Below are 56,234 nucleotides of genomic sequence, written 5' to 3'. Positions count from 1 at the left end.
GAGTCGGTCACTGCTGTTTGCAGCCTCTCACTTCATCCGTTCGACTCGCAGTCCGCCCTGGTATGTGCGACCAGGGTTACTCACGAGATGGCGTTGACGGCAGTCAGTACCTTGGACTTGAAGGCCTCCGGCAGCGAGACGTAGCCGGCCTTCTCCAGCTCCTGCGGGTTGGCGTTGGCGGCGACGGTCAGGAACGCCTTGACGGCCTTCGCGGTTTCCGCGTCGTAGCCCTTGGAGCAGACGATCTCGTAGGTGTTCAGCACGATCGGGTAGACGCCTGCGGACTTGTTGCCGTAGATCGAGTCGAGGTTGACCCGCAGGTCGTTGCCCTTGCCACTGATCTCGGCGGTCTCGATGGCCTTGCCGACGTTGGCCGTGGTCAGCTCGACCGGGCCCGCGCCGCTGTCGATCTTGGCGATGCCCAGGCCGAGGTTCTTCGGGAAGGACCACTCGACGTAGGTGATGCTGCCTTCGGTGGACTTCACCGACTGCGCGACCTGGTCGCTGCCGTCGCGGCCCTGACCGATGCCGGGTCCGCCCTGGAACTGCTTGCCCTTGCCGGTCCAGGCACCGTGCGTGGCGGTGGCCAGGTACTTCTGGAAGTTCTCGGTGGTGCCCGACTCGTCGGAGCGGAAGAACGGCACGATGTCCTTGGCCGGCAGCTGCGCGTTCGGGTTCAGCGCCTTGATCGCCGGGTCGTCCCACTTCTTGATCTGGCCCTGGTAGATCTTGGCGATCACCTCGGCGTTGAGGGTCAGGTCGGAGACGCCGGGCAGGTTGTAGGAGATGGCGACCGGACCGAACACCATCGGCAGGTTCCAGGCCGGGTTGCCCTTGCAGCGCTCGGCGGCCTTGGCGACCTCGCCCTTCTCCTCGCTGAGCGCCGAGTCCGAGCCGCCAAAGTCGATCTGGCCGGCGGTGAAGGCTGCCACGCCCTTGCCGGAGCCGGACTTCGTGTAGTTGACCTGCTGGCCTTGACACTTGAGGCCGTAGTCGCGTGCGAAGACGTCCATGGCGTTCTTCTGTGCCGAGGAACCCTCTGCGGAGACCGGCTTGGTGCCGCATTGGACCTGCAGTCCGTCCAGAGCCGGGTTGCCGCCGCCGGCCGGGGCGTTCTGGTCCGAGCCGCAGCCGGCGAGCACGAGCGCGCCCGCGGCGAGAACGGCGAACGCAGCGCTGTGCCGCTTGATCTTCACTTCGTTCCTCCAGTTGGAAACCCTGCGGTTGCGCGGCCGAGCCGGCGCAGGCCCGTGCTATTGCCGCTCGAAGGGGACGCTAAGGAGTCGGGGTAGACGATCGCCACCATTGAAATGAACAGAAGGTGAACAAGGCACGCTAAGTAAGCAGCCCCACATCCCATTGAGCAAGGCGGCTTCAATTTCGGGGCAATCTAGTAACTCACGGCATCGTTCGGTTCAGCGCCCAAATTGCACGTCCGTGTCCCATTTCTCGAATCCCAAGCGCTGGTAGACCTTGATGGCGGGCGCATTGTCGCCCTCGACGTAGAGCATCACTTGGCGGCACCCGTGATCGCCCAAGTGCCGTAGCCCGGCTACTGTGAGTGACCGGCCGAGGCCACCGCCCTGCGCATCGGGATCGACGCCGATGACGTAGACCTCGCCCATGCCATCCGGGTGCACTTTGGTCCAGTGGAACCCGAGCAACCTGTCGCGGCCGTCCACCGCGAGTAAGAACCCGGCCGGATCGAACCACTCCTCGCGTTCCTTGGCGCGCAGGTCCTGCTCGGTCATGCCGCCCTGCTCCGGATGCCAGGCGAAGGCCCGGTGGTTGACCTCGACGACGGCGGCCTCGTCCTCGCCGATCCGGAAGGTGCGGATCCGCACACCTTCGCTGATCTCGGCGTCGGGCAGCTCCGGCTCGGCGAGGTCCCGGCCCATCCGCCACAGCTCGCGGGGGCGGCTGAACCCGAACCGCTCGGCCAGCCGCACCGCGCCCGGGTGCTCGCCGTGCGACCAGATCCGCAGCCGACCCAGGTCGGCTTCGGGTTCGACGGACAGCTCGGCGCGATCCAGCAGCGCCTCGACCAGGCGAGTGCCGGCGCCCTTGCGGCGGTGGTCGGGGTGCACCGCGAGTTCGGCGACCAGCTGACCGGCGGTCTTCTCGTGCTCGGTGTCCAGGTGCGCGTACCCGATGAGGACGCTGCCGGCGTCGCGCACCACGAAGTGCTCGGAGCGCACGTCGGCCTGCACCGGCTCGATCTGGTGGATGACGTCCCGATGCGCCTTCAGCCGCAAGATCACGTGTTCACCGACCGGGGCCACCCCGTCGACCTTCTCGGTCTTGTCGAGCAAGGCCATGACCTCGGCCGCTTCACTGCTGTCCAATCCGTTTCGCCAAGTCAGCTGCACGCCATCGACGTTACCCAGGATCCTTGCGGTTCACGCGGGCAGAACGCTAAGAACGTCGCGTGACCCGACTCCGCCGACGGCTCACCACCGCCGACGCGGTGGTGATCGGGCTCGCCGCCATGATCGGAGCGGGCCTGTTCAGCGCCTTCGCCCCGGCCGCCGCAGCGGCCGGGGCCGCCCTGATCATCGGCCTGGCCGTCGCGGCGATCATCGCGTTCTGCAACGCGAGCAGCTCCGCCGTGCTGGCGGCGCAGTACCCGGCGGCAGGCGGCACCTACCTCTACGGCCGTGAACGACTCGGCCCCTTCTGGGGCTACCTCGCGGGCTGGGGCTTCGTGCTCGGCAAGACAGCCTCGTGCGCGGCGATGGCGCTGACCGCCGCCGCGTATCTCGTCCCCGCCGCCCCCAAGCCCACCGCGGCGGCGCTTGCCGCGACTCTGGGTGCCGTGAACTACGTAGGCGTCACGCGGACTGCCAAGCTCGCTCGCATCTTGCTCGCGGTCACGCTGGCAGCGCTCGCGTGCACGCTGCTCGCGGTCTGGCTCGGGGGCGCCTCGGCCGCCGCCTCGGTATCCCCGCCGCCTGCGCCGCTGGGCATCCTGCAGTCGGCCGGGCTGCTGTTTTTTGCGTTCGCGGGCTACGCGCGCATCGCGACGCTCGGCGAGGAGGTCCGCGATCCGCGGCGCACGATCCCACGCGCGATTCCGATCGCGCTCGGGATCGTGGTGTGCCTGTACTTCGCGGTCGCCGCCACTCTGCTGGTGGCACTCGGCCCGGCCGGCCTCGCGGCCTCGTCGGCTCCGCTGGCCGACGCCGTGCGGGCCGGTGGATTGCACCAGTTGGCGCCGGTTGCGGTGGTCGGGGCCGGCGTCGCTGCACTCGGTTCGTTGCTCGCGCTGCTCGCGGGCGTCGGCCGGACGACGCTGGCGATGGCCCGGGAAGGTGATCTGCCTGCTCCGCTGGCCGCGGTGCATCCGCGCTTCGCGACCCCGCACCGCGCGGAGCTGGTGATCATCGCGGCGGTGGTCCTGCTCGTCTTGGTCACGGATTTGCGCGGCGCGATCGGGTTCTCGTCCTTCGGCGTGCTGGTGTACTACGCGATCGCCAACGCATCCGCGTTCACCTTGCCCCGCGCTCAGCGCTGGTTTCCCCGAGCGCTCCCGGTGCTCGGTTTCGTCGGCTGCGTGGTCCTCGCGTTCGCCTTGCCCTGGACATCGGTGCTCAGCGGGCTCGCCTGCTTCGCCCTCGGCGCGCTCCGCCGGGCCTGGCGCCACCGCCCCAGCCGCTAGGGGCGCTGCCTGTCGGGGACAAATCCCCATATTTCAGGCGAAATCGGAAATCCCGCTGCGCACGAGCGGTACCCGCATCGGGATCAGTACGTGCTGACCCTCTCGCGCTCGGCGATGTGGAATTCGGCCTGCTCCGCCTCGGCCCGCTGCACCTCGGCCGCCAGCGGGGAGTTGCCGCGGTTCGGGCGGACGAACTTGTAGCCGACGTTGCGGACCGTGCCGATCATCGAATCGTGCTCCGGGCCGAGCTTCGCGCGCAGCCGCCGCACGTGGACGTCGACGGTGCGGGTGCCGCCGAAGAAGTCGTAGCCCCACACCTCCTGCAGCAGCTGGGCCCGGGTGAACACCCGGCCCGCGTGCTGGGCGAGGAACTTGAGCAGCTCGAACTCCTTGTAGGTGAGCTCCAGCGCCCGCCCCTTCAGCCGTGCGGTGTAGGTCGTTTCCTCGATCACCAGGTCACCGACGCTCAGCGAGCCGTCGCCGCCGGAGTTGTTGTTGCTGCGGCGCGAGACCAGCAGCCGCAGCCGGGCATCGATCTCGGCCGGACCGGTGGTCGGCAGCAGGATGTCGTCGACGCCCCATTCGGCGCTGATCGTGACCAGCCCGCCCTCGTTCACCAGCGCGACCACCGGCACGTCACCGGCCGACAGCAGGCGGCACAGGTCACGGGCGCCGGCCAGGTCGGTCCGGGCGTCGACGAGGATCACGTCGTGTGCGCCGCCGGAAAGAATGGCGCCGGGATCGGCGGGCAGGGTGCGGACTCGGTGCGGCAACAGGGTCAGCGAGGGCAACACCGCTTCGCAGTCTGATTCGCTGGTCAGCAGCAGCAGCTCGGAGCTCATCAAAGGGGCCTCCGTCCCAAGGCGAGAACAACCGACGACCGGTGGCAGAGTGGTCATCCACTCCGGGAGCGGATGACTCGGCGTCGTTGCCTGTGGATGGCAAGGAGAATAACCGAAATGCGGCGGAAAGACCCAGGTCCAACCGAGGGCATCACATTTGTGAACCGCGGGCGACCTTTTGTTACGGGCAGATGTCACGTGCGCTCAGTCACGCTCGCGGCCGCCGACGGCACCAGGCTGCGCGGCCTGCTCTACCCGGGCCCCGGGCTGCCCGCCGACCTGGGTTTCGTGGTCGGGCACGGTTTCACAAACCACGTGCGCAAGCCCAGTGTCAGGCGCGTGCTGGAGCGGTTGTCGAGCCGCGCCCCGGTGCTCGCGGTCGATTTCCGCGGCCACGGTCGCTCGGGGGGCCGGACTACCGTCGGCCCGGCCGAGACCCTGGACATCGCCGCCGCCGTCGAGCGCCTCCGCACCCTCGGCTGTAACAAAGTTGTAACCGTCGGTTTCTCGCTGGGCGGCTCGGTGGTGCTGCGTCACGCGGCCCTTTCCACGCCACCGGATGCGGTGATCGCGGTGAGCAGCCCGGCGCGCTGGTGGGTCCGCGACACACCCGCGATGCGCAGGGTGCACTGGCTGCTGGAGCAGCCGCACGGCCGCTGGGGCGCCCGGCTGCTCGGCGTGCGCCTCGGCGCGCCGTGGCCCGACGTGCCGGTCTCGCCCATCGAACTGGTGCCGCGCATCCCGGTGCCGCTGCTGATCGTGCATGGTGATGAAGACCACTATTTCCCGGTGGCCGATGCCGTCGCGCTCAGCGAAGCCGGCGGCGGCGAGCTATGGCTGGAAGCGGGCATGCGACACGCCGAGAGCGCGACCAGCCCCGAATTGGTGGACCGGATCGCCGGGTGGGCGGCCGATACAGTGGTGTCACCCGATCGTGGTGGCCGCTAGTGCTAACGGGGAAGTCGTCGGCCATCAAGCCAGGCCCCGACAGAACGGACCGCTCGGTGAAGAAGCTCGCCATCTCCCTCGTCATCATCTTCGGCCTCCTGATCGGTGCGGACTTCGGCGCCGCCGCGATCGCTGAGTACCAGGTGGCGAAGCGGGTGGCCGCGAAATTGCACCTCCGCGAAACCCCGGACGTGCGGATCAACGGCTTCCCGTTCCTCACGCAGGTCATCGCCGGGAACTACCGCGACGTGCAGCTGGCGGCCAATGCGGTGCAGGTCGGACGGTTCAACGAAGTCGGCATCGAGGCCGACCTGCACGGCGCGCGGGTCTCCACCGCCGACGTGGTGGCCGGCACCGCCGACCACGTCACCATCGACCAGCTCGACGGCCGGGTAAAGCTGAAGGCATCCGACATCGCCCGGCTGATCGGCATCCAGGACCTCACGATCGAACCGGCGGCCAAGGACGCGCTGGCCGACGATGACGGCAAACTGAGCAGCGCCGATGAGCAGCTCGCGGCCGGCACCGACGACACCAAGGCCGTGGTGCAGCTCGACGGCACCGTGAACATCGCGGGCTCCGCCAACAAGGTGCGGGTGATCGCGGTGTTGTCGCTGGTCAACGGCAAGATGCAGATCGACCCGCGGAAGCTGGACCTGAACAACAGCGCGTTCGGGCCGATCGAGCTGCCGAAACTTTTCGAGCAGTCGGTGCTCAAGAAGTTCAGCACCACGCTCGACCCCGGCATGCTGCCGTTCGAGATCAAGCCGACCGCGGTGCGGGCCGAGCGCGGCGCGCTGGTCATCGAGGGCACCGCGGACAACGTCACCATCAGCGGCAGCGGGGTGACCACGGGGTGAACACGGGTACCTGGGCGCTGCTGATCGCCGTCGCCGCCGCCGTGGTCTTCGGCTTGTTATGGCGCTCCAGACAAGGCAAGGCGCGCACGAAACGCGGAACCGGCGAGGAGGTCTTGGTCGACCAGATGCCCGAGGGCCTGCGGCGGCGACTCGCCGAGGCCTCTGACGACGACGCTGAGGTGACGCTGTTGCAGCTGTCCACCACCTTCTGCGCACCGTGCCGGCACGCCCGCATCCTGCTCACCGACTTCGCCGAGCGCACCGAAGGCGTGCGCCACGTGGAGATCGACCTCACCAACCACCCAGAGTGGTCGACCCCGCTTCGGGTGCACACCACCCCGACCACGCTCGCGCTGGACAGCACGGGCCGAGAGCTGTTCCGGGTCGGCGGCGTCCCCCGCCGCGACGCCCTCGCCGCTACTCTGCGCGCCCACCTGCGGTGATGAGGTGCGGGGCGAACGGACCAAGCGCCTCGCTGGAACAGCCGAGCCGGCCGTTCGTCGCCGAGCCGATTCGATCTCAACGACGTGCAAGGCGTCTCACCTAGTGAACGAGCTTCCCGCCGATCGGTCTAGCCGGTAATCTCCGAGTCGTGCATGTACTGCTGACCCGGAGGCGCGCGGTCGATCTGTGCCGCGTGGGCAGCAGCCTGTGTTGCGGGCACTGACCGGGCGGTAATACGTCTTGCACCTTGCGCGGCTGTGCCACGGCGAGGGCGCGTCCAAAACCGCCTGACGGACTCGGCAGTCGAAGTCCACTAGTCAGGAGGCTCCATGTCTGCCGTCACGCTCGACCCCCGTGGCGTTCGCTTCACCGCAGGGATGACCAGCGCGGTCCTCGCGCTCGGACTGGTCACCGGCAGCTGGCGGGTGCTCGCGGCGCAGACGGTGCTGTTCGGGATGTGCGCCTTCGTCGGAATGCGGCTCAACCCGTGGGGTTATCTGTACCGGCAGACAGTGCAACCGCGCCTCGCGCCGATCGATCCGGACGAACGCGAAGACTCGGCACCGGTCCGGTTCTCCCAAGGGGTCGGCTTCGCCTTCGCGCTGATGGCCACCATCGGCTACGCCGCCGAGTGGACCGCGCTGGGCATCGTGGCGAACGCGTTCGCCCTAGTGGCCGCGCTGCTCAACGCGGTGTTCGGCTACTGCCTCGGCTGCCAGATGTACCTGCTGCTCCGGCGCGTCGCCCCCGCCGGAGTGTCCACATCAGACACCCGCTCGAACCCACCGAAGATCAACGAAGGAGTCGCTCGATGAGCCGCGCAGAGGTCCTGGTTTCCACCGAGTGGGCCGAAAACAACCTGAACACCCCCGGCGTGGTGTTCGCCGAGGTGGACGAGGACACCACCGCCTACGACGGCGGCCACATCCCTGGGGCCATCAAGCTGGACTGGAAGAACGAGCTCCAGGACCACGTCCGCCGCGACTTCGTCAACCGCGAAGGCTTCGAGAAGTTGCTGTCCGCCAAGGGAATCGGCAACGACGACACGGTGATCCTGTACGGCGGCAACAACAACTGGTTCGCCGCGTACGCCTACTGGTACTTCAAGCTGTACGGGCACGGCGACGTCAAGCTGCTCGACGGCGGCCGCAAGAAGTGGGAGCTCGACGGCCGGGAGCTGACCAAGGAAGAGCCGAACAAGGCCGCGACCACCTACCAGGCGCAGGAGCCGGACACCTCGATCCGGGCGTTCCGGGACGAGGTCGTGGCCGCGATCGACACCAAGAACCTGGTCGACGTCCGCTCGCCCGACGAATTCGCGGGCAAGCTGCTGGCCCCGGCACACCTGCCGCAGGAGTCGGCGCAGCGCGCCGGGCACATCCCGTCGGCGATCAACGTGCCGTGGAGCAAGGCCGCGAACGAGGACGGCACCTTCAAGTCCGACGACGAGTTGGCCGAGCTCTACCAGGAGGCTGGGCTCGACACCACGAAGGACACCATCGCCTACTGCCGCATCGGCGAGCGTTCCTCGCACACCTGGTTCGTGCTCCGTGAACTGCTCGGCAACACCAACGTCAAGAACTACGACGGCTCGTGGACCGAGTACGGCTCGCTGGTCGGTGTCCCGATCGCGAACCCCGCCGAAGAAGCCAAGAACTGAAGAAGATCCCAAAGCGGCTTGGCCGCTTTGAACATCCAGCACTGAAGGAGCGTTGAGCATGAGCGGATGCGGAGCGCCGCAGCAGTCGGGCACGGCGGTCGCCGAGGACACCGACCAGGTCGTCGTGACGGGCAAGGTGCGTGCTGGGGACCAGCCGGTCGGCGGGGCTTTCGTCCGCCTGCTGGACTCCTCCGGCGAATTCACCGCGGAGGTAGTCTCCTCGCCGGAGGGCGACTTCCGCTTCTACGCCGCGGCCGGCACCTGGACCGTCCGGGCGCTGCACCGGGACGGTAAGGGCCAGGCGGACGTCTCGCCCGCAGGCCCGGGCATCCACCCGGTGGACATCGCCGTGGCCTGATTTCTCCCGGCGGAGGGCACCTTGGACCAGCTGGGTCCAAGGTGCCCTCCGCTTTTCCCGGCCGGCGCGACGTCCGACCACTGTGGTCGCCGCGATCCGCGGCAGCCCTTTCGCGGACGAGCCGGAAACGGCGCCATGCGCGGTCAGTCGGCGACTTTGGAACGGAGAAGGGCGAAGGCACGTTCGTCGCGATCCGGGGAGCTGGGGTCGGAGTCCTCGCGGCAGCCGACGGTGATGAAGTCGACGACCTCCCATCCGGTGCGGTCGAACAGCCGCCGCAGGCCCGTCTCGCTGAAGATCCAGAAGTTTGTCGCGTCGTTGTTGGTCTCCGCCGGGTCCAGCAGGTACGCCACCGGCTGCTGCTGGATCCGGGTGCCATCCGGGGTGACCTGCGCGATCCGGGTCGACACGAAGCAAAGGTCGGCGCGCTCGGCCAACGCCTGGAGCGCGAAGAACGGGTTCTTCAGGTGGTAGAGCAGCCCGAGGAAGAACACCGCGCCGTAATGCTCGGCGGGCAGGCGGAACTGCGAGTCCAGGTCGATCTCGTGCACCTCGACGCCGGAGTTCAGCTCCTCGACCAGTCGACGCGCGCCGCGCAGCCCGTTGAAGTTCGTCGGCGCGTTGTCGATCACGTCCACCCGGCAGCCGAGCTCTGCCTCCAGGAAGAACCCGAAGTCGCCGTCGGCCGCGCCGATGTCCGCGACGCGGGTACCCGCGATCCGGTCGAAGACCTCCCGCCGCGCGCCGCTGAGCAGCGCGTCCAGGTGGAAGATGTTCGCCATCGTGTCGTACGGGTACCAGCCGAAGTCGGTCGGCGCGATCTTGTCCTTGCGCGCCAACAGGTCCTCGCGGAAAGCCAGCGCCCGCTCGCGCAACGTCTCGAAGTCCATGTGATCTCCGTCCCGGCTGTTGGCTCGACGCAGCGTTCGCCGCAGATCATGCCCGACGCCACACTTCAACTGGGCATCGCGGTGGTTATCCTTTGCGCGTGGAACTCATCGACTTCCTGCACTACGGTCTCGTCACTCTCGTCGGGCTCGCCGCGGTGGCGACCGTCTGGTTCGCCTGCTACGTGGTGTACCGCCTGTTCAGCGACTGATCCGGGGCGACCGGTAGCCTCGACGCGATGACTGCAACGCCGAACGAACCACAGCGCGGCAGCGGCGATGCCGCGGTCGCCGCGGCTGCGGAGCGCGCCAAGCTCACCCGGCACCGCAACCTGCCGGAGTTCGACGACCTGCCTGGCCCCGGCGACACCGCCAACCTGCGAATGGGCCCGTCGCTGCACGACGCCTGCCTGTCGCTGTTGCCGCTGGTCGGCGTGTGGCGCGGCGAGGGCGAAGCGTCGCACCCCTCGCTGGACGAGTCGTACCGCTTCGTCCAGCAGGTGTCGCTCGCGCACGACGGCCGTCCGTTCCTGATCTACGAGAGCCGCGCGTGGCGGCTGGACGGCGAGGGCGGCAAGGTCATCGCGCCCGCGTTCCGCGAGTCCGGCTTCTGGCGCCCACAGCCGGACGACACGATCGAACTGCTCCTCCTGCACGAGACCGGCGTCGCGGAAATGTTCTTCGGCAGTGCGCGGAACCAGACCACCTGGGAGTTCGGCACCGACGCGGTCCTGCGCACCCCGACGAGCGAGGACGTCACGGCGGCCAGCCGGCTGTACGGCGTCGTGGAGGGCTCGCTGGCCTACGTCGAGGAGCGCGCGACCTCGGAGCATGAGCTCCAGCCCCGGCTCTCGGCGAAGCTCGACCGAATCGTCGGGTAGCGACCTGGTCGGGGTTGCCCGGTTGTCAGACCGCCGCGTTAGCTTCGAGGCACACCAGACCACGAGCTAAGGCGGCGGCATGACCAATACCGAGCAGAGCCTGACCGGCGAACGCGCTGACATCCTGGAATTGCTCACGGCCCATCGCGGCTTCCTGCGGCACACGGTGCAGAAACTAACCGATGAGCAGGCTCGGCTGCGCCCCACCAAGAGCGAGCTCTGCCTCGGCGGGCTGATCAAGCACGTCACGCAGGTCGAAAGGGGCTGGGCCGACTTCATCCGCAACGGGCGCGCGTTCGTGGCTTTCGACGAGGCGGCCTTCGCCAAGCACGCGGCCGGGTTCCAGGTGGAGGCGGACGAGACGCTGGAGGGCCTGCTCACGGAGTACGCGAAGGTGGCGGCGGAGACCGACGAGATCGTCGCGACGCTGCCCGACCTGGACGTCAGCCACGAGCTGCCGTCGGCTCCTTGGCAGGAACCCGGCAAGCGCTGGTCCGCGCGGCGGGTGCTGCTCCACATCGCCGCCGAGACTGCGCAGCACGCGGGGCACGCGGACATCATCCGGGAGACCCTGGACGGCCAGAAGACGATGGGCTGACTCGCGCCGCCGGAGTTGGCGATTTCGATGGAAATCGGCGCGTTGGATTCCTTTGAATTCGCCGCGTCAGTAGTTCGACTCGTAGAGGCGGTCGATCTCGGCATGCAGGTCGGCGTCGGCCTTGATCTCGATGCCATCGATGGAGCGCACCTGCGTCATCAGCCGGACGCTGGAGGCCAGCCACACGCCGTCGCTTTCGAACAGCGCCGAGGCCGGGAACTTCGTCACCCTGGTCTGCCAACCGGCCTTCTCCGCGGCCCGGAACAGCGCCCCCTGGGTGGTGCCCTTGAGGATTCCCAAGCTGGGCGGGGTGGTCAGCAGCGTGTGCCCCTGGGCGAGCACGACCGTCGAGGTCGGGCCTTCCAGCACCGAACCGTCGGTGGCGGTGAAGATCACCTCGTCGGCGCCGCGCGCCGCTGCCTCCCGCATCGCGGCCATGTTCACCGCGTACGACAGGGTCTTCGCGGACAGGAGGAGCCAGGGCGCGCGCTCCATCAGGTCCGGGGCGTAACCGCGCTCCAGCGTCACGGCCGCGACTCCCTCGCTGCGCTTGCGCAATGTGTCGGCTTCGATCTGCATGCCCATCGCGAAGCCGTTGGGGTTGTCGTCGCCTTCGACACCGCGGGTGCACACGAGCTTCACGGCCATCTGCGGGTCGGTGTCCCACGGCCAGTTGTCGATGACCGCCCGCACGGCCCGCTCCCACGCTGCGCGCTCGGGCAGCCGCAGCTGCAGCAGGGCGGCGGAGTGCTCCAAGCGGTCGAGATGCGGTCCGAGTTCCCGCGGCTTGCGGTCGGCGATCAAGATCGTCTCGAAGATGCCGTCACCACGCATCACCCCGAGGTCGTCGGCACGGAACAGCGGCGCCTGCGGATCAGCGATCGTCCCGTCCAAAAGTGCCAATACGCGCATGCCGGAAGCCTAGACCTCGGAGCCGCAACCGCAGCCGCACCGCGCGCGTGACCGGCAAGTTCCGTTACGGAGTTACGATCGAAGGGCCGACCGTCAAGCGCGCCGAGCACAGGAGCGGGCATTGAGCGACCAGGGATCGCTGCGCAGCACTTTGCACCAACGCGGCATGCGGATGACACCGCAGCGCCAGCTGGTGCTGGATGCGGTGCGCGAACTGGGGCATGCGACGCCGGAGCAAGTCTGCCGCCGGGTACAGGGCACCGCCTCGACAGTCAACATCACGACCGTCTATCGCGCCCTCGATTTGCTCGAAGAGCTGGGACTGGTGCGGCACACGCATCTGGGGCACGGCGCGCCGACCTACTCCGTCGAGGAACACGAGCACGTCCACCTGGCGTGCCACCGATGCGGGAAGATCGACGAGGTCCCGACCGAACTGCTGGACGACCTGTCGCGGGAGCTGCTCACGCGATTCGGGTTCGTCCTGAACGCCACCCACCTCGCCCTGTCCGGCCTGTGCCGGAACTGCCGCAACACCGATGTCGACGCCGCCGAGGAGCGCTGATGAGTTCACCCCTGTTGGATCTGCCGGGTGCGGTGCCCGCACCGGGAGATGCGGTGGACGTCGGCGTGCCCTGGCACTTCGGCGACCCCTTCGCCGAGCAGCGCTCGGCGACCCGCTCGGCGGTGCTGGTGGACCGCTCGCACCGGGAGGTCATCGCGGTGCCCGGCGAGGAGCGGCTGAGCTGGCTGCACCTGGTGCTCTCCCAGCACCTGACGGAACTGCCGGACGGGCAGGGCACCGAGGCACTGGTGCTGGACAGCCACGGCCACGTCGACTGCCACCTGCTGGTCGCGCACCACGAGGGCGTGGTCTACCTGGACACGGATGCCGGCGCCCAGGCCACCAGCGCGCTACCGACGATCGGCGTGGACGGCAAGCAGTCGCTGCTGGAATACCTCAACGCCATGCGGTTCTGGTCCAAAGTGGAACCCCGGGACGCCACCGCCGAGTACGCGCTGCTGACCACCATCGGCACGGACGCGGGCGGCATCCTCGCCCAGTTCGCGCCGGTGCCCTCGAAACCCTACGAGGTGCGGGCCCTGCCCGGCGGCGGTTTCAGCCGGAGCGTGCCGTTCCGCGCGCTGCCCACCGTCGATCTCGTGGTGCCGCGGGAGTCGCTGGTCGAGTGGTGGACGAAGCTGACCGACGCGGGAATCCGGCCGTCGGGCACGCTCGCCTTCGAGGCCCTGCGGGTGGCGGCGCTGCGGCCACGGGTCGGGCTGGACACCGACGAGCGCGCGATCCCGCACGAGCTCGGCTGGGTGCACGTGGCCGCGCATGTCGCCAAGGGCTGCTACCGGGGTCAGGAAACCGTCGCCAAGGTGCACAACGTGGGCAAGCCGCCGCGGCGGATGGTGCTGCTGCACCTCGACGGCTCGGCGGAGATCCTGCCGGAGACCGGCGATCCGGTGTGGTTCGGCGAGCGCAAGGTCGGTCGGGTGGGCAGCGTGGTGCAGCACCACGAGCTCGGCCCGGTGGCGCTGGCGCTGCTCAAGCGGTCGGCACCGGTGGACAGCGAGCTGATCGCCGGCGACCCGGAGCAGGACCGCGCGGTGGCCGCGGCGGTGGATCCCGACTCGGTGCCGCCGGACACCGGCGAACCCCCGGGGCGGATCGCGGCCCAGGGGTTGCGCGGCCGGTAGCGGCGGGTGTTTGACGAGGCGGGTATGCCTGGAATCGTGCAGGCCGCTCGTCCTCGTCGCCGCGCGTGCCCCAACACGCTGCGCGAACGGGCGGTTTCGCCCCGTTGCTAAAACAACATCACACGAATTGTTGGCGAGCTCTACCGAATTGCCGGAGGATGGCCACGTGATCGAAGTCCGCCCGGGTGGACGGCGCCGCATCGATAGGGTCCTGTCCCCGGACTACACCAGTGGTATCGAGCACCGCGCGCTTGGCGAAGTGCGCGCGTTGCGGGACGAGGCGGCGCAGGAGGAAACGGACCTCTCCTACCTGCGTAGGGTGCTGCACGCGCGGATCGACATCGTGCGTGCGGAGCAACGGCGACGCCGGGAAGGCGGGTCCGCGTCGGTCGTCGAACAGTTGGTGAACATCCTGGCGGACAACGCCGTCGGGCCGGCGACCGGTTCCGGCCGGTACCAGACGACCGAGCCGTCGCGGGCCGAGGCGCACCGCAGGCACGTCGAGGCGCTGGTCTCCGATGTCGATCTCTCGGATGTCATGTCACTGTCGGAGGCCAAGCTCGACCAGGCCCTCGACGCCTACACCGCGGAAGAGGATTCGGTGTCCCATCGCCGCCGGGAAGTCCAAAGCGTGGTGGACCGGCTGAACGCGGAGATCGCCCGCCGGTACCGCGAGGGCGCCGCATCGGTGGACGATTTGCTCGCGGAGGAACGAGACCGGTAGCGAGCAACGCAGTCCTGTTCGTCGGAGTCGGAGTCGTCCGAAGTGGACTTCCCGCGGCTCGGTTGTCGTGGGGCGGGTGCGGTGCGCCATGCCCGCGGCGAGGCCGATGCGCCAATGGACCCGCGTTCCTCGCTCAAACCCGCTCAGGCCGCCGTAATGCCCGGGGCGGCTGGGGAACTGCCGCTTCCGGGCATCGCGCTCGCTGCGGCCTCGCACAGCGCCGAGTAAGAGCATGCCCGGCAAGCACGCGGCGATGCTCACCACCCGCGTGCGACAGGTCTGGTCCACAGAGGACTGTCGGGCCCGAAACGCCCACGGAAAAAACGTGATTAACGACACATTTGCCGGGCCGGCCGTCGCCGTGGGAACCCCGTGCTCGCTCGGGAGGTCCGGCGACGGGCCCAATGCGCTCACCGAGGAGCCGGCCCCCGGCGGCAAACTGGTCGGCTCGGTGTTCCCGCTGCCCGGAACCGGTGTAATCGCTCACGGCCTCTTATTCGCTTCCCGACTGGAGCTTCTCCGGAGTACGCTCACATATTGATACTGACCTCCCATATCATGAGACGGAAGACATGCAGGCGCAGCCGGACACCTACACCCACGGACACCACGAGAGCGTGCTGCGATCGCACCGCTGGCGGACCGCCGAGAACTCCGCGGCATACCTGATCCCGCACCTGCGGCCGGGCACCAGCGTGCTCGACATCGGCTGCGGGCCCGGAACCATCACGTTGGACTTCGCCGCCCTGGTCGGACCCGGCCAGGTGCTGGGCGTGGACAATGCCGACGATCCGCTGGAGATCGCCCGGACCGGAGCCGCCGAACGCGGCCTGGACAACGTCACCTTCGCCAACGCCGATGTCTACCGCCTGCCCCACGCCAATGGCTCCTTCGACGTAGTGCACGCCCACCAGGTGCTACAACACCTGACCGACCCGGTCGCCGCGCTGCGCGAGATGCGGCGCGTATGCAAGCCGGGCGGCATCGTGGCGGCGCGGGACGCCGACTATGGCGGCATGCGCTGGTCGCCGGGCAACCCCGGCCTGGACCGCTGGTTGGAGCTGTACCGGCAGGTGGCGCACCGCAACCGGGCCTTCCCCGACAGCGGCCGGTACCTGAAGACCTGGGCGTTGGCGGCGGGATTCCGCGACGTCGCCTGCACGGCCTCGGCGTGGTGCTTCGCGACGACCGAGGAACGTGCCTGGTGGGGCAACCTGTGGGCGGACCGCATCCGCCGGTCGTCCTTCGCCGAGCAGGCCCTGAAGCACGGCCTGACCACCCGCGACGAGCTGGAAGCACTCGCCACCGCCTGGCACGCCTGGATGGACGCCGAAGACGGTTGGTTCGCCGTCCTCAACGGCGAGATCCGGTGCCGACCGTGACCCATCGAGCCAAAGTCCGTGGTCTGCGCCGCTAAGTTCAAACGCCGGTGATCTGCACCGCTTAGTTCACTGCGGTCCCGCCACCCGCGCCGCCACGCGGAACGACCGCGCTCCGCACGTCAGTTGTGGCGTTCGCGCGCAGCGAACTCTCCCCAGAAGTCGCGCAGGCTTTCGTACCGGGTGCCGACCTCTTCGGCGTCGTCGGCTTCCATGGCGTCAACGATCGCGTGCACGTCCTCCGCCGAGGTGTCCGCGTCCAGGTCGCTCGCCGTCATCAGCTGCACCAAGCCGCCGTAGTCCAGCTCCACTGCGGAGTGCGGGTGGAAGCGCTCCAGCCAGCGGCCGGTCTCGTGCAGGATCCGGGTCGGCCCCTCCTCGCCGATGGACTGCCGGCCGATCGCGTGCGCCCGGGCGACCCGCCGCCGCGCGTCGGCCATCGCCACCCGCCAGCACACCCGTCGCCGCCCCGGCTCGGTGAACACGCACCGCTCCACCGGATCGACCAGCACGAACCAGGGCAGCGGGACGGTCCAGGTGGACGACAGCACGTGCACCGCACCGCCGGCGAGCTCGCTGACCACGGCGCTCGCCCGCACCTTGGCCTTCTCGACCGGCACTTGCAGCACCGCAGACCGCAGTGCGATCTCCGCATCGCCCAGGAACCCGACCAGCGCCGCGGCGGACCGCCCGCGCAGGTCCAGTGGGCACACCAGCGGACCCGGCCCCACCTTGGCCGCCGGAGCGCTCGGCACGTCCGCCGGGTCGAGCACCAGCACGTCGCCGACGCCCTGGACCGCGCCGTCGGCGGTTTCGCCGGGCAGCAGTCGGGGCGGCGCGGCGAGCTGGCTGCGCAACCAAACGTCTTGCTCGCGCAGTCCCGCCTCGAACGGATCCACCGGCCCGCGCTCGACGACCGCCGCCAGTTCCTCGCGCAGCGGTGAGTCGTAGGACGACAAGGGCTCGTACACCCTCAGGTAGGCGACGAACGGCTCTGGCACAGCGAGCATGGTGCCATGCGGCCCACGGACAGCTGCGGTTGGCTCATTGCCGGAGCCGCGAAACGGCTGTCAGCCGAGTGATCGAATCGGCAAGAGTGCGACGTCACCCAAGACACGGCCACTCAGTCAAGGCACCACGTCGCGTTCAACCGCCTCGACACGGTACGGTAGTTACAGGAAAAGTTGTCGAGATCATGCGGGGCCGACATTCCCCTGTCCGCCCCGCAACCCTGTGCGAGGGGGTCGAGCCATGGGGCGCGGCCGGGCTAAGGCCAAGCAGACGAAGGTGGCCCGCGAGCTTAAGTACAGTTCCCCCGCCATGGACATCGAGGCGTTGCAGCGCGAGCTGTCCGTCTCGGAGTCTGGCGAGTGGTCCAGTGAGGACCGCGATGACTCGCGCGACGACGGGTACGACGACTACGACTACGACCGACGTTGAAGCACATCTCCACCGAGGACGGCGGATGAACGCTGTTCGCTCGATGGCGAGGTGCGTCGGAGTCGTTCGTCTGACCCGATGTGCATGAGCGGGTGGGGTTGACGAGTTCGCAAAGTCCCACATAGGAGGAGCACCGTGAGTGGCGTTGCCGGACCACCGGCGACGCCACTCGCGTCTGTCTGCTACTGGCGAAAACAGGGCTCAGCCAACGGGAATCCGGCCTGCCTACCGGGGATGTCCGGGACCGTCGTCGACGGCGGGTGGAGCCCGGATAACAAGACGCTGGCGCGCGCGGGCCGCCTCTCGGCGGGTGGCGCTGCAGGGCTCCAGCCGAACGGTATTCCCAGCAGGCAGTAGTTGGAGCCCGGGGGCACACGCGCACGCCAGCTATCGGTTCAACGGCCGGGAGCCCTTCGGCATTCCCGGCCGCGATCACAGACTTCTCGCGCCTGGTCCGGGGCGTGACGGCCGCCCGGACCGGGGCACGGTAGGTGTTCAGAAGCGCGGGTGGTTGCCGCGCAGCACCACGCGGTCCTGCTCGCCGGTGCCCTCGACGGACGGCTGCTTGGCGACCTCGCCGAGCACCCAGGCGGGCACGTGACGGGCCGTGAGCACCGCCAGGGCGCGGTCCACGTCTTCGGCGGTCACCACGGCGACCATGCCGATGCCCATGTTGAAGGTGCGTTCCATCTCCTCGGCGTCGACCCGGCCGCGCTGGGCGATCATCCGGAACACCGGGGCCGGCGTCCAGCTGCCCCGGTCCAGCACCGCGGTCAGCCCGGGCGGGATCACCCGCGCCAGGTTCTGCGCCAGGCCACCGCCGGTGATGTGCGCGAACGTCCGCACACCCGCCTCCGCGGCCAGCGCCAGGCAGTCCTTGGCGTAGATCCGGGTCGGCTCCAGCAGCTCCTCGCCGAGGGTCCGGCCGAACTCCTCGACGTGGCCCTCCAGCGGCACCCGGGCGATGTCCAGCAGCACATGGCGGGCCAGCGAGTACCCGTTGGAATGCAGGCCCGACGAGCCCATCGCGATCACCACGTCGCCCGGGCGGACCTTGTCCGGGCCGAGCATCGCGTCCGCCTCCACGACCCCGACGCCGGTGGCCGAGATGTCGTACTCGCCGGGCGCCATCATGCCGGGGTGCTCGGCGGTCTCCCCGCCAAGCAGCGCGCAGCCGGCCTGCACGCAGCCCTCCGAGATGCCCTTGACCAGGTCGGCGATCCGTTCCGGCACGACCTTGCCGACCGCGATGTAGTCCTGCAGGAACAGCGGCTCGGCACCGCAGACCACCAGGTCGTCGACCACCATCGCGATCAGGTCGATGCCGACGGTGTCGTGCAGGTCCATCGCCTGCGCGACGGCGAGCTTGGTGCCCACCCCGTCGGTGGAAGATGCCAGCACCGGCTCTTTCCAGCGGTCGAGCTTGAGCCGGAACAACCCGGCGAAGCCGCCAAGGGAGCCGAGCACCTCGGGCCGGGTCGCGCGCTGCGCCCACGGGCGCATCTTCTCGACCGCCTCGTCGCCGGCCTCGATGCTTACGCCCGCCGCGGCGTAGGTGGCTTTCGGACTCTCGGTCTGGGCAGACCCTGCGAGCAGGTCTTCGGACACGACTGGCTCCACATCTTGGTGCGAGTTTGCGATTCGCCGGACGCGCATGTGTAGCACGGACAACGCTACGCGTCGATGGCGAACCCCGGGGGGCGGAATCGGTGCGATTCTCAGGGCCGCTGCAGCGCGTCGGCCGCGCCGTAGCTGCTCGGCAGCACCGGTTCGGCCGGTCCCGCGATGCCTCGTTCGGCCTGGTCGAGACCTTCCAGCAGGTACTTGCCGATCCGCGCGTCGTCCGGCAGCGGAATCGGGTAGTCGCCGTCGAAGCAGGCCGCGCACAGCCGGGTGCGGGGCTGTTCGGTCGCCGCGACGAGCCCGTCCAGCGACACGTGGCCGAGGCTGTCCGCGCCGATGGAGCGGCGCACCCCGTCCATGTCCAGGCCGTTGGCGATCAGCTCGGCGCGGGAGGCGAAGTCGATGCCGTAGAAGCACGGCCACTTCACCGGCGGGGAGGCGATCCGTACGTGCACCTCGATCGCACCGGCCTCGCGCAGCATCCGGACCAGGGCGCGCTGGGTGTTACCCCGAACGATCGAGTCGTCCACCACGACCAGCCGCTTGCCGCGGATCACCTCGCGCAGCGGGTTCAGCTTGAGCCGGATGCCGAGCTGGCGGATCGTCTGCGACGGCTGGATGAAGGTGCGGCCGACGTAGGAGTTCTTCACCAGGCCGTTGCCGTAGGGGATGCCCGAGGCCTGCGCGTAGCCGATCGCGGCGGGCGTGCCCGACTCCGGCACCGGGATCACGAGGTCGGCGTCGACCGGGTTTTCCTTGGCCAGCCGGCGGCCGATCTCCACGCGGGTGCCGTGCACCGAGCGGCCCGCGATCGTGGTGTCCGGGCGGGCGAGGTAGACGTACTCGAAGATGCAGCCCTTCGGCTTGGGGCTGGCGAAGTGCTGGGAGCGCAGCCCGTCGCCGTCGATGGCCAGCAGTTCGCCGGGCTCTACCTCGCGGACGAACGATGCACCGACGATGTCCAGCGCGGCCGTCTCGCTGGCCACGACCCAGCCGCGTTCCAGCCGACCGAGCACCAGCGGCCGGACGCCCTGCGGGTCGCGGACCGCGTAGAGGGTCTGCTCGTCGCAGAAGACCATCGAGAACGCGCCGCGCAGCGTCGGGAACAGCTCCATCGCGGCCTGTTCGATGCCCTTGTCGGCGGCGCGCGCGGCCAGCAGGCCGGTCACCAGGTCGGAGTCACTGGTGGCTCGCTCGCAGCCGTTGGCCGGGGATGACGTGTTGGCCGCGACCGTGTCGCCGCCCTCGGCGACGACACGGTCCAGCAGTTCGGCCGTGTTGACCAGGTTGCCGTTGTGGCCGAGGGCCAACCCGCTGCCGGTGGCGGTCGTGCGGAAGGTCGGCTGGGCGTTCTCCCAGCTGCCGCCGCCGGTGGTCGAGTACCGGGCGTGCGCGACGGCGACGTGTCCGCGCAGCGACGCCAGGGTCTGCTCGGTGAACACCTGGCTCACCAGGCCGAGGTCCTTGTAGACCAGCACCTGCGAGCCGTCGCCGACCGCGATGCCGGCGGCTTCCTGGCCGCGGTGCTGAAGGGCGAAGATCCCGTAGAAGCTCAGCTTGGCGACTTCTTCGCCGGGCGCCCACACCCCGAAGACACCACACTCCTCGCGGGGGATGTCGCGTTCGAGGTCCGGACTGGAGAGGTCCGTTGAGGTACGTGCATTAGCCGGTTCGGGCCGGTCGGTCACCACCGAAAACTCCCTGAAGGACGGAGCCGGAGTTACACCTGATTGTAAACAGCAGGCAACTGACCCAACGCCAACCCGATGGGTGTCGGCCATCTCATCCCCGACCAATCCTCGACGTTGCGTGCCCGGCCCGTCACGCGCTGTCGATGCGGACCAGCGGCAGCCACTGCGAAACGTCCGAGCGAGAGCCGGAGGCGGTGAGCACGCCCTGCTCGACGGCCCGGGCCCAGTCGAGGCGGCCGGTCGCCAGCAGCAGCCAGGTGCGGGCGTCGGTCTCGACGACGTTGGGCGGTGTGCCGCGGGTGTGCCGCGGGCCCGCGACGCACTGGACCGCCGCGAACGGCGGCACCCGCACCTCGACGCTGTTGCCGGGTGCGACCTGCTCCAGCGTCCGCAGGCTCAACCGCACCGCGGCGGCGAGTTCGGCGCGCGGGGGCTGCTGCGCTTCGTCGTCCAGCCAGGACCGCACGGCCACGACGGCGTCGCGCATCTCAGCGGGATCGACGGCGCGACGGCTGGGCATGTCCGAACCCTACGGGGACCGGGTCCGGCGGGCGTCAGTGGGCGATTTCAATAGAAATCAACGCGCTGGTTTCCGTTGAAACCGCCCCCCAGAGGAAATCCCTTCCTAGTAAGTACGGGTAGTGGTTGATCCGGAGTTCATTGCGCAGGTCTCCTTCTTGTGAGTGTTCGGGTTCTGGATCAGTTGCTATCGAGGAGGATGCTGTGCCTCATGTCAGGGCGCTTACGCGCGGTGATCGTCGGCGGAACGAGCGGCTGACCCGGTTGCGATCGATCGTGCGCCGCGAGTTCGCGGTGGTCGCAGTCGATCTGGCCTCGGCCAAACAGGCGGCGGTGGTCGCCGATCACGATTCGCGGGTGCTGGGCCGACGCATGTTCAGCGGGGATGCGTGGGTGATCGATGACATCCTGGACTGGGCCGGGCCGGTCGCCGCCAAGGCGGGGTTCGCCGGTGTGGTGCTGGGGTGCGAGCCGACCGGGCATCGCTGGAAGCCGCTGCTGGACCGGGCCCGCGCTCGCGGAGTTGAGCTGGTGTGCGTGAACCCGATGCTGGTGCACCGTGGCCGGGAGGAAGAGGACTTCACCCGCGACCGGTCGGACTTCAAAGACGCCACGATCATCGCCAAACGCGTCGCGGAACTGCGCTGTTACGTGCCCTATGTGCTGGAGGGGCACTGGTGTCGCCTGCGGCATCTGGGGGCTCGCCGTGCCGATCAGCTTGTTGCCGCGGGGTCGGCCCGGCAGCGTTTGCGTGATCTGCTGGAGTGTGCCTGGCCTGCGGTGCTGTCCACCGCGAGCAAGCCTTTGGACACGCTGACCTGGCGGGTGGCCATGGCGGTGTCCACCGACCCGGCCCGGATCATGGCGATGGGCTTTGATGCCTTTGCCGCGGCAGTGCGTGACGAACTTCCCCGCTGGGGTGGCAGCCGCCGCAATCTGCGCATTCTGCGCGCGATCTTCGACGCCGCTCGCACACCTGGCGGGGTTGCTACCGAGCAAGCCGCGGCCTGCGAACGAGCGGCCTACGCACTCGACGACTGGCACCATGCCCTGGGGCAGCTCGCCGACGTTGAGGCCCGCATGATCGAGGTCCTCGACACCCTGGAACTGTCCACGTTGGTCACCACCATCACGGGGTTGTCGGTCGTCGGGGCCGCCGCCATCCTCGCCGAGACCGGCGACCCAGCGCGCTTCGACTGTGCCCGAACCTGGGTCAAGCATGCGGGGTTGTGCCCACGTGCCAACGAATCCGGGAACTTTCACGGCATCACCACGGTCTCCCGCCGCGGCCGCCCCGGACTGCGCACCGCCGCTTGGCGGGCCATCTGGGGCGCACTGACCCACAACCCGGTCTACACCGCCCGCTATACGCACCTGACCACCCGTGAAACCAACCCGCTGCGCCCGGGACAAGCCCGCACGGCCCTCGCAGCGGCACTGCTGCGACAGCTGTTCGTGGTCGTCACCCGCCGGGTGGCCTGGGATCCGGCGGTTGCCGCCGGCACTACGAAGGAGGTGGCGCCGCAGGCCGCATAGCGCGACACTGGCCATGGGCGGGGCGAACCCGACTCCTCCTTGGGCAGAACCCGGAACTGAGCAGGGGCGCCCCGCCCACCCTCCACCCAAGCTCGGATGAGGGCTGTTGGGACAAACCCGGTTGTTCGCTAGGTCGAGCACGGAGAGTGGGCGCAGGCACCCGCCACCCCGGCCAGTCACGCCACCCACCACATCACCACCCACCATGATCAACCCCGCACACCCGCGGGGACACTGCCGCACGCCCAAAACCGGAAACATCACCAATTGACTTCGCCCTCATAGGCTGCTCAGAGCCAGCCGAGCTTCACCGCCTGCATGCCCGCCTGGAAACGCGTCTCCACGCCCAACCGCGCGATCAGCTCGCGGACCCGGCGATGCGCGGTGCGAGCGCTGAAGCCCATCAGCCGACCAATCGCGTCGTCCGTCGCGCCGGAGGCCAGCAGCGACAGGATCCACCGTTCCTCCTCGGTGGGCTGCAGTTCTTGGCTGGACAGGGCCCGGTTCGGGGTGAACGGTGCGGCGAAGCGCCACAGGTCTTCGAAGATCCGGGCAATCGCCGCCAGCATCGCCGAACTGCGCACCACCACGGCGCTTTCCACCGAGGTGTCGCTCACGGTCAGCGGCAGCAGCGCGATCTCGTTGTCCACCATGATCAGCTTGGTCGGCGCCATGTGGATCACCCGCGCCTGCTCGCCCATCGCGACCAGCTTGGTCGTGATGTCCAGCTGCGGGGGGCGCGCCAGCGCGGATCGGTCGTACAGCACCTGGTACTGGACGCCCTCCGCGAGCTTGCGGGATTCCAGCGAATCCAGCGGCCCGGTCGTGACGTACGGGGGCTTGGCGACCCCTTGGACCAGCTGCCTAGCGTTACGTTGCAGCTCGTAGGCCGCCCAGCCGACCCGCTTGGCCCCATGCACGACCTGCAACACTCCGCCGCTGCCCGAGCGGGCCCGAACGGCGCGAGCCACCGACGCGACCTGCGCCTGCACGGACCGCTCCACGAGCGGCTCGGTGGCGGCGGTGTTCCTTGCCGACTGGTCGACCGCGGTCGACTGCGTCAGCTCCTCGGTGTATCCGGGTAGCACGGCACACCCCTCCTCGACGCGCCCTGGCGGCACCGGTTCGGTGCCGCGCTGGACACTGAACACCCCCGTGATTGGCAACGTATCCACCGGAAAGGGCCGCTGGAACCGACTTTCGCAAGAACCGGCGGATCGAACTTCGATTGACTCCGTTAGGCGGCACGATCAGACCCCCGAATGCAGCAGTCGGGGCAAGCATTGTGGAATCTGGGATCCCGCCGCGAGACGGCCTCTGAGCTTGTGCCACGAAACGCGAGATCGGCACCTCAAGCGCATCGGGCCCTTCCTGGGAGTCCAGGAAAGGGCCCGGGGGAGAGCTACCGCGCTATCGGATCAGAGGTCGCCGATCTGCAGCAGGTCGGCGATGGTGCCCTTCGGGGCGCCCTTGATGACACCTTTGGACTCCTGGCTCTGCAGCCCGCCGATCACGTCCGCCGGCTTCGCATTCGGGTTCGCCTGCAGGAACAGTGCGCCAATGCCGGCCACATGCGGGCTGGCCATCGAGGTGCCGCTCATCGTCTCGGTGCCACCACCTGGCACGGTCGAGACGATGTCCACGCCGGGGGCGTAGCCCTCGACAGCGGCGCCGTAGTTGGTGAACTCGGCCGAGGTGTCCGTGTTGTCCGACGCGGCGGCCGTGAACACGCCGTTCGCGCCGGCCGGGGAGTAGTTGGCGGCGTCCTTGCCGTCATTACCGGCCGCCACCGCGAGGAACACGCCGCTGTTGACCAGGTTGGTCGACGCCTCGTCCATCGCGGGGTCCTTCGGGCCGGCCAGCGACATGTTCGCCACCGACGGGCCATGGTGGTGCTGCGCGACCCAGTCGATGCCGCGCACGACCGCCTCCGTGGTGCCGCTGCCCTGCCTGTCGAGCACTCGCACGCCGACCAGCTGCACGCCCTTGGCGACGCCGTAGGTGTTGCTGCCGATCGTGCCGGCGACGTGGGTGCCGTGACCGTTCTCGTCCCTACCGTTGCCACCGGTGGCGTCGAAGCCGATCGCGGCTCGACCGCCGAAGTCGGGGTGCGACGGGTCGATGCCGGTGTCGATGATGTAGGCGGTGACGCCCGCACCGGTGCCGACCGGGGTGTAGCTGTTGTCCAAGGGCAGCTTCGGCTGGTCGATCCGGTCCAGGCCCCACGTGCCGGCGGCCTGGTGCGCCGACGGTTCGACCTGGATCTTGTAACTCTGCGAAACGTTCTCAACCTTGTTGCTGGCGCGGACCTTCTGGAGGGCTTCCGGGCTCAGCTGAGCGGAGAACCCGTTGAGCGTGCTGGTGTACACGTACCGTGCCCGCACACCCAGCTCTTCGGCCACACCCTGCGGCGCGATTCCGTTCTTGAGGTTGACGATGTAGACGTCGCCCGCGGATCCCTCGGCCTGGGCCTGGGGGTGCAGCGCCAACGGCGCCAACTCGATCTGCGTCTGCGCGCCGGCCGGTGCACCGGCGAACACGAGCGCCGCTGCGGCAAGCCCTGCCCCGGTGCCGTAAAGCAGCTTCCTCATGCGTCCCCTCCTCCGATCGGTCTCGCTCGTGTGGGGCCGAGCGAGGTGATTCCTGCCGGAACGTAACCAGGGGAAACACCCATAAGGGTGTCGTTGGCGATTTGTCGCCACACGATCGGACGACGAGGTGAACGAATTCCCAGCTCTGGGTTTCCTACCGGGAATGAGCAGGCAAAACTGCGCCCGCCGGGATTCCCGACGGGCGCGAATTTTCGTTTGTTATGAGCTATTCACGCGGTTCAGGTGGCGGCTACCCAGCGTCGCAGCCGGAGGCGAACGGCCTCCACGTATTCGGGCTCGACCTCGGCGACCTCATCGATCGACGCGGTGCCATCGGGGGCGACGCCGTAGGCCATCCCGTAGTACAGGTACAGCGCACTCTCCTGCTGCAGCGGAAGATCGCCCTGGAACAGGCTGACCCGGGGCGCGTGCCGGACCGCTTCCTTGCCCACCGCGACGGTGAGCGTGTCGCCGTCGAAGGCCGCACCCTCCAGCGGCACGAAGCTCTCGTTCGTCCCGAAAAGTCCAGTTTGGACGGTGACCCAGGCGGGTTGCTCGGTGTCGTCGTCGATGAAAAGCTGGCCGACGATGCCGATCCGCTGTCCATCCGGATCGAACACCTCACATCCGAACATCCGCAACGCTTCTCGCTGACCGATCATCGCCCCTCCCCTCCCCGCGTGGGCCTCCTGGTCAGTTTGCCCCTGGACCGGCCGGAGCGACACCTCGGAACGGCTTGTTCAGGACCGTCCACTCGACAGTCCCCGATGCCTGGCACCCTCGAAGGCGCGTCCGGCATTCGCGACGACGCCCCCCGAATACAGCTACGGAGTCCCGATGTCCCAGCCCGCCGACCGTCCCGCCCCGCCGATCAGCGCCGAAATGCGGGAGCACGCCAAGCAGAACCCCCACAGCTGGCTGTACATCGCCGACCCCGGCTACGCCGAAGGCGGCGAGGACGTGCCGCCGGAAGGCATCGTCGGCGCCTACCGCATCGGCGCCGACGGCGAGATCGACGAGGACTTCCAGTTCAACGACCGGTACCGGCCGTCCGAACTGACGGCGAACCAGCAGGAACCGACCAACGAACTGGAGCGGGTGCTGGCGCGGATCGCGGCCGGGCAGTTACCGGAGTCCGAACTGCCCGGCGCGGTGCTCGACGCCGAGGTGCTGCTCTACACCCCGAGCGCGGAAGACACGATGATCTACACGGCGGAGATGTCCGACGGCAGCCGGCTGGTCCCGGCGTGCACCTCAACTTCCCGGGTTCCGGCGGACTGGCCGGGTTTCCGCCGGGTGCCGGGCCAGGTGCTGCCGGAACTGCTCGACGGCCTGGACCTTGGCCTGAACCTGCACGACGCGATCCAGGCGGTGATCCCGAACAGCGTCCTGGTGCAAGCCGCCGCACAACGCGACTGACCCGGGCGGGCAGGGGCGCGGTTTCGATCGGCACCTGGGTCCCGTGCTCACGGTTGCGGTTGAAACAGCGGTCGTCGGGGAAACCCCATCCGGGAATACTTGGCCTCGGCGAGCAGACCGGCGATCAGCGCAGCAGCGGGTCGGCCTCATCGATAACCACGGTTCGCGGCCTGATCGGTGTGGACCGTCGAAGGCATCTCCGGCGGGTGGACATCAAGCACTTTATGGCGCTACGGCCCCAAAGTCCTCACGCGCCCCGACCGGTGCTCACCGCGTAGTGCGGTTGGCCGCGTCCCTTTCCCCGCACCAAACCGCCTAATCCAGGTGTTCGGCGATGAAGGCCGTGATGTCGACGGGTGAACCGGGGCGGGCGAAGAGGTAACCCTGGCCGGTCTCGCAGCCGATGTCGGCCATTCGGCGGGCCTGTGCCTGGGTCTCCACACCCTCCGCGGTGACGGTCAGGCCGAGCGCGTGCGCGAGATCCACCAGCGTGCCGACGATGCGCGCGTCGACCGGGTCGGCCCGTTCCGCATCCCGCAGGCCCTCCATAAACGAGCCCGCGATCTTGAGCTCGTGCACCGGAAGGTGCCGCAGGTAGGCCAGGTTCGAGTACCCGGTGCCGAAGTCGTCGATGGCGATCCGCACGCCCATGCGGGACAGCGCGCGCAGCGCGTCCAGCGGCTCGTCGGCGGTGCCCATGATCGCGCTCTCGGTGAGCTCCAACTGCAACCGCGAAGGCTCCAGCCCGGTCTCGGCCAGGATCGCGGCGACGTCGTCGACCAGCTTCGGGTCGCGCGACTGCCGGACCGCGAGGTTGACGCTGACGAACGGCGCGGCCGACCCGAACTCGTCCTGCCACTGCTTCGCCTGCCGGCAGGCCTGCCGCAGCACCCACCGCCCGAGCGGCACGATCAGCCCGGTTTCCTCGGCCAGCCCGATGAACCGGTCCGGCCCGAGCCGGCCCAGCTCCGGGTGCGCCCAGCGGACCAGCGCCTCGACGCCGACCACGCAGAAGTCCCGCAGCCCGATCAGCGGCTGGTAGTCCACGTAGAACTCCTCGCGCTCCAGCGCGGCGGGCATCTTCGCCGACAGGTGGAACTGCGCGACCTCGGTGGCGTTGCGGTCCGGGTCGAACAGCGCCCACCGGCCCTTTCCCGCGGACTTCGCCCAGTACAGCGTCACGTCGGCGTCGCGCATCAACTCGGCCGCGGTCTGCCCGGACACCGGCCGTTCGACGATGCCGATGCTGGCCGACACGGAGAGCTCGTGGCCGCCGATGCGGATCGGCACCTCCAGCGCGTCGAGCACGGTGTCGGCGACCTCGACGGCCTGCTCGGTGCCGAGCGAGTTCTCGACCAGGATCACGAACTCGTCGCCGCCCATCCGCGCGACCAGCCGGTCGTCGCCGTGCACCACGGCGGCGAGCCGGTCGGCGACCGCCAGCAGCAGGTCGTCGCCGACGTGGTGGCCGAGGCTGTCGTTGATGACCTTGAAGCCGTCGAGGTCCATGTAGCACAGCGCCACCCGCTCGCCGGACTCGTGCTGGCGCAGCACTGCGGTGAGCCGGTCCAGGAACAGCGCCCGGTTGGGCAGCGTGGTGAGCGGGTCGTGCATCGCCTGATGCCGCAGGCGTTCCTGCAGCATCCGGCGGTCGGTGACGTCCTCGATCAGCGCGACCTGGTACAGCGGCAGGCCGTCCTCGCCGCGGACCAGGGACACGATCAGCTCGGTCCACACCGTGCCGCCGTCGGGGCGCTTGAACTGCTTCTCCACCCGGAACTGGTCGCGTTCACCGCGGACCAGTTCCTCGTACATCCGCCAGGTGCTGTCGGGGTCGGCCGGGTGCATCATGTCCTGCACCATCATCCGGCGCAGTTCCTCGGCCGAGCGCCCCATGATGCGCGTCAGCGAATCGTTTACTTCGAGGATCCGCCCGCTCATGTCGCCGATGCCGATGCCGATCGCGGCCTCCGCGAAGATCGCGCGGAACCTGGCCTCGCTGGTGCGCAGCGCCTGCTCGACCGCGTCGCGCGCATCCAGCACCGCCTGCCGGATGGCCTCCTGCTCGTCCAGCGTCCGCTTCCGGGCGGCCTGCACGAAGCCGGAACAAAGCGAGCCCTGCAACGCGGCTACCCGCCCGCGCCAGTCGGGACTGGCGCCCAGCTGAAAGATGTCCAGGATCTCGTCGCCGATCAGGTCGATGGTGCGGGCCAGCGACTCGGCGCTGGTGAAGTGCACGGCGACCAGGTCCACTCCGACGGACCGGGCGGCGGAGGAGTCGAACGGGTCGCTGAGCAGCGCTTCCACCAGACGATCGGTGTAGCCGTACAGGCGGCCTTCAACCTCGGCGCTGGTCATGGGCACATAGCTGGTCCCCATCAGGGCCTGCGCCCATACGGCGGCAAAGCGTCGTCGATCGGCTCGGTTCACCTCGGCGGCCACCTCGTGAGCGCTGGGCACCGGCGTTGTCCAGCCAGTCATGCCTGGGCGCCCTCCACTCGTCTTACTCGCCTGGGCCCGTTCTCGTTCGGAGCATACGACCGGATTGGGCTGGCGGTCGAACATCATGTGCGGCACCCGGGGTAGCCACACACCTCATTCGAGCAGGCCATCCGAGTGGCTAGTCCATGCGGATCAATCACATTCCGCAGCCACTTGATCGCCGGAGCGCGGCAGCCGGGTTCGATCTGCTTTCTTCAAACGCCCACCCCGCCCACGAGGTTGTATGCGATCCGGAAGAACACAACCGGGGGCCAGCGGTTCACTCGAGCTGTCCTGATTAAGCGCGTTGCGGTGAGAAAATAACACAGGGTCTGCATCCTAAGAAAACTCTTCGCCACACTTTCGGGGCAGGACACGCGGTTTCCCGACGACGCACCGCAACTACCTCCCGCGAGGCCCCGATGAACCATCCGAGTGGACGTGCTCGCCGTTTGCCGGTGCTCTCCCTAATATCGATTGCCTGCGCAGGCGCTTTCCTCCGGTGCTCGCCGGCGCAAGCCAGCAACACCCCTTCCAGGAAGGGAATCCGCGATGACGCAGGTAACCGAAGAACAGCCGAGCGCTAGCGAGACCGACACCCCGATGGGCTCGCAGATCCGCAAGCACGAAGGCGGCGATCCGCAGATCGTGCCCACCGTGGATACCTTGGCCACGGTGGCCGGCATGGACGTCAGCGGCCATCAGCGCAATGTCGACTGGCAGTCCTGGTGGAACCAGGGCATGCGGTTCGCCTTCGTCAAGGCCACCGAGGGCACCGGCTATAAGAACCCGTACTTCGCCCAGCAGTACAACGGCTCCTACAACGTCGGCATGATCCGCGGCGCATACCACTTCGCGCTGCCGGACCGCTCCAGCGGCGCCGCGCAGGCCAACTACTTCGTGGACAACGGCGGCGGCTGGTCCAAGGACGGCAAGACCCTGCCGGGCGCGCTGGACATGGAGTACAACCCGTACGGCAACACCTGCTACGGCAAGACCAAGAACGCGATGACCGCCTGGGTCAAGGACTTCAGCGACACCTATCACGCGCGAACCGGGCGCTGGCCGGTCATCTACACCAGCACCAGCTGGTGGAATCGGTGCGTGGACGGCGACTTCAGCTCGACGAACCCGCTGTGGATCGCCCGTTACGCGAGCGCCGTCGGCCAGCTCCCGCACAGCTGGCGGATCTGGACGATCTGGCAGCACACGTCCTCGCCGCTGGACAAGAACACCTTCAACGGCGCCTACGACCGCCTCCAGGCGCTGGCCAACGGCTGACGCCAACAACATCGCGGTGCCGGCCGGTCGCCGGCACCGCGTCTGCGGCATCGGCTCGGGGTGTGGCTCGGCAAGCTACAGATCGGCCGCGTGATTGCGCACGGGCAAGGCAAAATCCCTCGCATGGGTGAGCGCAAGAGTGGGTTGGCCGCGACGATCGCCGTTGCCATCGTGGTGCTGATCGGCGTCAGCATCGCTTTGCTGGCCTTCGATCCGAGGACGACCGGCGCCGACGCGCTGCGGACCGGCGGGCTGGCGGCCGGCTCGGTAGTCGCGATGTACGCGCTGTGGCTCAACGACCGGCGACGCCGCGTCGAAGAAAAGCGGCAGGAGCTCGAAACCCAGCGGCAGGAACTCGATCGGCAGCGCTACGCGCTAGAGCAACAGCGGCAGGCGCTTGAGGACCGGCGGACCGATCAGGATCGGGACCGCGCCGCCGACGAGCGGTTCGCGCGGGCGGTCGAGCTGCTGGGCAATGCGGCGGACCAGGTGCGGGTGGGTGCGATGCACGCGTTGGCGGGGCTCGCCCGCAACAATCCCGAGTACACCCAGACCGTCCTCGATGTGCTGTGCTCGTACCTCCGCCGCCCCTTCGACCATCCGAAGTGGACGCCGTCCGCAGATCTGCCGGCTCAATCCGACCAATGGCCGGAGATCGGCCCCGAGCAGGAGCGCGAACGGCACGTCCGGCAGACCGCCCAGCGGCTGATCCGGGACCTGCTGCCCGGCACCGCCGACCCGGATCCGGGGAGCTACGACCTGGACCTGACCAGGGCTTGGCTGGAGCGGTTCAACCTGTCCGACCGGGTCGTGGGCCGCATCGCCGCCTACCGGTGCCGGTTCCGGCACACCACGAACCTCAACCGCGCCGTCTTCCACGGCCCGGTGCACTTCCGCGACAGCATCTTCCTGGGCCGGATCCGTGCGGAAGACGTGCGGTTCCGGGAGAAGCTGGAGCTGCACGGGATCGCCACCCACGGGCCATGCGGTTTCGAACGCGCCCGTTTCGGCGGGGACGTGGACTTCCGGCGAGCAACCTGCCGGAAGGGCGTGTACTTCGATGGCGCCGTCTGCGAAGCCGCGCTAGATCTGCGCCACACGCAGTTCCTCGGGGGCGTTGACCTGCACTTCGCCGATCCGGCTCCGGTGGCGCAGCTCGAAGACCTCGAGATCAGCGGGCAGTCGCGGTTGCCCGCGGGCTGGCAGGTTCCGGGAACCGCGACGCGCGGTTGATCTCGCCCGGCAGAATCCACCGCATGGGTGAACGCAAGGTCGGGTTGGTAACGACGATCGCCATTGCCGTCGGGGTGCTGATCGGCGTCAGCATCGCCTTGCTCGCCTTCGATCCGAGAACCACCGGCGCGGACGCGTTGCGGACCGGCGGGCTGGCGGCCGGATCTGTCGTGGCGCTGTACGCGTTGTGGCTCAACGACCGTCGGCGACGAGTCGAGGAGAAACGGCAAGAGGTCGAGCGGGAGCGGCACGAGTTGGAGAGCCGGCGGGCGGATCTCGACCGCGACCGGGTCGCCGACGAGCGCTTCGCCCGCGCCGTGGAACTCCTCGGCCACGAAGCCGATCAGGTCCGCGTCGGCGCGCTGCACGCCCTGGCAGGCCTGGCCCGCAGCAACCCCGACTACACCCAGACCGTCCTCGACGTGCTGTGCTCGTACCTCCGGCGGCCGTTCGCGCATCCGCGCTACGACGCCAAAGTCCCGACGGCCGACGGGAAGCAATCGCCCTGGGCGCCGGAAGCCCGCGACGACGCGGAGCGCATGCTGCAGGTCCGCCTGACCGCGCAGCGGTTGATCGCGGATCTGCTGCCGCCCGCGGCGGATTCCCATGCCCCGGCTCACGACCTGGACCTGACCAACGCGACGTTGGAGTACTTCGACCTGACCGACCGGAAGGTTGGCACATTGGTCCTGCGATACGGGAAACTGTTCAGCGACAACAACTTCAGCCGTTGCGAATACCACGGGGACGTGTGGTTCACCGGCACGACGGTCGGTGCCAGCCGGTTGTACGGGCGGTTCCGCTGCGACGACGTGGTTTTCCACCGGCGCGCCTGGTTCCCCGGAGTCGAGTTCAACGGCCGGTCGAGCTTCCGGCGAACCCGGTTCCGGGGCCAGACGAGGTTCGCGGACAGCCACTTCGCCGACTCCGTGTCGATGGAGCGGGCGGAATTCCACGGGGAGGCCGACTTCCGCGCCGTCCGCTTCGAAAGCGCCGTGGACCTCAGCGGCGCCGCATTCCACGGCGAAGCCCAGCACGCCGGCATCATCACCAGCCCGGACCGCGACGTCACCCTCCCCGCGGGATGGGCGTCGTGAGCACGAGGCGAAAGTGAGGGGTACCCGTGACCGACTCGGTCACGGGTACCCCTGGAAATCAGTTGAAAAGCTTGGGAAGGGTGCCTTCCCAGGCTTCGCGGAGCTCGGCCAGCGGGATGTCCGCGACGTCCTGGATGTCAAGCGACTGGGCACCCGCGTCCGCGACGCCGACCTTCGCCCACGGCAAGCCGCGCGCGGTGCACATGTCCGTGAACCGGAGTTCCTCGGTGCGCGGAACCGCGACCAGGACCCGGCCCGCCGACTCCGAGAACAGCCAGACGAACGGGTCCGCGCCCTCCGGCAGGACCACCCGGGCACCGCACTCGCCGATCAGCGCCGTCTCCACCAGCGCCTGGGCCAGGCCGCCCTCGGAGAGGTCATGCGCCGCCGAGATCATGCCGTCGCGCGAGCCCGCGACCAGCACCTCCGCCAGCAGCTTCTCGCGCGCCAGGTCGACCTTCGGCGGGACGCCGCCGAGGTGGTCGTGGGTGACGCGCGCCCACTCCGAGCCGCCAAACTCCTCGCGGGTCTCGCCGAGCAGCAGCAGCGTTTCGCCTGCCTCCCCGCCGATTCCGGTGGGGATGCGGCGGGTCACGTCGTCGATCGTGCCGAGCACGCCGACGACCGGCGTCGGCAGGATCGGCTTCGCCCCGGTCTGGTTGTAGAAGCTGACGTTGCCGCCAGTCACCGGGATGCCCAGCGCCTGGCAGGCGTCGGCCAGGCCGCGCACCGCCTGCTGGAACTGCCACATCACGCCCGGGTCCTCCGGCGAACCGAAGTTCAGGCAGTTGGTGACCGCCACCGGCGTGGCGCCGGTGGTCGCCACGTTGCGGTAAGCCTCGGCCAGCGCCAGCTGCGCGCCCGCGTACGGGTCGAGGCGGGTGTAGCGGGCATTGCAGTCGGTGGCGATCGCGATGCCGCGCCCCGTCTCCTCGTCAATGCGCAGCACGCCGCCGTCCGACGGCTGGGCCAGCACGGTGTTGCCGCGCACGTACCGGTCGTACTGGTCGGTGACCCACGCGCGGGAGCACAGGTTCGGCGACGCCGCCATCCGCAGGATGGTCTCCCGCAGCTCGTCCGACGTGGACGGGCGGGCCAGCGTGTTCGCGCTGTCCGCCGCGATCAGGTCCTGCTCGGCGGGCCGCTCGACCGGGCGTTCGTAGACCGGGCCCTGGTGCGCGACGGTGCGCGGCGGCACGTCCACCACGAGCTCGCCGTGCCAGTAGATCTCCAGATTCTCGCCCTCGGTGACCTCGCCGATGACGGTCGCGGTGACGTCCCACTTCCGGCAGACCGCCATGAAGGCGTCCACGTTGGACGGCTCCACCACTGCGCACATCCGCTCCTGCGACTCGCTGGAGAGGATCTCCGCCGGGTTCATCCCGGTGGCACGCAGCGGGACCTGGTCCAGGTCGACCCGCATGCCGCCGTCGCCGGCGGAGGCCAGCTCCGAGGTCGCGCAGGACAGACCCGCGCCGCCTAGGTCCTGAATGCCCACGACCAGCCCCGCGTGGTACAGGTCCAGGCAGCACTCGATGAGCACCTTCTCGGCGAACGGGTCGCCGACCTGCACGCTGGGCAGCTTCTTGCGGCTCCCCGAAGACCCACTTGCGGGGGTTGATCCTGCGCTCTCATCGCCGTCGAAGGTCTCCGACGCCAGCACCGAGACCCCGCCGATGCCGTCCAGGCCGGTGCGCGCACCGAACAGGATGATCTTGTTGCCCGTGCCGCTGGCGTGCGCCAGGTGCAGGTCCTCGACCTTCATCACGCCTACGCACATGGCGTTGACCAGCGGGTTGCCCGCGTAGCACTCGTCGAAGACGACCTCGCCACCGATGTTCGGCAGCCCCAGGCAGTTGCCGTAACCGCCGACCCCGGCGACCACGCCGGGCAGCACCCGCTTGGTGTCCGGGGCGTCGGCGGGGCCGAAGCGCAGCGGGTCGGCCACCGCGACCGGGCGGGCGCCCATCGCCATGATGTCGCGGACGATGCCGCCGACACCGGTGGCCGCGCCCTGGTAGGGCTCCACATAGGAGGGGTGGTTGTGGCTCTCCAGCTTGAACGTGACCGCCCAGCCGTCGCCGATGTCGACCACCCCGGCGTTCTCGCCGATGCCCGCGAGCATCTTCGCGCGCATCTCGTCGGTGGTGGTCTCGCCGAAGTACTTCAGGTGCACCTTCGATGACTTGTAGGAGCAGTGCTCGCTCCACATCACCGAGTACATGGCCAGCTCGGCCTCGGTGGGCCGGCGGCCCAGGATCTCCCGGATCCGGGCGTACTCGTCGTCCTTGAGCCCAAGCTCGCGGAACGGCTGGGCGGTGTCCGGCGAAGCCTTCGCTTGCTCGACAGTGTCAAATTCGACGGTTCGACCGTCGGTGTCCACCTTCACCAAGTTGTTCACGCTGCCACCAGTGCATCCAGAACGGACAGGAACATGCCGAGGCCGTCGTCGGTGGGGCCGGTCAGCGGGTCGATCGCGTGCTCCGGGTGGGGCATCATGCCCGCGACGCGCCCACGTGCGTCGGTGATGCCCGCGATGGCGCGCTGCGAGCCGTTCGGGTTCTCGCCCGCATAGCGCAACAGCACCCGGCCTTCGCCTTCGAGCTCGTCGAGGACGGCCTTGTCGGCCATGTAGTTGCCCTCGCCGTGCTTGACCGGGATCAGTAACTCGGCACCCGCGTCGTAGCGGGTGGTCCAGGCGCTGGTGTTGTTCGCCACCGTTAACCACTGGTCGCGGCAGACGTAGTGCAGGCCCGCGTTGCGGGTCAGCACGCCGGGCAGCAGCCCGGACTCGCACAGGATCTGGAATCCGTTGCACACCCCGAGCACCGGCATGCCCTTGCGGGCGGCCGTCACGACCTCGGTCATCACCGGGGCGAATTTGGCGATCGCACCGCAGCGCAGGTAGTCGCCGTAGGAGAAGCCGCCGGGCACGATCACCGCGTCGACCCCGCGCAGGTCGTGGTCGGCGTGCCAGAGGGCGACCGATTCGGCGCCCGCGCGGCGCACGGCGCGCGCGGCGTCCACGTCGTCGAGGGTGCCGGGGAAGGTGATGACGCCGATCTTCGCGCTCATGCTTCCACCCGGCGCACGGTCCAGTCCTCGATCACCGGGTTGGCCAGCAGCGTTTCCGCGATCTTGGCGAGCGTGTCGTCGTCGACATCGTCGGCGACCTCCAGCTCGAACCGCTTCCCCTGGCGGACTTCGGTGATGCCCCCGAACCCGAGACGGGGTAGCGCGTTGGCCACCGCCTGTCCCTGCGGGTCGAGGATTTCCTGCTTCGGCATGACGTCGACAACGACTCGGGCCACGGGTGCTGCTCCCGGTTTCCGTGCAGATCCGCCGGGAGCCCGGCGGATGGCCAGCAGTACCGCCAAAGGGTAACTGAGCTGGGAGTTCACCCGATCCGGGAGGGGTCCGCGGGTGCGGCGCGGCTCACGACACGGCCAGATAGTCGTGTTCTGCGACACATTTCCATGATGTTGTCTAAACCTTTTGCCCGGCGGACGTCTATATGACCGGGGGCAACGAAAGCCCTTGCATGGATTGCCTTTTACTGAGGGGACGCACACAGATGCGCACATTCAACACGCTGCTGGCGGCCGGATTGCTCGCCGGACTCGCGCTGACCACGACCGTTCCGGCGATGGCCGAACCGAGCCCCGACGCGGTCGTCGCGGCGCCCACCGACCAGCTGCTCAGCGCCGACAAGTCGGAGGTCCGAGCGGGTAACACGCTGACCCTGCGGCTGGACCACGGCGACGAGGGGGTCAACTGGATCTCGTCGAAGGCGTTCGTGCGCAACCGCGAGCACCCGTTCGGCGCGGACGAGGGCCTGGCCGAGATCGTGCGGGACCGCGGCGGCCGGGCCGAAGCCGTGGCCACCATCGCCGACGTTCCGCCCGGCGAGTACACCGTGCACACCCGCGTCGGCGGTGGCGCCGGGCCGACCCTGCGGATCAACGTCATCAAGTGATCCATCGCCTCGTGCGTGCTTCGGGACCCTCCGGTGCCCCGAAGTATGCACGGGTCTTACCAGCGGAAATGGCGCCGATCACGGACAACCGTCAACACCGGGCCCCGAGGCCGCAACCCCGTGCTGGCGCATTTCGCCGGTTTTCCCTGCTCAGCCGGCGTGAGCACTGTGGGCGGGTATCGCACCCCACAATGGCAACGGGCCTCCACCGGGCCGCGCCGAACATGGAAGAGTGGACTGGCTGGCGGCTCATCGAGGAGGGAACAACCGTGCAGATCACCCACTTCGGGCATTCGTGCGTGCTGATCGAGACCGAATCGGCTCGGCTGCTGATCGACCCCGGCGCATTCTCCGCCGACTTCGAGGACCTCCGCGACCTCGACGCCGTGCTGATCACGCACCAGCACGTCGACCACCTCGACCTCGACCGGCTCCCCGGCCTGCTCGCGGCCAACCCGAACGCCCGCCTGGTGGCAGACGCCGGTTCCGCTTCGTCGATCGCCGAGAAGGGGCTGACGGCCATCACCGCACGGCCCGGTGAATCGCTGGAACTGGGCGGTGTGGCGGTCAACGTCGTCGGCGGCTCCCATGCGGTGATCCACCCGGACCTCCCGGTGATCGACAACATCGGCTACGTCGTCGACCACGGCGCCTTCTACCACCCCGGGGACTCGTTCTTCGTGCCGGAGCAGCGGATCGACGTGCTGGGCCTGCCGGCCGGCGCGCCGTGGATGAAGCTCTCCGAAGCGGTCGACTTCCTGCGCGCGGTCACACCGCGAGCTGCGGTGCCGATCCACGAGGCAGTGTTGGCGAAGCCGCACCTGCACTACCGCATGTTCGAGCAACTCGGCCCGAAGGACACCACAGTCGACGTTCTGGCCAAGGGCGCCCAGACCACGCTCTGACCCCGTCCTTAGGGGCGATTTCGATGGACATCAACGCGTCGATTTCCATCGAAATCGCCGACCCCGTGGGCGAACGCGGCATAGGTGAGCGGCCGCGCGCCGTGGTGCAGGGCCAGGTCGATGGCGTCCAGGACGGCCTGCCGCGAGAACGGCTTGCCCAGCTCAGCGGCGTCCAGGGCGAGTCGGACCAGTCGACCGCGGCGGGCCGCACGCCCGACCCCCAGCACGAGCGCCCGGCACCACCACGGCTCGACCCGCGAACCCGGACCGAGCACCCGGATCCGAGCCCGGTGCACCCGGCCGGTCGCCAGTTCCCGGACCGCCATCGCATCCGCGCAAACCGAGAATCCGCGCCGCTGCAACGCGGTTACCGTGCCGGGCGAGGCGAGCCAGCGCGGCGGGATGAAGGTGTCCGTCCGCAGCCCGGCCTGCTCCAGCACCGCCGACGCGGCCACCAGGCGCAGCCCGGCTTCGTGCGCCGGGAGCCTGGCCGCCGGCGCGAGGCGGGCGCGCAGGCCCGGCGACACGCGGGCGAAGCCGTACAGGCTGACGCCGTCCCCCCGCGCCAAGCGCTCGGCCACCCAGTGCAGCACCGGGGACTGCGGACTCCGCGCTTCCAGTTGGTCCGGGCGTGGCGAGATCAGCAGGGACAGCGGGACCTGGCGGTGGTCCAGTTCCGCGGCGAACTCCGCGCACTGGTCCAGCACCCGGTGCCCGAGTCCGGACAACGACACCACGAGCGGCGTGCTCACGGTCCCTCATTCGGCCTGGCCCGGGTGTCCACGACCTGACTGCCAGGTGTCCCCGCGGCGCAAATCCAGCGAACCTCCACGTCGTCACCTTCGGCACCCCTCGGTCGGCCGCGGCGCCGACACGCCGACGCGTAACCCCACCGGGCTAATGCGACGGAACAACGCTCGAAACGGCCCTGTTCAGGCGAGAGGCACCTGAAGATGGTTATGAGACGCTTACGGCGTGGGGGTAAGCCAGTCGGCGAAGGCGCGGCCGGTGATCCGTTCGTAAGCCTCGACGTAGCGGGCGCGCGTGGCGTCGACGATCTCGCCCGGCAGCGGGGGCGGCGGGGAGTCCGACGCGCGGTCCCAGCCGGAGGCCGCCGAGGTCAGCCAGTTGCGTACGAACTGCTTGTCGAAGGACGGCTGCACCTTGCCCGGTTCGTAGCCGTCCGTCGGCCAGTACCGCGACGAGTCGGGGGTGAGCACCTCGTCGCCTAGCACCAGCGAACCGTCCGCGGCGAGGCCGAACTCGAACTTGGTGTCAGCGAGGATCACCCCGCGGCCGCGTGCGTGCTCCGCCGCCTGCCGGTACACCCGCAGCGTCACGTCGCGCAGCTCGGCGGCACGGTCCGCGCCCAACTGCGCCGCCACCTCCTCGAAGCTGACGTTCTCGTCGTGGTCGCCGATCGCGGCCTTGGTCGCCGGGGTGAAGATCGGCTCGGGGAGCCGGGACGCCTCGGTGAGCCCGTCCGGCAACCGCACGCCGCACACCGCGCCGGTGCGCTGGTAGTCGGCGAGCCCCGAGCCGGTGAGGTAGCCGCGCGCCACGCATTCCACCGGCAGCATCTCCAGCCGCCGCACCAGCAGCGCCCGGCCGCGCACCTCGCCGGGGATCCGTGGGTCGTCGGCGGCGACCAGGTGGTTCGGCATCACGTCGGCGAGCAGTTCGAACCAGAACACGCTCATCGCGGTCAGCACCCGGCCCTTGTCCGGGATCGGGGTGTCGAGCACGTGGTCGTACGCCGAAATGCGGTCGGAGGCGACCAGCAGCAGGTGTTCGTCGTCCACGGCGTGCAGCTGGCGAACCTTGCCCGCCGCGATCTGGGGGTAATCGGCTAGTGCAACCACGAGCGGGATTGTCTCGCACCGCGGCGGCCGGAGAGATACCCGGCCTTCGGAGCGGTATCTTCCCGCCGTGGCCCACCGCCGCCAGAACAGGAGGACTCCGTGACCGAGACATTCACCGAGTGGCTTCGCCAACGCAGCGAGCCCGACTGGACGGCGGTGGTCACGCACCCGTTCACCCAGGGCCTGTTCGACGGGCTGGTGCCGACCGAATCGATGCGCTCCTACCTGGTGCAGGACTACCAGTTCGTGGACGACTTCCTGGCACTGCTTGGCGCCGCGCTGGCCAAGGCCGACCGCTATTCGTCGCGGCTGGCGATCGCGGGCAGCATCGCCGTGGTCACCAGCGAGGAGAACACCTATTTCCAGCGCGCGTTCGACGCGTTGGGGGTCGGCGAGTCGGACCGGGTGCGCCCGAAGCTGGACGAGGCGACCGTGGCGTTCCGGGATCTGATGAACGACACCAACGCGCGCGGCAGCTACGCCGACGTGCTGACGGTGCTGACCGTCGCGGAGTGGACCTACCTGGAGTGGGCGATGCGGGCGCCGACCGCCCTGCCGGAGAACTTCGTGCACGCCGAGTGGATCACGCTGCACAACAACCCGGACTTTCAGGGCTGGGTGCAGTGGTTGTGCCGCGAGCTGGACCGAGTCGGGGCCGACCTCGACGAGCGCGACCGAGCGCGCTGCCTGCGCCTGTTCCAGCAGGCCACCCGGTGCGAACTCGACTTCTTCGACGCGCACTGGGGATGACGCTGGAACGCTCTTCCGCGATGCGGAATGCCGGTTTCAGCCCGCCCGGTTTTGCCTGAAATTTGGCGGGTTTTGCCGGGGTTCAAGGGCTCCAAGTTCAGGCAAAACCGGAACGCGCCACCGAATCGGGTGGTGACTCGGCGCGGGGTCAGAGGATGTCCGCCGGGCGGTACGCCGCGGCCTCCGGGTAGCGAGCGGTGATCTTCTCGATCTGGCCGACGATGTCGCCGACCTGGGAGGCCGCCGCGCCGGTGAAGGCCAGGCGGTCGGCCAGCAGCGATTCCAGCTGGTCGCGGTCCAGGGGAAGGCGCTCATCGGCGGCCAAGCGGTCCAGGAGATCGTTGCGTTCCGCGCCCTGTTCGCGCATGGCCAGCGCGACCGCCACCGCATTCTCCTTGATCGCCTCGTGTGCGGTCTCCCGGCCGACGCCGGCACGCACCGCCGCCATCAGCACCTTCGTGGTGGCCAGGAACGGCAGGTAGCGGTCGAGCTCGCGGACGACCACCGCGGGGAAGGCACCGAACTCGTCGAGCACGGTCAAAAACGTCTCCAGCAGGCCGTCGAAGGCGAAGAACGCGTCCGGCAGCGCCACCCGGCGGACCACCGAGCAGGACACGTCGCCCTCGTTCCACTGGTCACCGGCCAGCTCGCCGGTCATCGAGACGTAGCCGCGCAGCACCACCGCGAGGCCGTTGACCCGCTCGCAGGACCGGGTGTTCATCTTGTGTGGCATCGCGCTGGAGCCGACCTGCCCCGGCTTGAAGCCCTCGGTCACCAGCTCGTGCCCGGCCATCAGCCGGATCGTGGTGGCCACGTTCGACGGCGCGGCGGCGAGCTGGGCGAGCGCGGTGAGCACCTCGAAGTCCAGCGAGCGCGGGTAGACCTGGCCGACGCTGGTCAGCGTGCTGCCGAAGCCGAGGTGACCGGCCACCCGGCGCTCCAGTTCGGTGAGCTTGGCCGCGTCGCCGCCGAGCAGGTCGAGCATGTCCTGCGCGGTGCCGACCGGCCCCTTGATGCCGCGCAGCGGGTAGCGCGCGAGCAGTTCCTCAAGCCGGTGGAAGCCGACGAGCAGTTCGTCGGCGGCGGTGGCGAAGCGCTTGCCGAGCGTGGTCGCCTGGGCGGCGACGTTGTGCGAGCGCCCGGCCATGACGAGTTCGCCGTACTCGCCAGCGAGCTTGCCCAGCCGCGCCAAGACGGCGACCGTCCGGTCGCGGACGAGTTCCAGGCTGCGGCGGACCTGCAGCTGCTCGACGTTCTCGGTGAGATCCCGGGAGGTCATGCCCTTGTGGATCTGCTCATGGCCGGCGAGGGCGTTGAACTCCTCGATGCGGGCCTTGACGTCGTGCCGGGTGACCCGCTCGCGGGCGGCGATGGAGTCGAGGTCGACCTGCCCCAGCACCCGCTCGTAGTCGGCCGGCGCCTGCTCGGGAACCTCGATGCCGAGGTCGGCCTGGGCGCGCAGCACCGCAAGCCACAGCTTGCGCTCCAATATGATCTTGTACTGCGGGGACCACAGCTCGACCAGTTCGGGCGAGGCGTAGCGGGTGGCGAGGACGTTCGGAATGCTGGGCTTGACCGTCACGAACAGCGAGGATACCGGCCTGGTGCGCCCGTTCGGCCCACCCGGTCGGCGGCGGCAGCACCGGCGGCCGCACCAGCGGTGCGCGTCCACCGATGCGGTCCGAGCGCCGGGACGCCGGTCGGTCGAAGTGCGCACCCGTTCGAAACAAGCAACGTTCCGGGCGGATGATCCGGCGCCGCGGCACGAATGCCCGTGGCCGGCCGGGAACATTAATTCGAACCGAAATAACTGGACGGGTACTGGACGGTGGACAAATCCCGAACATATCGTTGGAACCTAACCGAACGACACGAACAAAGGGACTCGAACTGATGGTCATCGACGTGTTCCGCGACGAACGGCAGGACGCGTTCTGGATAGTCGGATCAGGTCTCGCCCTGCGGCACGCCACCACCCATCGCCCCGGCGCGGTGTACGCCGGCCAGTGGATAGCGTCCCTGTGCGAGGTTCAGCTGAAAGTTCCGCAGCCCACGCCGAGCGGTCGAGAACCGAACTCGAAACCGGTCACCGACAAATGCCCGGAATGCACGCAGAAAGCGACCGAGGCCAATTTCGCGGAAATAACCTGGGACTTTTGACTGACGCGGGCTGCGGCCGAAAAATCGGTCGCCACCCCGTGCGGCACGAACTACCGTCGATCCCGCCATGCCACCGAGTAGTTCGGGTTCGGTCCGATTCTTGTGGTCCCTGCTGGCGAAACGGCCGGGACTGCTGACCCTTGCGACGGTCTCCGGCGCGTTATGGATGCTGCCGACAGCACTGCTGCCGCTGGTCATCGGCCAGGCCATCGACGCCGGGATCCGCGACGGCGACGGCGGCACGTTGTTGCGCTGGGTGCTGGTCGTGCTTGGTCTCGGCCTGACTCAGATGGTCGCCGCCGGGGCACTGCAGTGGGCTGCGCATACTCTCTGGCTGCACGGCGCGACGAGCGCGCAGCGGATCGTGCTTGGCCACGTGGTGGGCCTCGGCGGGGTGCTGGCGCGCAAAGTCCGGGTCGGCGAGGTGGTCGCGGTCGGCGCGTCCGACATCTACCGCATCGGCTCGCTGTTAGAGGTGATCGGCCGGGCCACCGGCTCGCTGGTGTCGTTCGCGGTCGCCGCGATCGTGGTGCTGTGGATCTCGCCGATCATGGGCGTCATCGTGCTGATCGGGGTGCCGCTGGCGACCGGTGGCATCGGCCCGCTGCTGCGCCCGTTGCGCCGCCGCGAGGAGACGCAACGGGAACGGCTTGGCCAGGTCAGCGCCCAGGCCGCGGACATCGTTTCCGGGCTGCGGATCCTGCGCGGCATCGGCGGCGAGACCCGCTTCCACGCGCGATTCGTCGACGCCAGCCAGCGGGTCCGCGAGGCGGGCGTGGCCGCCGGGCGGATCGAGGCTTGGCTGGCCGGTGCGGAGATTCTGCTTCCCGGCCTGGTCACGGTCCTGGTGACCTGGCTCGGCGCGCGGCTGGCGCTGGACGGCACGATCAGCGTCGGCGAGTTGGTCGCGTTCTACGGCGTGTCGGCGTTCCTGGTGATCCCCGTCCGCACCGCCACCGAAGCCTCCTACGCGTTCGCCTCGGCGATGGTCGCGGCCGGCCGAGCACGCGCGCTGCTGCGACTGGAGCCCGAACCGGCGCCGCCGGAGCACCCGAAGCCGCTGCCTCCCGGCCCGCTGGGGCTGTTCGATGAAGCAACCGGGTTGCGGATCCCGGCGGGCCAGCTGACCGTGATCGACGCGGGCGAGCAGGCCGAAGCCCTCGCCGAGCGCCTCGCCGCCGAGTCGATCGCCGGCGACGTGCCGCTGCGCGACGTCGGACCGGACGAGTTGCACCGCAGAATCGTGTTGGCGCACAACCAGGATCTGCTCTTCTCCGGACCAGCCCGCGCCGAGCTCGACCTAGAGTCCGAAGTGGACCTCGAAAGCGCCTTGCACGCCGCCGATGCGCACGAAGTGATGTCCGCCCTGCCGGTTGACGGGCAGCTGGACGAGCGAGCGCGCTCGCTGTCCGGCGGCCAGCGGCAGCGCCTGCTGCTCGCCCGCGCCCTGTGCTCGGACGCCGACGTGCTGATCCTCGACGAGCCGACCTCGGCGGTCGATGCGCACACCGAGGCGCGGATCGCCCAGCGGGTCAGCGAATTCCGGCGCGGCCGCACCACCGTCGTGCTCAGCCAGAGTCCACTCTGGACTGCGGTGGCGGATCGGGTGCTGGATGCGGGAGCGAAGACATGACCACCAAGCTGCCGTTGGCGGACGGGGCCACGGTCCGCCGCTGGATGTGGCGCACGATGTTGCTGCACCGCCGCCGCTTTGCCGCGATGATGCTGTTGTTCATCCTGGCGACGCTCGTCGGGCTGGTGGGCCCGCAAGTACTCGGCACCCTCGTCGACTCGGTGCTCGCCGGCACCTCGACCGGGCACGTCGACCTGCTCGCCGTGGCGTTCCTCGCGATCCTCGTGACGCAGGCGTTGCTGGCGCGTTCGGCACGATTACGCGCGACCTTGCTCGGCGAGCACCTGCTGGCCGAATCGCGTGAAGGCATGGTCGGGCACGCGCTGCGGCTTCCGCTGGGCACGGTTGAGGCAGCGGGCACCGGTGACCTGCTCAGCCGCGCCACCACCGACGTCGACCGGCTCGACTTCACGATTCGAAACGCCGCCCCCGAGATCACCACGGCGCTGATCACCGTGGTGTTGACCGGCGCCGCGATGATCATCACCTCGCCGCTGCTCGCCTTGGGCATGCTGGTGGCGGTGCCCCTGATGGTCTTCAGCACGCGCTGGTACGTCCCGCGCTCGCTGCCGACCATCCGGCGGGCGATGGCGAACTGGTCGGAAGTCCAGTCGAGCATGCACGAATCCGTCGAAGGCGCGCGAACCGTCGCTGCCCTGCGGTTGCGCGGACGTCGCGTCGCGCGCAACGAGCAGGTGCTCGGCCGGGCCCTCGAAGCCGAGCAGCGGCACCGGTTTCTGCTCACCATGTGGCTGCCGTGCCTTGAACTTTCCTACGTGCTGCCGATCGGTGCGATCCTGCTGATCGGCGGCTGGGCCTATCAGGCGGGGCTCGCCGAGCTCGGCACGATCATCACCGTCGTGCTCTACGCCCAGGCGATGTCGAACCCGTTCGACGAGCTGTTCATGTGGCTGGAAGAGCTGCAGATCGGGCACACGGCGCTGCAACGGATCCTCGGCGTCCGGGAAGTTCCGGTGGCCGAGGACTCCCCGCACCGGCCCGGCGAGGCGAGGGCCCGCGATCTAGCCATCCGCGACGTGCGCTTCTCCTACCGGCCGGACCGGGAGATCCTGCACGGCATCGACCTGACCGTCCCGGCCGGGCAACGGTTGGTCATCGTCGGCCCGTCCGGTGCCGGGAAATCCACGCTGGGCCGGTTGATCGCCGGGATCAGCCGGCCGGGCTCCGGATCGGTCGCCTTTGGCGGCACCGAGATCACCGAACTGCCCGCCGAGCAGTTGCGCCGCGAGGTGGTGCTGCTGACCCAGGAGCAGCACGTGTTCGCCTGCACGCTGAGGGACAACCTCACGCTGCCGGACGGCGAAACGACCGATGATCGGCTGACCGATGCGCTCAAGACGGTCGGCCTCCAGGACTGGGTAGAAGCGCTACCGGACCGGCTCGACACGGTGCTCGGTTCCGGCGGCCACCCCGTTCCGGCCTCCCGCGCCCAGCAGCTCGCGCTGGCCCGGGTGCTGCTGGCCGACCCGCACACCGTGGTCCTCGACGAAGCCACGTCGCTGCTGGACAACGTCACCTCACGGGAGCTGGAGCGGGCGCTCTCGACACTGCTGGCGGGGCGCACGGTGATCGCGATAGCGCACCGGCTGCACACCGCCCGCAATGCCGACCGGGTGGCCGTGATGTCGGAAGGACGCATCGTCGAGATCGGCAGCCATGCCGAACTGCTGGCGGCCGATGGCTCCTACGCGCGGCTTTACCAGGTGGCTCAGCCCAGCTGAGAACGCAGCATCCGGCGGGCCGCACCGCGTGGGTCGGGGTCGCTTTCGATCAGCGCGTTCACCACCGCGCCGTCCACCAACGCGATCAGTTCGAGCAGCCGGTCGCGGCTGACCTCCATGCCGCTGCGGGCGAAGATCTCCGCGAGCAGGTCGTGCAGTTCGGCGCCGAGTTCGCGCATCAGCGGCGCCAGATAGGGGCGGCGCGGCGAGCCGACTAGCCGCTCGTAGCGCAGCAGCACCGGTTCCGCGCCGCCGTCCCGCGAGCCGGTGCCCAGCAGCAGGTCCAGCATCAGCTCGATCACCGCGTCGGTGCTGCGCGGAAGTTCGGCGAGTTCGTTGAGCCGGGCGCGGCCGATTGCCAGCTCCTGCCGCGACTCGTGCTCGACGGCGGCGCTGATCAGATCGTTCAGGGACGAGAAGTAGTAGGTGGTGGAGGCCAACGGCAGCCCGGCGCGCTCGGCGACCGCGCGGTGCCGCACCGCTTCGAAACCCCCCTCGGCCAGCAGCTGCGCGGCAGCCGCCACCAGGGCCTGCCGCCGCCGCTCGCCTTTCGGAGTACTGGCCGCTGTCATATCTGTCGATCCTATGCGTCAGCGGCCACCGCACGGTCACGCCGGCAATTCGTGCGCGGTGGGAGCACCACCCCGCACGATCGGCCGGTCAGTGGCCGACGCCGGAGAGGTTGAGGCCGATCACGCCGGCGACGATCAGCACGATCGATACGAGCTTGAGCACCGAGAAGCCGTCGCCGAGCCAGACCATGCCGACGATCGCCGTCAGTGCGGCGCCGATACCGGTCCACACCGCGTAGGCGGGGCCCGCGGGTAACAGGCGCATCGCGTACGCCAGGCCGGCGAAGCTCACCGCGGCCAGCACCAGGAACGACATGGTCGGGATCGGGCGGTTGAAGCCGTGCGAAAGCTTGAGCGAGATGGCCCAACCCGCTTCGAACACCCCCGACACCATGAGAATGATCCAGGCCATCATCGCTGGGCACCCTTCCCTCAATCCGGCGCCCGGGATTCATCCATCCGAGTGCCTTCTGGCACCAACGTACCGATAATCTGGTACCAAAGTACCGTTTTGGTGAGGGAAGCCACCACCGCGGCACCCGCCTTATGACCACCGCATCCGCAGGTCAGGGCCGCAGCGGCGCAGGCATCGAGGTTCGGAGCCCGTTGGGTCAGTACTGGGCGGCCAGGTCGCCCGCGATCGAGGCGAGCCGCGCGCCGTATGGCGCCGCCGGGGAACCCGCGTCCGGATCGCTGAGCACTACGACCAGTTGGCCGCTGCGCGCCGTGCGCACCGACTGCTCGGTGCCGTCCGGCCGCCGCACATCGCCTGGCGTGGCCTGGTCCGGCGAAACCGCGCCGACCGGGCTGACGATCACTGTGACGCTGCCCGCCGAAGCCCCGTCGTGCAGCGCGAACGAAGCCGTCTTGGCACCGGACGGGCAGGGGCTGGCGGCGACCGGAGCTGCGCCGACGGCCTCCGGCAACTGTCTGGTCACCGCCGCCGCGAGCTGCACGTCCAGACCGCACCTCGCCGAGCGCTCGCCCATGATGCCCGGCCCCGCGCCGCGCGGCGCGTTCCACGAGGTATCCGGCGCCGGGTTGCTCGCGAAGTTGGCGGTCGACGACGTGAAAATGCCGGTACCCGCGCCTACGCCCCCCACCAGCACCGCTGCGGCCGCGACCGTTCCTCCCGCCGCCGCCATCCGGCGACGGGCCGTGATCCGCCGCGAGGCCCGCGCCACGTCATGCTCGTCGAAAGACGCAGCAGGAACGGACCGCACCGAATCACGAAACAGCTCCTGGAGCTTGCGCTCGTCCACTTACCCGCACCTCCTCACGCCGACCGCAGGTCGCCGAGCTCATCGCCCAGCGCTTCCCGCAACGCCGCCAGCCCCCGGGCGCACTGGCTCTTCACAGTTCCTTCGCTGCACCGCATGGCCGCCGCCACCCCCGCGACGTCCAGCCCCTCGAGGAAGCGCAGCACCAGCACGGCTCGCTGCTTCGGTGGCACCTTCTGCAGACCGGCGAGCAGGGTTTGCTTGATCGCCACCGCGTTGTCGACCTCCGGCGAATTCGCCGGTCGGTCCGGCAGGATCTCCGCGGCGCGTTCGCGCCGCCACGGCCGCCGGGACTCGTCGATCACCGCACGGGTCAGGGTGCGGCGCACGTACGCGTCCAACGCGCCCTTGTCACGGACCTTGCGCCAGTGCCGGTGCAACGCGATGAACGCGGTTTGGGCGAGATCGTCCGCGCGGTGCCAGTCACCGCACATCATGTACGCCATTCGACGCACCGCCTCCCGCCGAGCCACGAAGTACTCCGCGAACTCCTGCTCCTCGCGCTGGTCCACGCGGAACTCTCCGCTCGTTCGTGCTTGCACCTGTAGGACGGGTCCCCCGGCCACAACCGTTGCACGCCCGACGCCAGGGATCTACCTGTGATTGATACCGCAGTCAGCGCTTCGGTGTCCGCCGGGCCATTGCCTGAACCTGGTGCGAATGTGGTGTGATCTGTTCGTGACCAATACGGCACCGATCGACCTCCGCTCCGATACGGTCACGCGTCCCGACGAGCAGATGTCCGCGGCGATGGCCGCCGCTGAAGTCGGCGACGACGTGCTCGATCACGACCCGACGATGCGCGCGCTGGAGGAACGTGCCGCCCGGCTGCTCGGCACCGCCGCCGCCCTGTGGGTGCCCAGCGGCACGATGGGCAACCTGATCTCCCTGATGCTGCACTTAAAGCGCGGCGATCGATTCCTCGTGCCGCGCGGTTCGCACGTGCTGAACCACGAGCTCGGCTCCGCCGCCTGGCTCGCCGGCGGCATGCCAGACCCGCTGGAGTGGGACGCCGGGCCGGGACGCCCGAAGTCCGAGACGGTACGGGCGCAGGCCAACGGCGCCCCGGGCTACGACAGGCTGCACACGACGCTGCTTTGCCTGGAGAACACGCACAACGGCGCGGGCGGCTCGGTGGTCCCGCCGCACGAGCACGTCAAGCTGGCGGCGGCCGCCCGCGACAGCGGGTTGCGGGTCCACCTCGACGGCGCCCGGATCTGGAACGCCTCGGTCGCGCTCGGCGTGCCACCGGCCGCGCTGACCGTCGGCGTCGACACCGTGCAGGCCTGCCTGAGCAAGGGACTCGGCGCGCCGGTCGGATCCGTCGTCGCAGGTGGTGAGGACTTCATCGGCGAAGCTCGCCGGGTGCGCAAGATGCTCGGCGGCGGGGTCCGGCAAGGCGGCGTGCTGGCCGCGGCGGGGCTCGTCGCGCTGGGCAGGATCGACGCGCTCGCCGAGGACCACGACAAGGCCCGCGCGCTCGCCGAGGGCTTGGCCGAGATCGGCTGGCAAGTCACGCCGCCACAGACCAATATCGTTCTTGCGGCGGTTCCCGATGTCCGGCTGATCATGGAACGCTTACAGGCGGTCGGGGTGCAGGCGGTGCCGATGAGCGGGCAGGTCCGCTTCGTCACGCACCGGGACGTGTCCAAGGCGGACATCGAAGAGGCGCTGCGCCGGATCGGGAAAGCCCGGGTCTGAGTTCCCCAGGAGGGGCGCATGTTGCGTTGGGTCGTGTTCGACTACGGCGAGGTGATCAGCCGGCGAACGGCGGCGCTGCCCGCGATCGCGGCGTTGCTCGGTGTGGAGCCACCGGAGTTCGAACGGGCCTACTTCGCCGAACGCACCGCCTACGACTGGGGCTTGCCCGACCTGGAGTACTGGCAGGCGGTGGCCGCCCGGTTGGGCAAGAGCGTCGACGCGGCACTGTCCGCGCGGCTGACCCGCACCGATGTCGCCGGTTGGGCGGAGACCGCGCCGGAATCGCTGCGACTGCTCGAAGACCTGCACCACCAGGGCGTCACGATGGCGGTGCTGTCCAACGCACCGTCATCGTTCGGGCGGGCGGCGGAGCAGGAGACCTGGGCCCGGCTGTTCAAGCACCTGATCTTCTCGGGGGATCTGTCCCTGGCGAAGCCGGACGCGGGAATCTACCGGGCCCTGCTCGAAACGATCGACGCACCGGCGGCCGAGTGCCTGTTCTTCGACGACCGTCAGGAGAACGTCGACGGCGCGCGCCGGGTCGGCCTGCACGCCGAGCGCTGGCAGGGCGCGGATGCCGCCCGCGGCACGCTCCGCTCCCACGGCATCCCCGTCAGGGCTTGATCTGCTTTCGGTCTCTGGCCCAGCCGATCGCGGCGGTGGCGACGAAGAGCACGCCACCGATCACGGCGAGCCAGAACAGTCCCTTGATGACGAAGCCCGCCACCGAAATGACGAGCCACAGCAACAGCAGCCCGCCGATCACCTTCCACAACATCGCAAGCACCTCAGCTCGGCCGCGCCAATCCCGTCCCGTCTTCAGCGTGCCAGATCACGCCCGGTCGGCGGCGTGCCGAAGTCCCATACCGGGGAAAACTCAGGGAACCCCTGAGTCGTAAGCCGCTGGATGGCCCGGTGCCGGCCGACCGGTCGGGAGCACGGTCACGGCGCGCCGGGTAACCAGCGGGCTAGGCGGTCCAGGGCTTCGGCGATGTCCTCGGTGCTTCCCGCGAACGACATCCGCACGAAGCGGTGGCCCAGCACCGGATCGAAGTCCACCCCTGGCACCACGGCGACACCCGTTTCGTCCAGCAGCCGTCGGCAGAAGGCCGCGGAATCGTCGGCGAGATGGCCGATGTCGGCCCAGGCGTAGAACGCGCCGTCGGCCGGGGCGACCCGGGTGATGCCGAGCTCGCCAAGACCACTGAGCAGCAGCTCCCGGTTCGTCCGGTAGCGCTCGACGTGCGCGCCGACCTCGGCGTATGCCGCCCGGGAGAACGCCGCGATCGCGCCGTACTGGGACAGCGCGGGCGGGCAAAGCGTGAAGTTCCCGGTCAGCGAGTCCACCGCGCGGCGCAGCCGCGGCGGCACCAGCATCCAGCCCAGCCGCCAGCCGGTCATCGACCAGAACTTGGAGAACGAGTTCACCGCGATCGACTCGCGGGAGAACTCCCAGGCCGCGTGCAGCGGATCCCCGTAGCTGAGGCCGTGGTAGATCTCGTCGCTGATCAGCCGCACACCGTTGGTCTCGCACCACCGCGCCAGCCCGGCCAGCTCATCGCGGGAGAGCACCGTGCCGGTCGGGTTCGCGGGGCTCGCCACGATCAGCCCCCGCACCGGCTCGTCGAGCGCGTCCAGCATCGCCACCGTCGGCTGGAACCGCGTCGTCTCGTCGCACGGCAGTTCCACGACCTCGCATCCCAGCGCCGCCAGGATGTTCCGGTAGGCCGGGTAGCCGGGGCGAGCCAGCGCGACGCGGTCACCGGCGTCGAAGGCGCTGAGGAAGGCGAGCAGGAAGGCGCCGGAGGCGCCGGTGGTCACCACGACATCGTCGGGCTCAATCATCAGCCCGTAGGACCGGTCGTAGTGCTCGGCGATCGATTCGCGCAGCTCAGGAAGGCCGAGCTGCTCGGTGTAGCCGAGCGCGTGGTGGTGCAACGCCTGCGCTGCGGCTTCGCGGACGGCCTTCGGTGCGGGCGTGGCGGGCTGGCCCGCGGCCAGCGAGACCACATCGCCCTTCGCACGCTGCCGCGCTGCGGCTGCGGACAGGACCTCCATCACCTGGAACGGCGCGACATCCGCCCGCTGTGCAACGGCGAGGGCGTGGTGCTGACTGAGCATGAGCCCAGCGTGCCAGGCCCCCGACCCCGGTGTTTATGCGGGTCAGGGCCGAAGTCCGCCGATCGAAGCCGTGGGTCTTTCGGGTAGCGGATAGCTGCCCGAAAGACTCGTTAGGCGGTCGGAATGGCGATTTCGCCGTGCACCGCGCGGAGCGCGATGTCGGTGCGGTAGTGCGAGCCCGGCAGGTGCACGCCGGCGACCCGGCGGTACGCCTCCTCGCGAGCCGCCGCCAGGTCCGGGCCGGTGGCCACCACCGACAGCACGCGGCCGCCGGCGGACAACACCGCGCCGTCCTCCCGCCGCCGGGTGCCGGAGTGCAGGATGCCCTGCGCGTCACCGCCCTGGATCACGTCGTCGACGCGCGGCCGCCCTGGGTAGCCCTCGGCGGCCACCACCACGGTCACCGCCGCACCGGGCTCCCACTCCAGCGGCGGCTGCGCGGCGAGCTCGCCGCGCGCGACGGCGTTGAACAGCGACGCCAGCGGCGTGTGCAGCAGAGCGAGCACGGCCTGGGTCTCCGGGTCGCCGAAGCGGCAGTTGAACTCGATCACCTGCGGACCCGAGGAGGTCAACGCGAGACCCGCGTAAAGCAGCCCGGAGAACGGCGTGCCACGGCGCGCCAGCTCGTCGACCGTCGGCTGCACCACGGTGCGCACCACGGTCTCGACCAGGTCCTCCGGTGCCCACGGCAGCGGCGCGTAAGCACCCATGCCGCCGGTGTTCGGGCCCGCGTCACCGTCGCCGACCCGCTTGAAGTCCTGCGCGGGCAGCAGCGGGACCACCGTGGTGCCGTCGACCAGGCAGAACAGCGACGCCTCCGGGCCGTCCAGGAACGACTCCAGCAGCACCGGGTGCCCGCCGTCGAGCAGCTTGAGCGCGTGTGCCCGCGCGGCATCGAAATCACCGGTCACCAGCACGCCCTTGCCGGCGGCCAGGCCGTCGTCCTTGACCACCCAGGTCGGGCCGAACTGCGCCAGCGCGGCATCCAGCTTCGCGGGGTTGTCCACCACTTCGCTGTGCGCGGTCGGCACCCCGGCCGCGAGCATGACGTCCTTGGCGAACGCCTTGGAGCCTTCGATGCGCGCGGCAGCCTTCGACGGGCCGAAGCAGGCGATGCCAGCCGCCCGGACGGCGTCGGCCGCGCCCGCGACCAGCGGCGTCTCGGGGCCGAACACGACGAGGTCGGCCTGCCATTTGGTGGCCAGCGCGGCCACTTCGGCCGGTTTCGCGACGTCAACGCCGTAGGTCTCGGCGAGCGCGGCGGTGCCCGCATTGCCGGGCGCGCAGGCAAGCGCGGTCACGGACGGGTCGCGGGACAGCGCCAGCACGATCGCGTGTTCCCGGCCACCGCCACCGATCACGAGGATTCGCACGAACCGCAGCGTAGAGCGTGCGGCACGCCACGGTGGCAATGCCCCCGCATTCGTTGCGCCGATGCACCGCACCAGCCCTGGCCATCCGGTCGATCCCGGTAGTTCATCCGGCAGCCGTCGACGGGTTGCCCGGCCTTGCGCGAATGGTCGTTTGCGGCCGTCAGTGTTTTGCCCGAATCCGCAGCGTTGATCACAAGCTGCGCCAGACACGGGAGGGCACATGACGATCCGGGTACGCCTGACGGCGCTGTCGGTCGCCGGAGCCGCGGCGTTGGGGCTGCTCACGGCGCCCGCCATCGCCGCACCGAACCGACCGGACGACGCCGAGCGGGTGACGGTCTTCGGGCACCGCGGCGCCTCCGGGTACCGGCCGGAGCACACGCTGGCCTCCTACGAGCTGGCGGCCCGGATGGGCGCCGATTACATCGAGCCCGACCTGGTGCCCACCAAGGACGGCGTGCTGGTCGCGCGGCACGAGAACGAGATCGGCGGCACCACCGATGTCGCCGCGCACCCCGAGTTCGCCGGCCGCAAGACCACCAAGGTCATCGACGGCACCTCGATCACCGGCTGGTTCACCGAGGACTTCACCCTCGCCGAGCTCAAGACGCTGCGCGCCAAGGAGCGCATCCCGAACGTCCGGCCGCACAACACGATCTACGACGGCCGCTACGAGGTGCCGACGTTCCAAGAGGTCTTGGACCTGCGGGCGCGGCTGTCGCGGGAACTCGGCCGCGACATCGGCGTCGCCCCGGAGACCAAGCACCCCAGCTACTTCGGCAAGCTCGGCCTGGCGTTGGAACCCGGCGTGGTCCAAGCCCTCACCCGCAACGGCCTGAACCGGCCGAACGCCAAGGTCGTCGTGCAGTCCTTCGAGGTGAGCAACCTCAAGGAGCTCAACCGGTCGCTGCGGGTGCCGCTCGTGCAGCTGATCAGCAACAGCGGCGCGCCGCAGGACTTCATCGAGGCCGGGGACCCGCGCACCTACGCCGACCTGGTCAAGTCGGAGGGCCTGCGGGAGATCGCCGGGTACGCCGACGTGATCGGTCCGGACACCAAGGTGATCCTGCCGGTGAACGCCGACGGCTACCTCACCAAGCCGACCACCGTCGTCGCCGACGCGCACAAAGCCGACCTGCAGGTGGTGCCGTACACGGTCCGGGCGGAGAACACGTTCCTGCCCGCCGACTTCCGCTCCTCGGCCGACCCGGCCGCCTTCGGCGACGTCTTCGGCTTCTTCCGGGCACTTTTCGACCAGGGCATCGACGGGATCTTCAGCGACCAGCCGGACATCGCCGTCATCGCCCGCGACGACCATGCGGCGGCCACCGCGGGCCGGTGATCCCGGTTCGGGTGGGGCGGACGGCCTGTTCTCTCGTCATATCGAGGTGAACAGGCCGTTCGCATCGCAGCAGCCGGGTGCCGGGTGGCACCGACCAGGGCGTGGTCTTCGGGGCCGCCGCGCCACCTAACCTGTCCAGTACGGACGGAGGTGACGCCCGGTGGCCCAACTGCTGCTCGTCCTGATCGGCGCGCTGCTGGTCACCGCGGCCGCGCGGAGCCGAGAGATCGCCGCCCCGCTGCTGCTGGTGCTGGTCGGCCTGGTCGTTTCGCTGATCCCTGGCACGACGAATCTGGAAATCGATCCGAAACTGCTGCTGACCGTGGTGCTCCCGCCGCTGCTCTACTCCGCCGCGCTGGAGAGCTCCTTCACCAACTTCCGGGCCCGGATCAGACCGATCGTGCACCACGGGGTCCTGCAGGTGATCGCCACGTCGTTCGTGATCGGCTGGCTGGCTTTCCTGCTCATCCCCGACCTGCCACTGAAGTCCGCGATCGTGCTTGGCGCGGTGATCGCGCCGCCGGACGCGGTGACAGCCGCCGCGATCGGCCGTCAGCTGAAGCTGCCGCGCGGCGTGATGACGGTCCTCGGCGGCGAAAGCCTGATCAACGACGCTGCCGCGCTCACCATTTACCGGATGGCGATCGCCGCGGTCGTCGGCACCACGCCGACCCTGGCCCAAGGGGCGCTGGTCTTTGTGCTGGCCGTGGTGGTCGGCGTCGGGCTGGGATTGGTGTTCGGGGCGCTCGCACAGATCGCCCGGACCCATGTGCCCGACGTGCAGGTGGCGACCCTGCTCGGCGTGCTCGTGCCGTTCATCGCGTACCTGACCGCCGAGCAGCTGCACGGTTCCGGGGTGCTCGCGGTCGTCACCGCCGGGCTCTACGTCGGCCACAACCAGCCGCGGGCGCGGGCCGCCGGACGGCTGCAGGAGCACACCGTCTGGGCGTCGATCAACCTCCTGCTGGAAAGCCTGGTGTTCGCCTACATCGGGCTCCAGCTGAGCACCGTCGTCCGGGCCGTCGGCGCTTCCGGGAGCGATATCGGCTCGGTGCTGGTGGCTGCCTTGCTGATCCTGGCCGCGACGATCGGGTTCCGGATCGTGTGGATGTTCTGGTCCAACTACGTGCCGGGACTGTCGCACCTGCTGACCGGCGGCAGGAAACGCGGCGGCTGGTGGCGGCGCACCACCGTGCTGTCGTGGGCCGGGATGCGCGGCGTGGTCACCCTCGCCGCCGCGGGCGCGATCCCGCATACCACCGGCAGCGGCGCGCCTTTCCCCGCGCGCGAGCTGATCCAGTTCGTGGCGTTCGTGATCGTCGTGGGCACCATCCTGGTGCAGGGCACCACGCTGCCGTGGCTGATCCGGAAGCTGGGTGTCACCGACCCGGACGAGGCCGCGCGCGACGACCAAGCGGAGGCGGAGGCGCGGGTGACAGCCACCAACGCCGCCCTGCGCTACCTGGACGGGCTGACCCCCGCGGACCTGCGCACCGAGCCGGCCCACTTCGACCGGATCATCGGCCGGATGAAGGACCTGGTGGAGCACCAGGGGATGACGGCGGCGGAGCAGGTCGGGCGCACGGCCGCGGAGCGCGCGGACACCGCGAGCAAGGTGTTCTCCGACCTGCGCCGCGACCTGATCGAAGTGCAGCGCTCGGCGATCGCCGATGAACGGGACGCGGGAAACCTCGACGACCAGGTGCTGCGCCGGGTCCTGCGCGAACTGGATCTCCGGGAAGCCGCCCTCGACGGCTCCTGGCGCAACCGCTGACCGGGTGTGGCGGTGTCGATTTCAATGGAAACCAGCGCGGTGATCTCCATCGAAATCGCCGTTCACCTCACGCCATGGTGTGGCGGACGATGGTCTGGTCACGGCCGGGGCCCACGCCGATCGCCGAGACCCGAGCCCCGGCGAGCTCCTCGATCCGCTCGATGTAGGCCCGCGCGTTGGCCGGCAGGTCCTCGAAGCCGCGCGCCCCGCTGACGTCCTCCCACCAGCCCGGCATCTCCTCGTACACCGGCACCGCGTGGTGCACGCCGGTCTG

Annotated in this window: 58 protein-coding genes (1 of these 58 cut by a window edge); 31 read left to right on the top strand and 27 right to left on the bottom strand. The window is 69.4% G+C overall.

Going from position 1 to position 56,234, the window contains the following annotated elements:
• Window positions 1-80: 80 nt before the first annotated feature.
• Window positions 81-1,196, bottom strand: a complete 1,116-nt coding sequence (gene pstS / locus BJ970_RS10270; protein WP_184726046.1) for a phosphate ABC transporter substrate-binding protein PstS — start codon at window positions 1,194-1,196, stop codon at window positions 81-83.
• Between the two features lie 219 nt (window positions 1,197-1,415).
• Entirely contained in the window at window positions 1,416-2,369 is a 954-nt protein-coding gene (gene mshD / locus BJ970_RS10265) for a mycothiol synthase (protein ID WP_376775016.1), read from the bottom strand.
• Between the two features lie 59 nt (window positions 2,370-2,428).
• Between mshD and BJ970_RS10260 the strand changes: the two genes are divergently transcribed.
• Window positions 2,429-3,658, top strand: coding sequence for an APC family permease (locus BJ970_RS10260; RefSeq protein WP_184726045.1), 1,230 nt, complete (start codon window positions 2,429-2,431; stop codon window positions 3,656-3,658).
• 83 nt (window positions 3,659-3,741) lie between these two features.
• Here the strand turns inward: BJ970_RS10260 and BJ970_RS10255 are convergent, their stop codons facing one another.
• On the bottom strand, window positions 3,742-4,500 hold the full coding sequence (locus BJ970_RS10255; RefSeq protein WP_184726044.1) for a winged helix-turn-helix transcriptional regulator: 759 nt from the start codon (window positions 4,498-4,500) through the stop codon (window positions 3,742-3,744).
• Between the two features lie 198 nt (window positions 4,501-4,698).
• Here BJ970_RS10255 and BJ970_RS10250 point away from each other — a divergent pair, with 198 nt between their 5' ends.
• The 7 genes from BJ970_RS10250 to BJ970_RS10225 all read left to right on the top strand — a co-directional run bounded on the left by BJ970_RS10250 (window position 4,699) and on the right by BJ970_RS10225 (window position 8,770).
• Complete coding sequence (locus tag BJ970_RS10250; protein WP_184726043.1) at window positions 4,699-5,448, top strand: alpha/beta hydrolase; 750 nt, start codon at window positions 4,699-4,701, stop codon at window positions 5,446-5,448.
• Between the two features lie 56 nt (window positions 5,449-5,504).
• The gene (locus BJ970_RS10245; RefSeq protein WP_184726042.1) at window positions 5,505-6,308 is read left to right on the top strand and encodes an LmeA family phospholipid-binding protein; all 804 of its coding nucleotides are present in this window, start codon (window positions 5,505-5,507) and stop codon (window positions 6,306-6,308) included.
• Window positions 6,305-6,751, top strand: coding sequence for a TlpA family protein disulfide reductase (locus tag BJ970_RS10240; protein WP_184726041.1), 447 nt, complete (start codon window positions 6,305-6,307; stop codon window positions 6,749-6,751). Before BJ970_RS10245 ends, BJ970_RS10240 begins: the two co-directional genes overlap by 4 nt.
• 149 nt (window positions 6,752-6,900) lie before the next feature.
• Window positions 6,901-6,975 (top strand): putative leader peptide, encoded by a 75-nt coding sequence (locus BJ970_RS39950; RefSeq protein ID WP_350945149.1) that lies wholly within the window; start codon window positions 6,901-6,903, stop codon window positions 6,973-6,975.
• A gap of 106 nt (window positions 6,976-7,081) precedes the next feature.
• A complete protein-coding gene (locus BJ970_RS10235) occupies window positions 7,082-7,567 on the top strand; it encodes a DUF4395 domain-containing protein (protein ID WP_184726040.1) in 486 nt (161 codons plus the stop codon).
• Entirely contained in the window at window positions 7,564-8,412 is an 849-nt protein-coding gene (locus tag BJ970_RS10230; protein WP_184726039.1) for a sulfurtransferase, read from the top strand. The genes BJ970_RS10235 and BJ970_RS10230 overlap by 4 nt, the downstream gene beginning before the upstream one ends.
• 58 nt (window positions 8,413-8,470) lie before the next feature.
• Window positions 8,471-8,770: a DUF1416 domain-containing protein gene (locus BJ970_RS10225; protein ID WP_184726038.1), complete on the top strand. Its 300-nt coding sequence runs from the start codon at window positions 8,471-8,473 to the stop codon at window positions 8,768-8,770.
• Window positions 8,771-8,913: 143 nt separating this feature from the next.
• Here BJ970_RS10225 and BJ970_RS10220 read toward each other — a convergent pair whose 3' ends face one another.
• The gene (locus BJ970_RS10220; protein ID WP_184726037.1) at window positions 8,914-9,660 is read right to left on the bottom strand and encodes a class I SAM-dependent methyltransferase; all 747 of its coding nucleotides are present in this window, start codon (window positions 9,658-9,660) and stop codon (window positions 8,914-8,916) included.
• A gap of 236 nt (window positions 9,661-9,896) precedes the next feature.
• Here BJ970_RS10220 and BJ970_RS10215 point away from each other — a divergent pair, with 236 nt between their 5' ends.
• Window positions 9,897-10,538: a heme-binding beta-barrel domain-containing protein gene (locus BJ970_RS10215; RefSeq protein ID WP_184726036.1), complete on the top strand. Its 642-nt coding sequence runs from the start codon at window positions 9,897-9,899 to the stop codon at window positions 10,536-10,538.
• Between the two features lie 79 nt (window positions 10,539-10,617).
• Window positions 10,618-11,136: a DinB family protein gene (locus tag BJ970_RS10210; RefSeq protein WP_184726035.1), complete on the top strand. Its 519-nt coding sequence runs from the start codon at window positions 10,618-10,620 to the stop codon at window positions 11,134-11,136.
• A gap of 66 nt (window positions 11,137-11,202) precedes the next feature.
• On the opposite strand, the gene BJ970_RS10205 is transcribed toward BJ970_RS10210, so the two are convergent.
• Entirely contained in the window at window positions 11,203-12,048 is an 846-nt protein-coding gene (locus BJ970_RS10205; RefSeq protein WP_184726034.1) for an aminodeoxychorismate lyase, read from the bottom strand.
• A gap of 121 nt (window positions 12,049-12,169) precedes the next feature.
• On the opposite strand from BJ970_RS10205, the gene BJ970_RS10200 reads away from it, so the two are divergent.
• From BJ970_RS10200 to BJ970_RS10180, 5 genes are all read left to right on the top strand, one after another.
• Window positions 12,170-12,613, top strand: a complete 444-nt coding sequence (locus BJ970_RS10200) for a Fur family transcriptional regulator (protein WP_184726033.1) — start codon at window positions 12,170-12,172, stop codon at window positions 12,611-12,613.
• Window positions 12,613-13,755: a CAF17-like 4Fe-4S cluster assembly/insertion protein YgfZ gene (ygfZ, locus tag BJ970_RS10195; RefSeq protein ID WP_184726032.1), complete on the top strand. Its 1,143-nt coding sequence runs from the start codon at window positions 12,613-12,615 to the stop codon at window positions 13,753-13,755. Before BJ970_RS10200 ends, ygfZ begins: the two co-directional genes overlap by 1 nt.
• A 166-nt stretch (window positions 13,756-13,921) precedes the next feature.
• On the top strand, window positions 13,922-14,479 hold the full coding sequence (locus tag BJ970_RS10190) for an RsiG family protein (RefSeq protein WP_184726031.1): 558 nt from the start codon (window positions 13,922-13,924) through the stop codon (window positions 14,477-14,479).
• A gap of 42 nt (window positions 14,480-14,521) precedes the next feature.
• Entirely contained in the window at window positions 14,522-14,707 is a 186-nt protein-coding gene (locus BJ970_RS39945; RefSeq protein WP_184726030.1) for an asparaginase, read from the top strand.
• A gap of 344 nt (window positions 14,708-15,051) precedes the next feature.
• Window positions 15,052-15,861 (top strand): methyltransferase domain-containing protein, encoded by an 810-nt coding sequence (locus BJ970_RS10180; protein WP_184726029.1) that lies wholly within the window; start codon window positions 15,052-15,054, stop codon window positions 15,859-15,861.
• Window positions 15,862-15,980: 119 nt separating this feature from the next.
• Here BJ970_RS10180 and BJ970_RS10175 read toward each other — a convergent pair whose 3' ends face one another.
• On the bottom strand, window positions 15,981-16,868 hold the full coding sequence (locus BJ970_RS10175) for a DUF8083 family protein (protein WP_221467100.1): 888 nt from the start codon (window positions 16,866-16,868) through the stop codon (window positions 15,981-15,983).
• A 241-nt stretch (window positions 16,869-17,109) separates the two neighbouring features.
• On the opposite strand from BJ970_RS10175, the gene BJ970_RS10170 reads away from it, so the two are divergent.
• Window positions 17,110-17,298 carry a DUF3073 domain-containing protein gene (locus BJ970_RS10170; RefSeq protein ID WP_010312648.1) on the top strand — a complete coding sequence of 63 codons (189 nt, stop codon included), beginning with the start codon at window positions 17,110-17,112 and terminating at the stop codon, window positions 17,296-17,298.
• 495 nt (window positions 17,299-17,793) lie between these two features.
• Here the strand turns inward: BJ970_RS10170 and purM are convergent, their stop codons facing one another.
• The 3 genes from purM to BJ970_RS10155 form a co-directional block, all read right to left on the bottom strand.
• Window positions 17,794-18,906 carry a phosphoribosylformylglycinamidine cyclo-ligase gene (gene purM, locus BJ970_RS10165; protein WP_184726027.1) on the bottom strand — a complete coding sequence of 371 codons (1,113 nt, stop codon included), beginning with the start codon at window positions 18,904-18,906 and terminating at the stop codon, window positions 17,794-17,796.
• A gap of 110 nt (window positions 18,907-19,016) precedes the next feature.
• Window positions 19,017-20,612 (bottom strand): amidophosphoribosyltransferase, encoded by a 1,596-nt coding sequence (gene purF, locus BJ970_RS10160; RefSeq protein WP_376775015.1) that lies wholly within the window; start codon window positions 20,610-20,612, stop codon window positions 19,017-19,019.
• A 130-nt stretch (window positions 20,613-20,742) separates the two neighbouring features.
• Entirely contained in the window at window positions 20,743-21,132 is a 390-nt protein-coding gene (locus BJ970_RS10155; protein ID WP_184726026.1) for a sterol carrier family protein, read from the bottom strand.
• 203 nt (window positions 21,133-21,335) lie between these two features.
• Here BJ970_RS10155 and BJ970_RS10150 point away from each other — a divergent pair, with 203 nt between their 5' ends.
• Window positions 21,336-22,667, top strand: a complete 1,332-nt coding sequence (locus BJ970_RS10150; protein ID WP_184726025.1) for a transposase — start codon at window positions 21,336-21,338, stop codon at window positions 22,665-22,667.
• 290 nt (window positions 22,668-22,957) lie between these two features.
• Here BJ970_RS10150 and BJ970_RS10145 read toward each other — a convergent pair whose 3' ends face one another.
• From BJ970_RS10145 to BJ970_RS10135, 3 genes are all read right to left on the bottom strand, one after another.
• Complete coding sequence (locus tag BJ970_RS10145) at window positions 22,958-23,818, bottom strand: DNA-binding response regulator (RefSeq protein WP_312864188.1); 861 nt, start codon at window positions 23,816-23,818, stop codon at window positions 22,958-22,960.
• A 267-nt stretch (window positions 23,819-24,085) separates the two neighbouring features.
• Window positions 24,086-25,258, bottom strand: a complete 1,173-nt coding sequence (locus BJ970_RS10140; RefSeq protein WP_184726024.1) for a S8 family peptidase — start codon at window positions 25,256-25,258, stop codon at window positions 24,086-24,088.
• Window positions 25,259-25,497: 239 nt separating this feature from the next.
• Complete coding sequence (locus BJ970_RS10135) at window positions 25,498-25,920, bottom strand: PRC-barrel domain-containing protein (protein ID WP_184726023.1); 423 nt, start codon at window positions 25,918-25,920, stop codon at window positions 25,498-25,500.
• 175 nt (window positions 25,921-26,095) lie between these two features.
• Here BJ970_RS10135 and BJ970_RS10130 point away from each other — a divergent pair, with 175 nt between their 5' ends.
• Entirely contained in the window at window positions 26,096-26,677 is a 582-nt protein-coding gene (locus BJ970_RS10130) for a type VII secretion system-associated protein (RefSeq protein ID WP_184726022.1), read from the top strand.
• A gap of 315 nt (window positions 26,678-26,992) precedes the next feature.
• Here BJ970_RS10130 and BJ970_RS10125 read toward each other — a convergent pair whose 3' ends face one another.
• A complete protein-coding gene (locus tag BJ970_RS10125) occupies window positions 26,993-29,158 on the bottom strand; it encodes a putative bifunctional diguanylate cyclase/phosphodiesterase (protein WP_221467099.1) in 2,166 nt (721 codons plus the stop codon).
• Window positions 29,159-29,710: 552 nt separating this feature from the next.
• Here BJ970_RS10125 and BJ970_RS10120 point away from each other — a divergent pair.
• From BJ970_RS10120 to BJ970_RS10110, 3 genes are all read left to right on the top strand, one after another.
• On the top strand, window positions 29,711-30,439 hold the full coding sequence (locus tag BJ970_RS10120) for a lysozyme (RefSeq protein WP_184726021.1): 729 nt from the start codon (window positions 29,711-29,713) through the stop codon (window positions 30,437-30,439).
• A 123-nt stretch (window positions 30,440-30,562) separates the two neighbouring features.
• The gene (locus tag BJ970_RS10115) at window positions 30,563-31,672 is read left to right on the top strand and encodes a pentapeptide repeat-containing protein (RefSeq protein WP_184726020.1); all 1,110 of its coding nucleotides are present in this window, start codon (window positions 30,563-30,565) and stop codon (window positions 31,670-31,672) included.
• Between the two features lie 23 nt (window positions 31,673-31,695).
• Window positions 31,696-32,769: a pentapeptide repeat-containing protein gene (locus BJ970_RS10110; RefSeq protein WP_184726019.1), complete on the top strand. Its 1,074-nt coding sequence runs from the start codon at window positions 31,696-31,698 to the stop codon at window positions 32,767-32,769.
• A 58-nt stretch (window positions 32,770-32,827) separates the two neighbouring features.
• Here the strand turns inward: BJ970_RS10110 and purL are convergent, their stop codons facing one another.
• The 3 genes from purL to purS are packed head-to-tail and all read right to left on the bottom strand — an operon-like array spanning window position 32,828 to window position 36,080.
• On the bottom strand, window positions 32,828-35,170 hold the full coding sequence (gene purL / locus BJ970_RS10105; RefSeq protein ID WP_376775014.1) for a phosphoribosylformylglycinamidine synthase subunit PurL: 2,343 nt from the start codon (window positions 35,168-35,170) through the stop codon (window positions 32,828-32,830).
• Window positions 35,167-35,844 carry a phosphoribosylformylglycinamidine synthase subunit PurQ gene (gene purQ / locus BJ970_RS10100; protein ID WP_184726018.1) on the bottom strand — a complete coding sequence of 226 codons (678 nt, stop codon included), beginning with the start codon at window positions 35,842-35,844 and terminating at the stop codon, window positions 35,167-35,169. Before purQ ends, purL begins: the two co-directional genes overlap by 4 nt.
• On the bottom strand, window positions 35,841-36,080 hold the full coding sequence (purS, locus tag BJ970_RS10095; protein ID WP_132482148.1) for a phosphoribosylformylglycinamidine synthase subunit PurS: 240 nt from the start codon (window positions 36,078-36,080) through the stop codon (window positions 35,841-35,843). The genes purQ and purS overlap by 4 nt, the downstream gene beginning before the upstream one ends.
• A 263-nt stretch (window positions 36,081-36,343) precedes the next feature.
• On the opposite strand from purS, the gene BJ970_RS10090 reads away from it, so the two are divergent.
• Window positions 36,344-36,745, top strand: coding sequence for a hypothetical protein (locus BJ970_RS10090; protein ID WP_184726017.1), 402 nt, complete (start codon window positions 36,344-36,346; stop codon window positions 36,743-36,745).
• Window positions 36,746-37,014: 269 nt separating this feature from the next.
• The gene (locus BJ970_RS10085) at window positions 37,015-37,650 is read left to right on the top strand and encodes an MBL fold metallo-hydrolase (protein ID WP_184729008.1); all 636 of its coding nucleotides are present in this window, start codon (window positions 37,015-37,017) and stop codon (window positions 37,648-37,650) included.
• A gap of 8 nt (window positions 37,651-37,658) precedes the next feature.
• Here the strand turns inward: BJ970_RS10085 and BJ970_RS10080 are convergent, their stop codons facing one another.
• Together BJ970_RS10080 and BJ970_RS10075 are read right to left on the bottom strand one after the other, a co-directional pair.
• On the bottom strand, window positions 37,659-38,402 hold the full coding sequence (locus BJ970_RS10080; protein WP_184726016.1) for a DUF2334 domain-containing protein: 744 nt from the start codon (window positions 38,400-38,402) through the stop codon (window positions 37,659-37,661).
• Window positions 38,403-38,618: 216 nt separating this feature from the next.
• On the bottom strand, window positions 38,619-39,512 hold the full coding sequence (locus BJ970_RS10075) for a phosphoribosylaminoimidazolesuccinocarboxamide synthase (protein ID WP_184726015.1): 894 nt from the start codon (window positions 39,510-39,512) through the stop codon (window positions 38,619-38,621).
• Window positions 39,513-39,611: 99 nt separating this feature from the next.
• Here BJ970_RS10075 and BJ970_RS10070 point away from each other — a divergent pair, with 99 nt between their 5' ends.
• Window positions 39,612-40,262 (top strand): TenA family protein, encoded by a 651-nt coding sequence (locus BJ970_RS10070; RefSeq protein WP_184726014.1) that lies wholly within the window; start codon window positions 39,612-39,614, stop codon window positions 40,260-40,262.
• A 148-nt stretch (window positions 40,263-40,410) separates the two neighbouring features.
• On the opposite strand, the gene purB is transcribed toward BJ970_RS10070, so the two are convergent.
• A complete protein-coding gene (purB, locus tag BJ970_RS10065) occupies window positions 40,411-41,844 on the bottom strand; it encodes an adenylosuccinate lyase (protein ID WP_184726013.1) in 1,434 nt (477 codons plus the stop codon).
• A 311-nt stretch (window positions 41,845-42,155) separates the two neighbouring features.
• On the opposite strand from purB, the gene BJ970_RS10060 reads away from it, so the two are divergent.
• From BJ970_RS10060 to BJ970_RS10050, 3 genes are all read left to right on the top strand, one after another.
• The gene (locus BJ970_RS10060; RefSeq protein ID WP_184726012.1) at window positions 42,156-42,422 is read left to right on the top strand and encodes a hypothetical protein; all 267 of its coding nucleotides are present in this window, start codon (window positions 42,156-42,158) and stop codon (window positions 42,420-42,422) included.
• Window positions 42,423-42,489: 67 nt separating this feature from the next.
• On the top strand, window positions 42,490-44,055 hold the full coding sequence (locus BJ970_RS10055; protein WP_184726011.1) for an ABC transporter transmembrane domain-containing protein: 1,566 nt from the start codon (window positions 42,490-42,492) through the stop codon (window positions 44,053-44,055).
• Window positions 44,052-45,797, top strand: a complete 1,746-nt coding sequence (locus tag BJ970_RS10050) for an ABC transporter ATP-binding protein (protein WP_184726010.1) — start codon at window positions 44,052-44,054, stop codon at window positions 45,795-45,797. The genes BJ970_RS10055 and BJ970_RS10050 overlap by 4 nt, the downstream gene beginning before the upstream one ends.
• On the opposite strand, the gene BJ970_RS10045 is transcribed toward BJ970_RS10050, so the two are convergent.
• The 4 genes from BJ970_RS10045 to BJ970_RS10030 all read right to left on the bottom strand — a co-directional run bounded on the left by BJ970_RS10045 (window position 45,785) and on the right by BJ970_RS10030 (window position 48,161).
• Window positions 45,785-46,369, bottom strand: coding sequence for a TetR/AcrR family transcriptional regulator (locus tag BJ970_RS10045; protein ID WP_184726009.1), 585 nt, complete (start codon window positions 46,367-46,369; stop codon window positions 45,785-45,787). The genes BJ970_RS10050 and BJ970_RS10045 overlap by 13 nt on opposite strands.
• Window positions 46,370-46,457: 88 nt before the next feature.
• Window positions 46,458-46,781, bottom strand: coding sequence for a DMT family transporter (locus BJ970_RS10040; RefSeq protein ID WP_184729007.1), 324 nt, complete (start codon window positions 46,779-46,781; stop codon window positions 46,458-46,460).
• Between the two features lie 199 nt (window positions 46,782-46,980).
• Window positions 46,981-47,631 (bottom strand): hypothetical protein, encoded by a 651-nt coding sequence (locus BJ970_RS10035; RefSeq protein ID WP_184726008.1) that lies wholly within the window; start codon window positions 47,629-47,631, stop codon window positions 46,981-46,983.
• Window positions 47,632-47,645: 14 nt separating this feature from the next.
• Complete coding sequence (locus BJ970_RS10030) at window positions 47,646-48,161, bottom strand: SigE family RNA polymerase sigma factor (RefSeq protein ID WP_184726007.1); 516 nt, start codon at window positions 48,159-48,161, stop codon at window positions 47,646-47,648.
• A 166-nt stretch (window positions 48,162-48,327) separates the two neighbouring features.
• On the opposite strand from BJ970_RS10030, the gene BJ970_RS10025 reads away from it, so the two are divergent.
• Both BJ970_RS10025 and BJ970_RS10020 read left to right on the top strand, forming a co-directional pair.
• A complete protein-coding gene (locus tag BJ970_RS10025) occupies window positions 48,328-49,350 on the top strand; it encodes a threonine aldolase family protein (RefSeq protein WP_312864187.1) in 1,023 nt (340 codons plus the stop codon).
• Between the two features lie 18 nt (window positions 49,351-49,368).
• Window positions 49,369-49,974 (top strand): HAD family hydrolase, encoded by a 606-nt coding sequence (locus BJ970_RS10020; protein ID WP_184726005.1) that lies wholly within the window; start codon window positions 49,369-49,371, stop codon window positions 49,972-49,974.
• Here the strand turns inward: BJ970_RS10020 and BJ970_RS10015 are convergent.
• The 3 genes from BJ970_RS10015 to purD form a co-directional block, all read right to left on the bottom strand.
• Window positions 49,964-50,128, bottom strand: a complete 165-nt coding sequence (locus BJ970_RS10015; RefSeq protein WP_010312751.1) for a hypothetical protein — start codon at window positions 50,126-50,128, stop codon at window positions 49,964-49,966. The two genes, BJ970_RS10020 and BJ970_RS10015, sit on opposite strands and share 11 nt — an antisense overlap.
• Before the next feature lie 164 nt (window positions 50,129-50,292).
• Window positions 50,293-51,471 carry a pyridoxal phosphate-dependent aminotransferase gene (locus BJ970_RS10010; RefSeq protein WP_184726004.1) on the bottom strand — a complete coding sequence of 393 codons (1,179 nt, stop codon included), beginning with the start codon at window positions 51,469-51,471 and terminating at the stop codon, window positions 50,293-50,295.
• Between the two features lie 110 nt (window positions 51,472-51,581).
• Complete coding sequence (purD, locus tag BJ970_RS10005; protein ID WP_184726003.1) at window positions 51,582-52,844, bottom strand: phosphoribosylamine--glycine ligase; 1,263 nt, start codon at window positions 52,842-52,844, stop codon at window positions 51,582-51,584.
• Window positions 52,845-53,064: 220 nt separating this feature from the next.
• Between purD and BJ970_RS10000 the strand changes: the two genes are divergently transcribed.
• Window positions 53,065-54,186 (top strand): glycerophosphodiester phosphodiesterase, encoded by a 1,122-nt coding sequence (locus BJ970_RS10000; RefSeq protein ID WP_184726002.1) that lies wholly within the window; start codon window positions 53,065-53,067, stop codon window positions 54,184-54,186.
• Window positions 54,187-54,346: 160 nt separating this feature from the next.
• Window positions 54,347-55,960, top strand: a complete 1,614-nt coding sequence (locus BJ970_RS09995) for a Na+/H+ antiporter (RefSeq protein ID WP_184726001.1) — start codon at window positions 54,347-54,349, stop codon at window positions 55,958-55,960.
• Window positions 55,961-56,027: 67 nt separating this feature from the next.
• Here the strand turns inward: BJ970_RS09995 and BJ970_RS09990 are convergent, their stop codons facing one another.
• Window positions 56,028-56,234, bottom strand: partial view of an adenylosuccinate synthase gene (locus BJ970_RS09990; RefSeq protein ID WP_184726000.1) — the final stretch only. 1,080 nt of this gene lie beyond the right edge of the window; 207 of the gene's 1,287 nt are visible here — the last part of the coding sequence; the start codon falls outside the window, past its right edge; its stop codon occupies window positions 56,028-56,030.

It is taken from the genome of Saccharopolyspora phatthalungensis, from assembly GCF_014203395.1.
Classification (GTDB): Bacteria; Actinomycetota; Actinomycetes; order Mycobacteriales; family Pseudonocardiaceae; genus Saccharopolyspora; species Saccharopolyspora phatthalungensis.
Note: the sequence above shows the minus strand (reverse complement) of the source record. Positions and strands in the feature narration are given on the sequence as shown.

Bases quoted from the DNA above. Each gene is read 5' to 3' on its own strand.
- BJ970_RS10125 (WP_221467099.1), bottom strand. From the start codon at position 29,158: ATGACTGGCTGGACAACGCCGGTGCCCAGCGCTCACGAGGTGGCCGCC.
- BJ970_RS10020 (WP_184726005.1), top strand. From the start codon at position 49,369: ATGTTGCGTTGGGTCGTGTTCGACTACGGCGAGGTGATCAGCCGGCGA.
- BJ970_RS10110 (WP_184726019.1), top strand. From the start codon at position 31,696: ATGGGTGAACGCAAGGTCGGGTTGGTAACGACGATCGCCATTGCCGTC.
- BJ970_RS10180 (WP_184726029.1), top strand. From the start codon at position 15,052: ATGCAGGCGCAGCCGGACACCTACACCCACGGACACCACGAGAGCGTG.
- BJ970_RS10090 (WP_184726017.1), top strand. From the start codon at position 36,344: ATGCGCACATTCAACACGCTGCTGGCGGCCGGATTGCTCGCCGGACTC.
- BJ970_RS10040 (WP_184729007.1), bottom strand. From the start codon at position 46,781: ATGGCCTGGATCATTCTCATGGTGTCGGGGGTGTTCGAAGCGGGTTGG.
- BJ970_RS10225 (WP_184726038.1), top strand. From the start codon at position 8,471: ATGAGCGGATGCGGAGCGCCGCAGCAGTCGGGCACGGCGGTCGCCGAG.
- BJ970_RS10055 (WP_184726011.1), top strand. From the start codon at position 42,490: ATGCCACCGAGTAGTTCGGGTTCGGTCCGATTCTTGTGGTCCCTGCTG.
- BJ970_RS10115 (WP_184726020.1), top strand. From the start codon at position 30,563: ATGGGTGAGCGCAAGAGTGGGTTGGCCGCGACGATCGCCGTTGCCATC.
- BJ970_RS10135 (WP_184726023.1), bottom strand. From the start codon at position 25,920: ATGATCGGTCAGCGAGAAGCGTTGCGGATGTTCGGATGTGAGGTGTTC.
- BJ970_RS10220 (WP_184726037.1), bottom strand. From the start codon at position 9,660: ATGGACTTCGAGACGTTGCGCGAGCGGGCGCTGGCTTTCCGCGAGGAC.
- BJ970_RS10045 (WP_184726009.1), bottom strand. From the start codon at position 46,369: ATGACAGCGGCCAGTACTCCGAAAGGCGAGCGGCGGCGGCAGGCCCTG.
- BJ970_RS10010 (WP_184726004.1), bottom strand. From the start codon at position 51,471: ATGCTCAGTCAGCACCACGCCCTCGCCGTTGCACAGCGGGCGGATGTC.
- BJ970_RS10015 (WP_010312751.1), bottom strand. From the start codon at position 50,128: ATGTTGTGGAAGGTGATCGGCGGGCTGCTGTTGCTGTGGCTCGTCATT.
- BJ970_RS10140 (WP_184726024.1), bottom strand. From the start codon at position 25,258: ATGAGGAAGCTGCTTTACGGCACCGGGGCAGGGCTTGCCGCAGCGGCG.
- BJ970_RS10230 (WP_184726039.1), top strand. From the start codon at position 7,564: ATGAGCCGCGCAGAGGTCCTGGTTTCCACCGAGTGGGCCGAAAACAAC.
- BJ970_RS10215 (WP_184726036.1), top strand. From the start codon at position 9,897: ATGACTGCAACGCCGAACGAACCACAGCGCGGCAGCGGCGATGCCGCG.
- BJ970_RS10175 (WP_221467100.1), bottom strand. From the start codon at position 16,868: ATGCTCGCTGTGCCAGAGCCGTTCGTCGCCTACCTGAGGGTGTACGAG.
- BJ970_RS10210 (WP_184726035.1), top strand. From the start codon at position 10,618: ATGACCAATACCGAGCAGAGCCTGACCGGCGAACGCGCTGACATCCTG.
- BJ970_RS10170 (WP_010312648.1), top strand. From the start codon at position 17,110: ATGGGGCGCGGCCGGGCTAAGGCCAAGCAGACGAAGGTGGCCCGCGAG.
- purQ (WP_184726018.1), bottom strand. From the start codon at position 35,844: ATGAGCGCGAAGATCGGCGTCATCACCTTCCCCGGCACCCTCGACGAC.
- BJ970_RS10130 (WP_184726022.1), top strand. From the start codon at position 26,096: ATGTCCCAGCCCGCCGACCGTCCCGCCCCGCCGATCAGCGCCGAAATG.
- BJ970_RS10000 (WP_184726002.1), top strand. From the start codon at position 53,065: ATGACGATCCGGGTACGCCTGACGGCGCTGTCGGTCGCCGGAGCCGCG.
- BJ970_RS10060 (WP_184726012.1), top strand. From the start codon at position 42,156: ATGGTCATCGACGTGTTCCGCGACGAACGGCAGGACGCGTTCTGGATA.
- ygfZ (WP_184726032.1), top strand. From the start codon at position 12,613: ATGAGTTCACCCCTGTTGGATCTGCCGGGTGCGGTGCCCGCACCGGGA.
- BJ970_RS10155 (WP_184726026.1), bottom strand. From the start codon at position 21,132: ATGCCCAGCCGTCGCGCCGTCGATCCCGCTGAGATGCGCGACGCCGTC.
- BJ970_RS10235 (WP_184726040.1), top strand. From the start codon at position 7,082: ATGTCTGCCGTCACGCTCGACCCCCGTGGCGTTCGCTTCACCGCAGGG.
- BJ970_RS10050 (WP_184726010.1), top strand. From the start codon at position 44,052: ATGACCACCAAGCTGCCGTTGGCGGACGGGGCCACGGTCCGCCGCTGG.
- BJ970_RS10120 (WP_184726021.1), top strand. From the start codon at position 29,711: ATGACGCAGGTAACCGAAGAACAGCCGAGCGCTAGCGAGACCGACACC.
- BJ970_RS10255 (WP_184726044.1), bottom strand. From the start codon at position 4,500: ATGAGCTCCGAGCTGCTGCTGCTGACCAGCGAATCAGACTGCGAAGCG.
- BJ970_RS10205 (WP_184726034.1), bottom strand. From the start codon at position 12,048: ATGCGCGTATTGGCACTTTTGGACGGGACGATCGCTGATCCGCAGGCG.